This is a genomic window from Clostridium fessum, assembly GCF_003024715.1.
Classification (GTDB): domain Bacteria; phylum Bacillota; class Clostridia; order Lachnospirales; family Lachnospiraceae; genus Otoolea; species Otoolea fessa.
The window spans coordinates 1-57671 of sequence record NZ_PYLO01000005.1; the positions used below are offsets into that span (position 1 = coordinate 1).

44 protein-coding genes, 4 tRNA genes, 1 other RNA gene, 1 pseudogene and 1 riboswitch (1 of these 51 running past the window's edge) are annotated in these 57671 nt (G+C 48.3%); of the genes and pseudogenes, 7 read left to right on the forward strand and 43 right to left on the reverse strand.

All coding sequences use genetic code 11. The annotated features are described in order from the left end of the window. Positions 1-165: pseudogene (locus tag C7U56_RS16065) on the forward strand (IS110 family RNA-guided transposase); the annotation flags it as partial. Positions 166-241: 76 nt separating this feature from the next. Here the strand turns inward: C7U56_RS16065 and C7U56_RS12630 are convergent. The 4 genes from C7U56_RS12630 to C7U56_RS12645 all read right to left on the reverse strand — a co-directional run bounded on the left by C7U56_RS12630 (position 242) and on the right by C7U56_RS12645 (position 5234). Beyond that, positions 242-2629 carry a type I restriction endonuclease subunit R gene (locus C7U56_RS12630; protein WP_338108869.1) on the reverse strand — a complete coding sequence of 796 codons (2388 nt, stop codon included), beginning with the start codon at positions 2627-2629 and terminating at the stop codon, positions 242-244. Between the two features lie 153 nt (positions 2630-2782). Then, positions 2783-3157, reverse strand: coding sequence for an MmcQ/YjbR family DNA-binding protein (locus C7U56_RS12635; RefSeq protein WP_107001522.1), 375 nt, complete (start codon positions 3155-3157; stop codon positions 2783-2785). Positions 3158-3281: 124 nt separating this feature from the next. Continuing rightward, positions 3282-4556 (reverse strand): PDDEXK-like family protein, encoded by a 1275-nt coding sequence (locus tag C7U56_RS12640; RefSeq protein ID WP_107001523.1) that lies wholly within the window; start codon positions 4554-4556, stop codon positions 3282-3284. A 498-nt stretch (positions 4557-5054) separates the two neighbouring features. Next, on the reverse strand, positions 5055-5234 hold the full coding sequence (locus C7U56_RS12645) for a hypothetical protein (RefSeq protein WP_009532310.1): 180 nt from the start codon (positions 5232-5234) through the stop codon (positions 5055-5057). A 149-nt stretch (positions 5235-5383) separates the two neighbouring features. Here C7U56_RS12645 and C7U56_RS12650 point away from each other — a divergent pair, with 149 nt between their 5' ends. Further along, positions 5384-5893 (forward strand): hypothetical protein, encoded by a 510-nt coding sequence (locus C7U56_RS12650; RefSeq protein ID WP_107001524.1) that lies wholly within the window; start codon positions 5384-5386, stop codon positions 5891-5893. A 685-nt stretch (positions 5894-6578) separates the two neighbouring features. On the opposite strand, the gene C7U56_RS12660 is transcribed toward C7U56_RS12650, so the two are convergent. The 13 genes from C7U56_RS12660 to C7U56_RS12720 all read right to left on the reverse strand — a co-directional run bounded on the left by C7U56_RS12660 (position 6579) and on the right by C7U56_RS12720 (position 20967). After that, a complete protein-coding gene (locus C7U56_RS12660; RefSeq protein ID WP_338108870.1) occupies positions 6579-7835 on the reverse strand; it encodes an RNA-guided endonuclease InsQ/TnpB family protein in 1257 nt (418 codons plus the stop codon). 54 nt (positions 7836-7889) lie between these two features. Continuing rightward, positions 7890-8300, reverse strand: a complete 411-nt coding sequence (gene tnpA, locus C7U56_RS12665; protein ID WP_420867026.1) for an IS200/IS605 family transposase — start codon at positions 8298-8300, stop codon at positions 7890-7892. Between the two features lie 344 nt (positions 8301-8644). Next, entirely contained in the window at positions 8645-9925 is a 1281-nt protein-coding gene (locus C7U56_RS12670; protein ID WP_107001526.1) for an adenylosuccinate synthase, read from the reverse strand. 210 nt (positions 9926-10135) lie between these two features. After that, positions 10136-11053 (reverse strand): LysR family transcriptional regulator, encoded by a 918-nt coding sequence (locus tag C7U56_RS12675; RefSeq protein WP_107001527.1) that lies wholly within the window; start codon positions 11051-11053, stop codon positions 10136-10138. Beyond that, entirely contained in the window at positions 11046-12476 is a 1431-nt protein-coding gene (gene purB / locus C7U56_RS12680; RefSeq protein ID WP_107001528.1) for an adenylosuccinate lyase, read from the reverse strand. The genes C7U56_RS12675 and purB overlap by 8 nt, the downstream gene beginning before the upstream one ends. A 278-nt stretch (positions 12477-12754) precedes the next feature. After that, a complete protein-coding gene (locus C7U56_RS12685; protein WP_107001529.1) occupies positions 12755-13189 on the reverse strand; it encodes a hypothetical protein in 435 nt (144 codons plus the stop codon). A 120-nt stretch (positions 13190-13309) separates the two neighbouring features. Then, on the reverse strand, positions 13310-13693 hold the full coding sequence (locus tag C7U56_RS12690; protein ID WP_147341916.1) for a hypothetical protein: 384 nt from the start codon (positions 13691-13693) through the stop codon (positions 13310-13312). Further along, positions 13666-16128: a phospholipid carrier-dependent glycosyltransferase gene (locus C7U56_RS12695; RefSeq protein WP_107001531.1), complete on the reverse strand. Its 2463-nt coding sequence runs from the start codon at positions 16126-16128 to the stop codon at positions 13666-13668. The genes C7U56_RS12690 and C7U56_RS12695 overlap by 28 nt, the downstream gene beginning before the upstream one ends. A gap of 311 nt (positions 16129-16439) precedes the next feature. Continuing rightward, positions 16440-17189 carry a hypothetical protein gene (locus tag C7U56_RS12700; protein WP_181357247.1) on the reverse strand — a complete coding sequence of 250 codons (750 nt, stop codon included), beginning with the start codon at positions 17187-17189 and terminating at the stop codon, positions 16440-16442. 336 nt (positions 17190-17525) lie between these two features. Further along, the gene (gene dapB, locus C7U56_RS12705; RefSeq protein WP_107001533.1) at positions 17526-18281 is read right to left on the reverse strand and encodes a 4-hydroxy-tetrahydrodipicolinate reductase; all 756 of its coding nucleotides are present in this window, start codon (positions 18279-18281) and stop codon (positions 17526-17528) included. A gap of 48 nt (positions 18282-18329) precedes the next feature. After that, positions 18330-19223 carry a 4-hydroxy-tetrahydrodipicolinate synthase gene (gene dapA, locus C7U56_RS12710; RefSeq protein ID WP_107001534.1) on the reverse strand — a complete coding sequence of 298 codons (894 nt, stop codon included), beginning with the start codon at positions 19221-19223 and terminating at the stop codon, positions 18330-18332. A gap of 148 nt (positions 19224-19371) precedes the next feature. After that, positions 19372-19544: riboswitch (Lysine riboswitch) on the reverse strand. 29 nt (positions 19545-19573) lie between these two features. Beyond that, the gene (locus C7U56_RS12715; RefSeq protein WP_022359533.1) at positions 19574-20092 is read right to left on the reverse strand and encodes a cob(I)yrinic acid a,c-diamide adenosyltransferase; all 519 of its coding nucleotides are present in this window, start codon (positions 20090-20092) and stop codon (positions 19574-19576) included. A gap of 245 nt (positions 20093-20337) precedes the next feature. Continuing rightward, positions 20338-20967, reverse strand: a complete 630-nt coding sequence (locus C7U56_RS12720) for a single-stranded DNA-binding protein (RefSeq protein WP_022359532.1) — start codon at positions 20965-20967, stop codon at positions 20338-20340. Positions 20968-21103: 136 nt separating this feature from the next. Between C7U56_RS12720 and C7U56_RS16140 the strand changes: the two genes are divergently transcribed. Beyond that, positions 21104-21238 carry a hypothetical protein gene (locus tag C7U56_RS16140; protein WP_267895340.1) on the forward strand — a complete coding sequence of 45 codons (135 nt, stop codon included), beginning with the start codon at positions 21104-21106 and terminating at the stop codon, positions 21236-21238. Here the strand turns inward: C7U56_RS16140 and typA are convergent. Both typA and C7U56_RS12730 read right to left on the reverse strand, forming a co-directional pair. Next, on the reverse strand, positions 21235-23073 hold the full coding sequence (typA, locus tag C7U56_RS12725; protein ID WP_107001535.1) for a translational GTPase TypA: 1839 nt from the start codon (positions 23071-23073) through the stop codon (positions 21235-21237). The two genes, C7U56_RS16140 and typA, sit on opposite strands and share 4 nt — an antisense overlap. 165 nt (positions 23074-23238) lie before the next feature. Next, the gene (locus C7U56_RS12730) at positions 23239-23889 is read right to left on the reverse strand and encodes a YigZ family protein (protein ID WP_107001536.1); all 651 of its coding nucleotides are present in this window, start codon (positions 23887-23889) and stop codon (positions 23239-23241) included. Between the two features lie 287 nt (positions 23890-24176). Here C7U56_RS12730 and C7U56_RS12735 point away from each other — a divergent pair, with 287 nt between their 5' ends. Next, positions 24177-26888 (forward strand): transglycosylase domain-containing protein, encoded by a 2712-nt coding sequence (locus C7U56_RS12735; RefSeq protein ID WP_107001537.1) that lies wholly within the window; start codon positions 24177-24179, stop codon positions 26886-26888. Between the two features lie 136 nt (positions 26889-27024). Here C7U56_RS12735 and C7U56_RS12740 read toward each other — a convergent pair whose 3' ends face one another. From C7U56_RS12740 to C7U56_RS12780, 9 genes are all read right to left on the reverse strand, one after another. Continuing rightward, entirely contained in the window at positions 27025-27381 is a 357-nt protein-coding gene (locus C7U56_RS12740) for a SpoVA/SpoVAEb family sporulation membrane protein (RefSeq protein WP_022359528.1), read from the reverse strand. Between the two features lie 38 nt (positions 27382-27419). Then, positions 27420-28526 carry a stage V sporulation protein AD gene (locus tag C7U56_RS12745; RefSeq protein WP_107001538.1) on the reverse strand — a complete coding sequence of 369 codons (1107 nt, stop codon included), beginning with the start codon at positions 28524-28526 and terminating at the stop codon, positions 27420-27422. Between the two features lie 148 nt (positions 28527-28674). Then, entirely contained in the window at positions 28675-29736 is a 1062-nt protein-coding gene (locus tag C7U56_RS12750) for a type IV pilus twitching motility protein PilT (RefSeq protein ID WP_107001539.1), read from the reverse strand. A 32-nt stretch (positions 29737-29768) separates the two neighbouring features. After that, entirely contained in the window at positions 29769-31460 is a 1692-nt protein-coding gene (locus C7U56_RS12755; RefSeq protein WP_107001540.1) for a GspE/PulE family protein, read from the reverse strand. 31 nt (positions 31461-31491) lie between these two features. Next, complete coding sequence (locus C7U56_RS12760) at positions 31492-34569, reverse strand: insulinase family protein (protein ID WP_181357248.1); 3078 nt, start codon at positions 34567-34569, stop codon at positions 31492-31494. Positions 34570-34710: 141 nt separating this feature from the next. Continuing rightward, positions 34711-35220: an SEC-C metal-binding domain-containing protein gene (locus tag C7U56_RS12765; protein WP_022359524.1), complete on the reverse strand. Its 510-nt coding sequence runs from the start codon at positions 35218-35220 to the stop codon at positions 34711-34713. 129 nt (positions 35221-35349) lie between these two features. Beyond that, positions 35350-36711 (reverse strand): ABC transporter permease, encoded by a 1362-nt coding sequence (locus C7U56_RS12770; protein WP_107001542.1) that lies wholly within the window; start codon positions 36709-36711, stop codon positions 35350-35352. 15 nt (positions 36712-36726) lie between these two features. Continuing rightward, positions 36727-38697: a COG1361 S-layer family protein gene (locus tag C7U56_RS12775; protein WP_227589713.1), complete on the reverse strand. Its 1971-nt coding sequence runs from the start codon at positions 38695-38697 to the stop codon at positions 36727-36729. 155 nt (positions 38698-38852) lie between these two features. Next, the gene (locus C7U56_RS12780; RefSeq protein ID WP_107001543.1) at positions 38853-39620 is read right to left on the reverse strand and encodes an ABC transporter ATP-binding protein; all 768 of its coding nucleotides are present in this window, start codon (positions 39618-39620) and stop codon (positions 38853-38855) included. 419 nt (positions 39621-40039) lie between these two features. Here C7U56_RS12780 and pyrB point away from each other — a divergent pair, with 419 nt between their 5' ends. Beyond that, on the forward strand, positions 40040-40963 hold the full coding sequence (gene pyrB / locus C7U56_RS12785; RefSeq protein ID WP_107001544.1) for an aspartate carbamoyltransferase: 924 nt from the start codon (positions 40040-40042) through the stop codon (positions 40961-40963). Next, positions 40957-41382: an aspartate carbamoyltransferase regulatory subunit gene (locus tag C7U56_RS12790; RefSeq protein ID WP_107001545.1), complete on the forward strand. Its 426-nt coding sequence runs from the start codon at positions 40957-40959 to the stop codon at positions 41380-41382. The genes pyrB and C7U56_RS12790 overlap by 7 nt, the downstream gene beginning before the upstream one ends. A gap of 135 nt (positions 41383-41517) precedes the next feature. Here C7U56_RS12790 and C7U56_RS12795 read toward each other — a convergent pair whose 3' ends face one another. The 14 genes from C7U56_RS12795 to C7U56_RS12860 form a co-directional block, all read right to left on the reverse strand. After that, positions 41518-42945 carry an alanine/glycine:cation symporter family protein gene (locus tag C7U56_RS12795; RefSeq protein WP_107001546.1) on the reverse strand — a complete coding sequence of 476 codons (1428 nt, stop codon included), beginning with the start codon at positions 42943-42945 and terminating at the stop codon, positions 41518-41520. A 100-nt stretch (positions 42946-43045) separates the two neighbouring features. After that, positions 43046-43393, reverse strand: an RNA gene (rnpB, locus tag C7U56_RS12800) — RNase P RNA component class A. A 44-nt stretch (positions 43394-43437) separates the two neighbouring features. Beyond that, on the reverse strand, positions 43438-45090 hold the full coding sequence (locus C7U56_RS12805; RefSeq protein WP_107001547.1) for a nucleoside kinase: 1653 nt from the start codon (positions 45088-45090) through the stop codon (positions 43438-43440). Positions 45091-45102: 12 nt separating this feature from the next. After that, a complete protein-coding gene (locus C7U56_RS12810; RefSeq protein ID WP_107001548.1) occupies positions 45103-45903 on the reverse strand; it encodes a Nif3-like dinuclear metal center hexameric protein in 801 nt (266 codons plus the stop codon). After that, positions 45890-46657 carry a tRNA (adenine(22)-N(1))-methyltransferase gene (locus C7U56_RS12815; RefSeq protein WP_107001549.1) on the reverse strand — a complete coding sequence of 256 codons (768 nt, stop codon included), beginning with the start codon at positions 46655-46657 and terminating at the stop codon, positions 45890-45892. The genes C7U56_RS12810 and C7U56_RS12815 overlap by 14 nt, the downstream gene beginning before the upstream one ends. A gap of 43 nt (positions 46658-46700) precedes the next feature. Then, positions 46701-47813, reverse strand: a complete 1113-nt coding sequence (gene rpoD / locus C7U56_RS12820; protein WP_107001550.1) for an RNA polymerase sigma factor RpoD — start codon at positions 47811-47813, stop codon at positions 46701-46703. Positions 47814-48017: 204 nt separating this feature from the next. Next, positions 48018-49931: a DNA primase gene (dnaG, locus tag C7U56_RS12825; RefSeq protein WP_107001551.1), complete on the reverse strand. Its 1914-nt coding sequence runs from the start codon at positions 49929-49931 to the stop codon at positions 48018-48020. Positions 49932-49941: 10 nt separating this feature from the next. Beyond that, positions 49942-50949 (reverse strand): deoxyguanosinetriphosphate triphosphohydrolase, encoded by a 1008-nt coding sequence (locus tag C7U56_RS12830; protein WP_022359692.1) that lies wholly within the window; start codon positions 50947-50949, stop codon positions 49942-49944. Positions 50950-51273: 324 nt separating this feature from the next. After that, complete coding sequence (locus tag C7U56_RS12835; protein WP_022359691.1) at positions 51274-52956, reverse strand: carbon starvation CstA family protein; 1683 nt, start codon at positions 52954-52956, stop codon at positions 51274-51276. Between the two features lie 262 nt (positions 52957-53218). Then, a complete protein-coding gene (locus C7U56_RS12840; RefSeq protein ID WP_107001552.1) occupies positions 53219-54976 on the reverse strand; it encodes a S8 family peptidase in 1758 nt (585 codons plus the stop codon). A gap of 99 nt (positions 54977-55075) precedes the next feature. Then, positions 55076-55159: transfer RNA gene (locus C7U56_RS12845), tRNA-Leu, on the reverse strand. 4 nt (positions 55160-55163) lie between these two features. Beyond that, positions 55164-55247, reverse strand: a tRNA-Leu gene (locus C7U56_RS12850). Positions 55248-55413: 166 nt separating this feature from the next. Further along, positions 55414-55497, reverse strand: a tRNA-Leu gene (locus C7U56_RS12855). A gap of 4 nt (positions 55498-55501) precedes the next feature. After that, positions 55502-55585, reverse strand: a tRNA-Leu gene (locus C7U56_RS12860). A gap of 487 nt (positions 55586-56072) precedes the next feature. On the opposite strand from C7U56_RS12860, the gene ychF reads away from it, so the two are divergent. After that, positions 56073-57170 carry a redox-regulated ATPase YchF gene (gene ychF, locus C7U56_RS12865; protein ID WP_107001553.1) on the forward strand — a complete coding sequence of 366 codons (1098 nt, stop codon included), beginning with the start codon at positions 56073-56075 and terminating at the stop codon, positions 57168-57170. Between the two features lie 373 nt (positions 57171-57543). On the opposite strand, the gene C7U56_RS12870 is transcribed toward ychF, so the two are convergent. Continuing rightward, a protein-coding gene (locus C7U56_RS12870; RefSeq protein ID WP_107001554.1) for a class I SAM-dependent methyltransferase crosses the window boundary here: on the reverse strand, positions 57544-57671 show its end. Its footprint extends 484 nt past the window's final position; only the last 128 of its 612 coding nucleotides appear in the window; the start codon falls outside the window, past its right edge; it ends in the stop codon at positions 57544-57546.

Below are 57671 nucleotides of genomic sequence, written 5' to 3' on the forward strand. Positions count from 1 at the left end.
ATTAAAACAATGCCGCAAGATGATCCTGTATATCAATTCATGGACAGAAAACGTGCCCAGGGTAAACCGTACTATGTTTACATGACTGCAGGCGCTAATAAATTTCTCAGAATTTATTATGGACGAGTGAAGGAATATCTCTGTATTCTTTCTGAGTCAAGCTAATTCAAAACTTTTATTTGCAGACCAGCACTGCTTGTGGTGGTCTTATTTTAGTGCCTAATTTTAACCATGTAAAATTTTATATTTTTTTCCCCATTAAGTCTTGACTTTTTATTTGCAGGCTAAAGTAACGAGAATGCGGTGTGCCGTTTTTCAATGACTGATCGTTAATAAACTCTGAAAATGCCTGCATCGCCGCCTCATGATCCAGTTTGGCAATTTTGTGTACCATCAGACCAAATGGTGTATCTCCAAACTCCCTCTGGTAGTCTTCCTTACCGCCAAGTTCCGTCGTGAGAATCCGCTCTAACTCCTGATAATCTCCCTGTGTCAGCTTAATATTGTGCGTTAATTTATGAATCGCCAGTGTGTTTCCATGTTCCCCGATATATCGATTAACCTTTTCCCGATAATCCTCAAAATCATATGCCGCATCTAACTGGACACCCTCCTGCTGATCGATAATGGAATCTGTCAAATGAGTCGTGATCGTCCTGCCCCCCTGATCTTGATCCAAAAACCTCATCAGTTCCCGCAATTTCTGCCGGACGCGTTCAAATTGAAGAACATCATTTACCTTCCAAAATTCATCCGTCTGAATTTCTTGTATAAAATCAAGTTTTTCTTTTACCTGAGGAATACTGATCTTGCGCGACAGCAAACCAGCAATCTCACAAAGCACCTTTTTCGCTCTCTTAAAAGACGGCATCTGTTCCATAGAAGCCAGCATCAGACCATACATAAAATTGTCAAACCGTTTAGCCAGCTCATCTTCATCATTCAAATGCACCAGCGGCGCAATATGCTGTAAAAGTTCTCCCTTATCCCCTTCACTGATCACGTCAAAATCCGTCTCTTGTTTAAATTTCTCCACATATTGTAATTTAAGCTTTACAGAAATCAGCTTCGGATCCAACTCCACAAGCTGATTATGGCATCCCGATATCAGTTCCTTCCGCCACTCTTCATAAGTACCTTCCGCATAGCAAGCTTCCTGCGGCAGAGAAATGAGCCGGATTTGTTTTCCAAAAATATTTTCACTTAAGGATTTCGTCTCCTTCGACACAAAACCTTCTATATGTTCACGAAAATATTCAAAATTCCCACAATAATCAAAAATCAGGAAACGTCTTTTATCTGTATACTCCCCGTCTATCGGATCCATGCAGGTAAGTCCCTTGCACAAACGAGTGCCGCGTCCAATCATCTGCCAGAATTTTGCCTTAGAACGTACCTTCTTAAAAAATACAAGATTTACACATTGCGGCACATCAATCCCCGTATCCATCATATCCACCGATACCGCAATAAAAGGAGGCTTATTTTCAACCTTGAAGTCATCAATTACAGTCTGGGCGTATGCATCATCACAAATTACCCTCTGTGCAAATATCCCCTTCTTTTCCGGATAAATATTGGGATATAGCTTGTTGAAGCGTTCCAGAATAAACTCCGCATGCTTTTTATTCTGTGCAAAGATGATTGTCTTTCCAATCCGATCGCCGCCAGCCACATGAATACCACGTTCCATCAGATCCTGAAGCACCATATCTACCGTCACTTCATTAAAGATAAACTTATTCATCGCCGCAGAAGGAATAAATTCTGGCATCTGACCATCTTCCACAAAATCGTCCTCATACCGTTCCTTATCCTTATCGAATAAATCATCATACGTAATTCCTTCATCCAGAAACTTCGTCTTTACCTCATAATTATAATATGGAACCAGCACATGATCCTGATAAACAGCCGTCTCATAATCGTATGCATACGTCGGCACACCATGTTCCATTTCAAAGAAATCATACGTATTCCGATCCACATCCGTTTTCGGCGTAGCCGTCAGACCAACCATGATTGCATCAAAATACTCGAAAATCGCCCGGTATTTCTTAAAAATACTGCGGTGGCTTTCGTCAATAATAATCAAATCAAAATGTGCCGGTGTAAACAAGCGGATGCCATCCTTATTTTTCGTATCATCAATCGCATTTAACATCGTCGGATAGGTTGAAAATACGATACGTGCATTCCGATCATCTTTATTGGTACACAGATTGCAAAGTGACATATCCGGCAGATAATTCTTAAAATCATCCTTTGCCTGTTTTACCAAGGCAGTCCGATCCGCCAAAAAAAGCACATTCGTCACATATTTTCCACGACTCAAAACATCCGTCAAGCTGGAAGCCGTTCTTGTTTTACCAGTTCCGGTTGCCATCACAAGCAAATGTTTCCGATAACCGCGCTGTATCTGTTCGCACACCGCCCGGATCGCTTCTTTTTGATAATAACGATCCGTGATTTTATCATCAATCGGAATCTGCATTAAATCCTTATGTTCCGAACGTCGGTTCATCATCTTCTGCAAATCATCTTTACTGAAAATGCCACTGACCGGACGCTGTGGAGAAGTCTTGTCATCCCAGAAATACGTTTCAAATCCATTCGTCGTAAACATCATCGGTCTGCGGCCAAACTTCCGCTCTAAACAGTCACCTGTTTCCGACCAACATTCGGATCCTTGCTGGTGCGCTTCGCTTCCACCACCGCTGGCGCAAATAATGCATATTCTTTTGTATTCTTTAAAAATTCAAAGTTTGACATAAGATCCCCCCTATTTGGAAGTATTCTTCTTTTTCTTTGGCGCTGTCAGCTCATAGCTTAACGCAAGTAAATTTTTAATCGGCTCATCCAGCCCCGCATCCCCCAGCAAAACACTGATCCACTTCTCCTTGTTCATATGGTATGCCGGAAAATATCCTTTCTGCCCCCGCAAAGAACCTATCAGCATCGGATCACTCTTTAGATTTATAACATCTATGATATTATCATCCTCCAGCCCCAGCTTACTCCCTGCAACACTCAAAATCACGCCATACCATTTATCATTATCCGCCCGACGCAGCACTGCGTTCGAATCCTTCCACGGATATTCCGCTTCCGTGCCATATTCTTGTTTTACCCATTGAAATAATTCTTCTCTTGTCATTTTGGTGAAACGCCTCGCTTTCGGTTTCAAGGTAAAATATATTTGTTATTTGCAATGTTTGTATTTGTGTAAATATGTTTTTATAGTGCAGTATGATGTTCTGTTTCAGCGACAATTTATCCTTTTACAAAAGCCACCCCAAAAGCTCTCTCTCGAACACCGCCAACGCCCGCTTCACATACTCCCTCCGCGCCGTTTCATCCACAAGTGAAACCGCACACGGATTCATCTGCTTAAAATCCGGCACTTCTGCCTCTTCGCAGTGGCGTTTTCCGTTCGGATAACACCAGGCAAACCACCAGTCCTCCGGCAGAATTATTTCCTTTTTGAGATATCTGGATGCCTCCTGCTTAAGCCCGTCGGTTATATCATCTACCTGATAGCCTTTCGAAAAGCCATCCTTGGAGCTGGCTTCTTTATCAAACAGGCAGAATCCCGCAAACAAATTGTGCTCTACTTCAATTCGAAACCAGAGTTCCAGACCCGCTTTTTGAAATTTTGCCTTTTTTACCACATAATTCAATCCAGGATAGGTGCTGTAACAATCATAAAATTTATCATGCTGTAAATCCTGATAGGAATAATATCCACTATCCTTTTCTAATTTCAAACCATATTTTTCTAAAATTGGCTGCATCTGCTGCTGAAATTCTTCAAACACCTGGCGAATCAGCCGCACCTTTGCCTTTTTCATCGATTTTTCAATCTCGATTCCGGCAAGAAATTTTTCCGGCGATTCGTACAATGCCTCAATCACTTTATCTGCCACTTTCTTCTCTCTTTCATCCGCTATGCTATGTACCGCATCCAAATATTGCTCCATCACTGCCCGAAATGGCTCTTTTAAATTTTGCAATTCACCTTCCAGCCACCGATAGATATCTTCTGCCCATGAAATACACTGGATTTGCCCTAATGGTAATAAATTTCCTCCGCCTTTCTTCTTCCGGCTGTACTCAGATGGCGGCGTTCCAAAACGGGTTAGATATATCAATCGGGAATTTTGTGCCATCTCAAAGTAATCCGAACACTGTCCTTCCTGTTCCCCCGCATAGATTTTTACCTCGATCGGAATCTGATACTCCGCATTCCGTATGAAAATATCAATTCTTCTCTCTTTATCAATCGGGTACTCTTTGACTACCTCCGTATGCAATAGCAATGTATCGCTTACCGGATCCATTTTCAACACATCTCGGATAAACGATTTCAGAAACCGGATTCCGCAGCCATGCATTCCCTCCGGGTTCAGCAGATCGGTCAAAAAACGGCACATGATCACTTCACGGCTCTGTATCTCTAATACATCAAAAATGTTGTAGGCTGATAATTTCTTATGAAATGGTATGTTTTTACAGTTTGTATGAATTTGCGATAGTAAATCTCTATATGTTTCCATTTCTCATTCTCTGGCGATTCCCGTTTGTCTCACTTTTCATTTATAAAACGATTTCTTTTTATCTATCATACCATAAAAAACACGGTTCTCACAGACTCTATCCAAGGCATCCCTCCAACTTTCTTCACACCAAATCATACCTTATTTATGAAATGCAAAAAAAGTCGATTTTTATTTGCATTTCAGTGCATAAACTTTATTTTTTTAGATTGTGCTTGTTTGTTCAGCAAGCGTAATACTGACATCACAAGCAACATAGCAAAAACACAGCATTAAGTTTTACTTTTTGCAAGGTAGAAAAGGTCAACAAAGTATTGCAGATAAAGGATTTTTAGACAATTATCTCTCATTCAACTTGTTCAACCACAATGAATATCTACGCTCACAGCTTTGAGGAACAGCAAGAGGAAGTTGCAACAAAGGTAAATGAGTTCTTGCGATTGAACGCATAAATAATTGAGAGCCAGAGGACAAAATCCAAAGGCTCTCATTTAGTCATCATTCATCTTTCAATTCCATGTGGTCAAGGGCATATTGCAAAGCCATGCTGATTAGTTCATTACGAGAACGATTCGTCTTAGCTGCTAAATCGTTATATTCTTCTTGCAAGGCTCTATCTATGCGTATCGTCATGGTGACAGATTTATCTTCTTTTGGTGTTACGATAAATTTCTCCATAATGCAATTCCTCCATTGGTTTTGATTACATTATAGTATTGACAAGAGGTGCAAAACTATGACACAATAGTGAGTTAAAATTATGCTGTACTTTTGTGTTACACTCTGCTATAATGCTACTATCAACCAAAACTTGGAGGTATGGCATTATGAAAGATAAATCAACCAAAAGCAATGGAAAGAAACCTATTTTCAAGAAATGGTGGTTTTGGGTAATTATTGTTGTTATTCTGGCCGCTATCTTTGGAAACTCAGGAACGAATGACAGCATTAAGGACGAAACAAAAGACGCAATCAATTCAACGGAACAGCAAGCAACATCTGACAAATTCGTTGAAGATGTGAAAACCGCTATTTCTGGTGCTATTGACAGCGACAATGAAGCAATCACAGATATTGCGTTGAAAGACAAAGATCTGTGTGTAACAGTTGATTTGAGTAAAGCAGACCCCAGCCCTCTTACAATAGAGGACTTGGCAATCTCTCGTACAAGTTCAATCACAGACGCTATACTTGAACTTACTGGTTACGACAGTCAATGGAACACGATAACAGTTGATTTTGGAGATGTTGGCAAGGTCGTATGTGACAAAGATAGCATAAAAGAAAATGAAGCAGGTGGACGATACTTCCCATCAGAAAACTTTACATTAAAATAAATGGGGAAAACAAAGAGAGCCTTGACAGGAACAACAACCAGTCAAGGCTTTTCTTTATACTATTGTTATACTAAACTTACGGCGTGATATGGTGTGATAGACCGAGTTAGGGAAAGTAGAAATCCTAAAAAGGTAATACGGGTATCACTTATGGAGAGTTATGGAGAGATAGGGCGAGTGCCTGTTAATCTTTTTTAAATTTATGCTATACTCACATTATAAGGAGGAACTGCACATGATTGATATTCACGAACTCAAAAAAAGAGATTTATACTTAAATAAAATTATAGCGTTTCAGGATACTGAACCTGTAAAAGTTGTCACCGGCATCCGTAGATGCGGCTAGTCAAGTCTTCTTAGATTGATGACCCTCCACCTGAAAGAAAACGGTATAACGGATGATCAGCTTCTTGAAATGAATTTTGAATATACCGATAAAATCTATATTCAAGTCACTGAATCAATGACAAGCGAGGACGTCCGCAAACGTGAATTATTCCCTCTTCAAAAAATCAATGACAATTACAAAAAAATCGTCCTTTCCCTGAATCCCGGAATGGACTCTTCCTATGATGGCATAAAATGTGAACTACTCGGCAACTAAGTTACCAGAGCATCTGAAATCTGGCGGGATACCGCCTTTTTTCAGGGTGCGTCCATGACACCACTACTGCTTGCCTTGCGGCTATACAGCTACTTTTATTATTTCTGGATTCTTTAGTCCGGTTACGGACAGTTCTTTCTGTTTTCCGGATACGGAAAGATTTTTACGCAGGATATTAAATGCTCCTACTGCATCCGCATTATATCTTACTCCATCCGTTATATACATGCCCCGCTCTTTTCGGTTTGATGCTTCTGCATATCTTTTTGATATTTCTGGTGAAAACGGGCTGCACTGGCTGGTATAGCTTTCTTCCTGTTTTGTCAGTGATATTCCATACAGTTTCAGTTTATACTCCAGCATGATGTAGAGTTTATTATACGGCAGTCCGTGAAACTTCTGGTTTGTCTTGTGCCCTATTTCTTTTCCTTTACGGATGTTTCGGGTATCTCCTATGATTACACAGCTTATCCTTTCTTTTTTACAGTATTCTGCAAGCCATCTGGTAACCTTATGAAGGTAATCCTTTACTGCGTTCTGTTTTTTCCGATAAAGCCTCTTGATATGTTTCGATGATCGGGGATATTTTATGCCGTTTTCCACCTGCTGTGCATACCATATTGATTGAACCCTGCTGATTTCTTTGTGAAAGTATCTTTCCAGCGAAAGATATTTTCTTCCTAGAATAAAACTCCTTCCATTTCCGGAATCATAACAGGTCATCAGATTATGAATTCCAAGATCCACTGATAAATAATGGCCATTCAGGGAAATCGGTTCTGGTTCTTTGACCTCATAGATAACGATAAGGTCACATTTTCCATCTTCCGGTGGATAGATCCGCAGCTGCTTTATGTGATCCATGTTCCTGAAAATCTTATTTTCAAGATATAGAAATTTTTCATGAATCCCATAAGTTTCTTCCATATAGCTTTTCAGATCCTTTGACAGAGACAGCCGCAATTGATCGGAGCCTTTCTCGTGCCGGATTCCCATCTGCATGTAAGTGATCGGTATATTGTCCTGTTTAAATCGCGGTGGATTTGGATCTTTGATCCCACCGGTCTTTTTAAGAACATAAAATGATTTCCAGGCTTTATCCAGTTGCTTGCAGGTCTCCTGCGCTGTCTGGGATGGAAGCTGTCTATACCACAGATCTCCTTTATGCGCTTTCTTCTGATAATACCAGTCAGGATACTTCTCCAGCCCCAATTCTTTATATCGACGGCGTTCATAGTTGCAGACATTCCAGAGCTTGGAAGCAGCGTAACACATATGCCCTATAATATTAGAATATTCCAGCCGGATATTAACCGATGTTCTGTGCGACAACAGCATTCTCCTCCCCCCTTCAGACAGCCATGTATATGAATATTTACAATTCACATTGAATTAATACGACTTGCTCTGATGTTCAATATAACGGCGAATATTTTCCTCAGATACGTATCCGATCGTTTCCACATAATAGGAATGGTTCCACAGTTCTCCCTTCCACAACTGGTTTCTTATTTCCGGAAAACGTTCAAATAATTTCCTGCCTGTAATCCCCTTCAGATACTTGATAATGGCTGTTATTGACAGTTTTGGTGGAGCTGATACAAAACAGTGAACATGATCACCTTCACCACATTCAAATAAATGAACGGTAAAACCTTTATCGTCAGCTATCTGCTGCACGAGTTCCTGTAGGTATTTCTCAACTTCTGGGGTTAATATCTTCCGTCTGTATTTCACCGACCAAACCATATGGTAGTTAATATTACACACGCAAGTCCTATAATGTATCAGATTTTCTTTCATACATATAGTATATCATATTGAAGTGTAATACGCAATTATTATTCGAACATATTTTCGTTTTTATTGTATGCCGGTTACGGCATTACCATCAAAGGATGAGAATTATTATACTATTTGCATTGTGCAGATATGCACACTCCTGCGCTTTCATCTCGGTAATTAAATTGCCGAGGATTCCCGCTTATTGTCCTAAAAATTTAATTGACTGGCTGATTTCAGAATAAACTTGAAAAAGAATGTGCCTTTTTGTGTAATAGAGAATTCCAAGGAATTTCCTATTACACAAAAATAGCGGCGGCCTGCACTCATCATGCAGGACCGCCGCTGAAATTGATTCTATAAAGTTACTTTCTCATAATGATCTCATCACGTCCCGGACCATTGGATACCATGGTTACCGGTACGCCAAGCTCTGCCTCGATCGTCTCGATGTAGTTGCGGCACTCTGCCGGGAGATCTTCGTATTTCTTGATTCCGCGGATATCACATTTCCAGCCCGGAAGTGTCTTCAGAACCGGTTTTGCTTTCTCCAGCTTGTAGGTTACCGGGAAGTCTTTGACAACTTCGCCGTCGATCTCGTAGCCAACGCAGATCGGGATCTCGTCCAGATATCCCAGAACATCCAGAACGGTCAGAGCCACTTCGGTTGCACCCTGAATACGGCAGCCGTAACGGCTTGCTACTGCGTCGAACCAGCCCACACGTCTCGGACGTCCGGTGGTTGCGCCGAACTCGCCCTTATCACCACCGCGGCGACGAAGTTCGTCTGCCTCATCACCAAAGATCTCGCTGACAAATGCGCCTGCGCCGACTGCACTGGAGTATGCCTTTACAACGGTTGTGATCTCTTTGATCTCATACGGCGGAATGCCTGCGCCGATAGCGCCGTAAGCTGCCAGAGTCGAAGAAGAAGTAACCATCGGGTAAATACCGTGATCCGGGTCTTTCAGGGAACCTAACTGACCCTCAAGAAGGATGTTTTTGCCCTCTTTGATCGCGTCATGCAGATATGCAGATACATCGCATACATACGGTTCTACCATCTTCTTGTATTCCATCAGCTCTGCCAGAACCTCATCCGGGTTCAGCAGCGGTTTGTGGTACAGATGCTCTAACAGGACATTCTTTGTCTCGCAGACACGCTGTACTTTATCTTTCAGAGCTGCCTCGTCCTCGAACAGTTCGCTGACCTGGAAACCGATCTTCGCGTATTTGTCAGAGTAGAACGGCGCGATACCGGACTTGGTAGAACCGAAGGACTTGCCGCCCAGACGCTCTTCCTCATACGTATCAAACAGAACATGGTACGGCATCAGGATCTGTGCGCGATCCGATACCAGAATATGTGGCATCGGAACACCCTGAGATACCAGGCTTTCCAGCTCTTTTACCAGAAACGGGATGTTTAATGCCACACCATTGCCGATGATGCTGGTTGTGTGTCCGTAAAATACACCGGACGGCAGAAGGTGAAGTGCGAAACGGCCATAATTATTGATAATCGTATGACCTGCGTTGCTTCCTCCCTGAAAACGGATAATGATGTCGGATTCCTTAGCAAGCATATCGGTAATCTTACCCTTGCCTTCGTCTCCCCAGTTAGCTCCTACTATTGCTCGTACCATGAATTTTCCTCCCTCAGAAGAATATAAATACTTTTCGGCATGATCGAAAAACGATCATGCCCTCTTACTGTATAATCATACACAACTTTTCTATATAAGTAAAATCAATATTATTTATAAGCTACATAATTAACACTTATACTATTGATGCTCACACATATGCCAGGCAATGTGATTTGAAAAACCGCTACTTTGCAGCTCCTATTTTTCTCATGTGGTTACCTTCGCCAGCTGCTTAAAAAGCTTCGCAGCCGCCGGGGACATCCAGGCTTTCTCAGCTGCCACCAGACAAAACTCACGGGATGGCATCTCTTCGTCAAATTCCAACGCAAAAACATCCCCATTTCCAAGAGCCTCCGATGCAAAATCCGACATCAGACAGCCGATTCCCAGATTCCGCTTAACAAACTGGACAATCATCTCACTGGTGGCCAGTTCAAACTCCGGCTCCAGCCGAACCCCGCGCTTTGCCAGAAACTCATCCATAAAGCGGCGCGTACTGGTATTGCGCTCCAGGAAGATGCAGGGGCAGTTCAACAGCTCTTTATATGAAAGTTTTCTGCCCTTTAACTGGGCTGCGTATTTGGGTCCGGCTATAAACACATTGCGGATCTCCTGAACCGGAAGACTCTTTACCGCCTGCTTGGTTTCAAAAGGTGTGCTGACAATACCGAAATCAATGTGTCCCTGATAGAGTGCTTCAAGGGTCTCGGGCGTCGGGCCGTTTGAAACCGTCACCTTGATATTCGGATACTGCTCATGAAATTGTTCCAGATATGGAAGCAGATAAAACTGAAGTGTCATATCGCTCGCGCCAATGCGGATCTCGCCCGTTTCCAGGTCCTTCATGCGCCGCAGCATCGTCTCCCCGTCCTGTATCGCATCAATTCCCCGTCTGACATACGACAGAAGCAATTCTCCCTCGCTCGTCAGCTTCACGCCGCGCGATGTCCGCAAAAAAAGGCGGCAGCCAAGCGCGGTCTCCAGTTGTCGGACCGCCTGGCTGACCGCCGGCTGGGAAATGCAGAGTGCCTCTGCGGCCGCCGTGATGCCGCCGCATTCGCACACGCTGCAAAATACCCGGTAATACTCCAGATTCACACTTCCATGTAAATCCTGTTTAGACATTAATCTCTGCTTTCACGCCCAGATCTTCTTTATTTGCATCCAGAATCGGCTGGATTACCTCCGCCAAGAACTCATCTACCTGCTCTTTTGCACGACCGGTGTAGCGCTCCGGTTTCATCGCTGCTTTCAGGTCATCTAAGGACAGATTGAACGCCGGATCCGCTGCAATCAGCTCGAGAAGGTTGTTATCCAGACCTTTCTCTTTCACATTCTTTCCAGCTTCCATCGACAGAGTACGGATCTTCTCATGCAGTTCCTGACGGTCACCGCCTGCCTTTACTGCATCCATCATGATATTCTCGGTTGCCATGAACGGAAGCTCTGCCATCATGTGTTTCTCGATAACCTTCGGATATACAACCAGACCGTCAACGACATTCAGGTACAGATCCAGAATACCATCAATTGCAAGGAAGCCTTCCGGAACACTCAGACGCTTGTTCGCAGAATCATCCAATGTACGCTCAAACCACTGGGTAGATGCAACCAGCATCGGGTTCATCACGTCTGCCATCACATAGTTAGCCAGGGAAGCCATACGCTCGCTTCTCATAGGATTTCTCTTATATGCCATAGCGGAGGAACCGATCTGATTCTTCTCGAAAGGCTCTTCTACTTCTTTCAGATGCTGAAGAAGACGGATATCGTTGGAGAATTTATGGGCACTCTGTGCAATACCGGCAAGAACATTTAATACACGTGTATCCTGCTTACGGGAATAGGTCTGTCCGGATACCGGATAGCAGCCATCAAAGCCCATCTTCTCCGCGATCATCTGATCTACCTTGCGGCACTTTGCATGATCCCCATCAAAGAGCTCCAGGAAGCTTGCCTGTGTACCGGTTGTTCCCTTGGAGCCAAGGAGACGTAAGGATCCAAGCACATAATCCAGATCATCCAGATCCTGCTTGAGCTCCATCATCCACAGAGTTGCACGCTTGCCGACGGTGGTCGGCTGTGCCGGCTGGAAATGGGTAAATGCCAGGGTCGGCTGTGCTTTATATTTATCAGCAAATTTAGCCAGCTCATCCAGAACACTGATCAGTTTCTTACGTACCAGCTTCAGGGCTTCTGTCATAATGATGATATCGGTGTTGTCTCCTACGTAGCAGGAAGTTGCACCCAGATGGATGATTCCTTTTGCTGTCGGGCACTGTACGCCGTACGCATACACATGGGACATAACATCGTGGCGCACCAGTTTCTCACGCTCTTTAGCAACATCAAAATTGATTTCATCCTTATGTGCTTTCAATTCATCGATCTGCTCCTGCGTGATCGGAAGGCCAAGCTCCTTCTCCGTCTCTGCCAGCGCAATCCAGAGTCTTCTCCAGGTGCGGAATTTCTTGTCCGGGGAGAAAATATACTGCATCTCCTTGCTTGCATAGCGCTCGGAAAGAGGGCTTACATATCTGTCGTACATGGCTAATTTACCTCGCTTTCTTTTTTCAGGGTATGGAAAATAGTCTCTTTCGCAGCCATTTGAAGGCGTCACCGACACATTTTCTCAATATCCTACCTGCAAATTATAATACAGGCACTTTTCAAAATCAATCACTTTTCGCTGTTCCGGCTGCAGCTCTTTCATTCTTGGTTACTGTTCACGCACACATGCCCAGTAACGGCATTTGCCACAGTAACCGTTCTTGCTCTTCCATTCATCCTTCATGCCCGGCCAAACGTTTTTCCTGCCGCAAACAGTCACTCTCCTTCTGATTCCACCCGTTCGTGCACGATTTCCAGCTCTCCGGTCTTCAGATGCAGACGGATTTTCGTGGAAGTTCCCGTTTTTTCTGTTGCTCCGTATGTTTCCCCGGCATTTTCCCGTTCAACTGTTCTCTTCTCCTGCCGGTCTGCTGACGCTTCCTCCTCCCCATTCTCTGCTCTTTCCCCCTCCGGCAGCTCATACTCGATCACATCCATCTCTCGGATCGACCAGATCCGTTCCCGCATCTTCCATATACTCGCCAAGTACATGGATACAGCCAGTGCAAGTCCATACAGAAAATACCTCTGCCTCCGCTTCCTCCGCCAGCGGACGCGTTTCAGATAGCGGCGAATCTTCCGTTTTTGATATTTAAACAGCTTTCTGCTTTGCGGCATTGATTTTTGTGCATTTCTATGTTTCTCTGACATCTGCATTCCTCCCGCAGGTGCCTCTCCATTTTTACTATAACAAATAGAAAAAAATCTGTAAAGATGATGCGGCTCACAGGCAGGGCTTTTCCGAACTGAAAGTTGTGGTTTTTAGGCAGTTTATTTTTTCTCATGATACGCTTTTTCTGTATTCACACTCCAGATATGCTCCTTATCCGCACTTCCCGCCAGAAGGAGATCCACTGCACAAAATGCTGTCATCATCGAATGATCCATGTTATTGTAGCGATGCTGTCCATTCCGTCCGATACAGAACAGATTTTCGATTTTATTCAACCATGCAGTCAATTCACCCATCCGGTCATAGGTGCCAAAATAAGCTGGGTATGCTTTCTTTACTTTCTCGATATGAAAATCAAGAATTTCCAGAAAACCAAATCTATAATTTATCACATAAGCCGTCAAAAGCACCCCCAGAAAGCCAGCGCTGATCGCCCAGTCTCTCTTTTTTTCTTTCATGACAACACCCAACCTTCCAGCCATTCCAGCCACTGCTCGGCAAATTCCTGTTTTACCGGATATCCAGACAGCACCGGATAGAAAAGAAGGAACGCGCCGATCACTGCTGCAAGATACAGCAACGCTGCTTTCCTGGTTCGTTTCGGATCTCTTTCCCAGAAAAAATGCAGACAATTTCCCAGCATTAAAATCTGTATCATACTGCACGCAAAATACTGATAGATAAACACGGTTCTGTGGATAAATAACCACGGAAACAGCATAGAAGCATAGGAAATGCACAGATATCCCGCTATTTTATCCTGTCGAATCTGCCACAGGTATATAGTATAAAATAGCGCCGGAATTGCCGACCACCAGATTACCGGGTTTCCAAAAGTTGAAACCACACTGATTTTACCAGACTTAAGCGACGTGTATGCATCCAGAAGCGGTCGTTTAATCCAGGCCCACTCATACCATTCAGAGGCATATGGATGTTCAAACACCGTTTTCTCATGGTAATGAAGCATAAGCTGCTGATTTTCCCACATAGTCTGGAAAACATTTCCATTTCCCATACCATTTCCATAAGAAAGATAGGATGCAACGTAAATCACTGCCGGAATCAAAAGGTATGCAGCGATACAGATGACAGACAGCCCCGCCAGGTAACTTATCGCCGCCTGTCCAGACATTCCCTTTCTGGTCCGTGCCGCAGCTGTCCCATATTCCCGGAACAAAAATGTAAAAAAGAGGACTGCAATCCCCGCACAGGCGTATACCCCTGTCCACTTCGATGCCATGGCCGCTCCAGCTGCCATGCCATTTAAAATCATCAGACACACCGTTTTCCAGCTGCATCCCTTTTTCAGGTCATCCAGCACCAGATACATAAGATAAAAGGTAAGCAGGATAAAAAATCCCACTATCACATCGATTGTTCCGATTCTTGACAATGTAAAGTGCATGAAATCAAAGACCATAAGCAATGCTGCAAACGAGGCAATCCATGTACTCCGGCTGATTTTCCGCATAAACGCGTAGCTGACCGGCACCATCAGGATGCCAAACAGAGCGCATATACACCGCCATCCAAACGGCGTCATTCCAAATACGCGGATTCCCAGACTCATCCACCATTTTCCAAGCGGCGGGTGCGTTGTCTCATAAATCGTACGCCCTTCTACTATCTCATTTGCCGTTCTGGCATGGTAAACCTCATCAAACATACTTTGGTATTCATAGGTTGTATCCGCCGGAAACAATTCCTGCTCATCAAATGCCTCTGGATAATCACCTGCATTGGATGGAAGGATCGGATTTCCATCCGGATCCAGAAGAACGATTTCCAGAACCTCTGCACTCTCATCCATCGACACGATCCCCAGTTCGTAAGTGCGGTAATGAATTTCCACTGGATTCCAGCAGTATACAGATAACAATTCTGTCTCTTCCCCGATGGCATCCCAACCATCTCCCTCGGCATTCGGAACCGAGCATACAAAATGTCTCTTCTCCTTTCCACCCAGATAAACCTGCGCTTCTGAGATAGTCACACTTCCATCAAACCGAAGCACCATCTCATTTCCGTGGCTATCATTTTTTTCAAATTCATACGCAGTCTGCGGCGCCTTCATGCTTCCAAGATTCACAAATGCCATCACAGCAAAGAGAACTGTCAATCCTGCTGCCATACACCAGTCACGGCCGGACCAGGGCGCGCCAGTCTTTTCCGACTCTGTGTTCTTTTCACAGGATTTTATTCCCAAGCTCTTCCCGGCATCTATTTTTTCACTCCCCGTCATTCGTTTTGATACGCAGCGTGCCGCTTTTGCTTCATCCAGCTCGACTTTCGATTCAGGAATTTGACATTTTTCATGTATTATTCCAACATAAGAAGCGATTCCATATACACAGGTTCCCACACCCAGTACCGCAAAAAACATCAGCATCAGCGGATAAAATTCATCTCCCGGACTGCACTGTCCGAAGCGCTCTCCGGTGATATCCCGCGCCCAGAGTATGCCAGTTCCCGCAGCCGTGAGAAGAATTTCAATTTTTTTGAATCTTTCTATTCCAAGGCGCGCTCTGAAGCGCTCTATCCACGAACTGCCCATGAAAAGAATCAATACCGCCAGCCAGATAAAAAGCATCCGCTTTTTGCCCTGTGAAAGAACAGATAATACCGGGATCGGATTCCAGATATAAAGATACAGGCATTCCCACGCTGATTCCCGGCTTCCGTTTTTCCCGGACAAAATATATAAAAGTCCGGCTGTCACCAGATCCATTGCCATGACTTCCAGGAAGCCATGAACCTCCTGATTAGAAATGGCAAAGAATACAAAGCGCGTAATCAGATACCCGGCCGCTGCTTTCCAGCAAAGCTTTCCCGCCATCCCCCGCTTTTTCTTTTCCTCATACAGCCAGATGACAGTCAGGCACGCCGTAATGGCGATACAGTAAGCTGATTTCATTCTGGCACCTCCTTTAACGACTTTTTAAGTGCTCCATTTCAGTGGCACTCCCCTCAGACACGCCGTTTCTTTCTCATCGCTCTAACTTATATACTCCCGGGCTCCTCCCTGCACATACGCAGGAAAGAGCTCGAGAGTATATGAATCTGTTTCCATCATCCTATATGCAGGAGAGCAAAAACAAGGTTAAAATATAGATTATTGTAACTGTGAAGGTACTGAACAGTTACAGATCATTAATGTTTGTAATCGCCCCAAATCTGAACCTGGCCGATTATTTTCACTTCGTACTCTTAGTCTCAGATTGATCATTATCCTGTTGTGTACGGCGCCGGTGGTGCCTGCGACCCACCCGTTGGCTCCGGTGCTGGCTCCGACCCACCCGTTGGCTCCGGTGTTGGCTCCGACCCACCCGTTAGCTCCGGTGTTGGCTCCGGCTGGGTCGGTTTCACGCTCGGCGTCGGGTTTTCGGTCGGTTCTTTCGTCGCCGGTGCATCACTCGGTACCACACTCGGCGTTTCACTTCCACCGCCGCCTCCAGAATGTCTGCGTTCTTTGGATGTTCTGGAATTCAGCTTCGGTGTATCGGCATTGGTCGTCTCTAAGATGGTCATCGTTCCGTCTTCTGCCACTTTTACCTCAAAGCTTCTCGCCGGTCTCGGCTTGCGGCCGCCGAACGATGTGCCATCGTTTTCAAACGTATAAGGAATTCCGTTGATACTGACAACGCCCGTTGCCATCTCTCCACTGTCCGGTGTGCCAAAATAATAGGTTTTTCCATTGATCCATACGACACCGCTGACCATTTCTCCCGACGCCGTACAGAAATACTGTTTGTCCCCGTCTTTTACCCAGCCGATCTGCGGTGCTCCCTGTTCATTCAGGTAATACCATTTTCCATCGATCTGCTGCCAGCCTGTCTGCACCTGTCCGTTTAGGATGTAAGCTCTTGCACTTCCTGTACCTATCCATTCGGCAAAAGCCGGTCCGGCATACAGGCCCATGATCAAAACGGCACTGAGTGCGCAGGCACCCACCTTCATCCATTTGCGTTTTCTCATCCTCATACCTCCTCGTATTTTTATTAATCGAAAAGCTATCTTTCATGTGTTTTTTATTTTTAATTCTGGAGTTTTTCTTCTTTTTCACGATTTCAAGCTTTTCTTGTTGTATTCATCTTATCATTTGTTTTATTTTTCTACAATTCACACTGCACAAGATGTCATTTTTTTACACAAGATGTAAAAAAATGATACTCTAACCTTGACAAATTGATTTTCAGAAGCTTTCATCCACAAACACAAGGGCAGAAAAAATTCCAGAAATGAAAACCCCGGCTGTGAGTGGATAAACTTACTCACAGCCGGGGTTTCATTTTCACATCTGTATAAAATCTCTTAGCCGATCACATCCGCCATATCATACCGTCCTTCCGGCTTTCCTGCCAGGAATTTGGCTGCCTGTACCGCACCCTTTGCGAAAATCGCCTTGGAATAAGCTGTATGATTAAAGGTAATCACCTCATCCTGACCAGCGAAAATGACATCGTGTTCGCCTACGATTGTGCCGCCGCGGATCGCCTGAATACCAATCTCCTTCGCATCACGTTTCTCACGTGTAGCGGAACGATCGTATTTGTAATGGTATGTATTGCCCATCGCCTCGTTGATCGAATCTGCCAGCGCAATCGCCGTACCGCTCGGAGCATCCACCTTCTGATTGTGGTGTTTCTCCAGAATCTCAATATCAAATCCAGCCGGAGCCAGAATCTGCGCTGCTTCTTTCAGAAGCTTTAAGAGCATATTGATACCAAGAGACATATTTGCAGAGCGAAGAACAGCTGTCTTCTCTGCCGTCTCTTCTACCTTTGCCAGCTGTACCTCGGAAAGTCCTGTCGTACACAGAACAACCGGCATTTTCTTCTCTGCACACCAGTCGAGAAGTTCATCGACAGCTGCTGCATTGGAAAAATCAATCACAACATCCGCTTCTACCTTACATTCGTTCAGAGACGCAAAAACCGGATAATCATTTTTCTGCTCGGTTCTCATATCAATACCCGCAACGATAGAGATCTCCTCGTCCTTCGCTGCGATTCCGGAAATAACCTGTCCCATGGCGCCATTGCAGCCATGCATAATTGCTCGTACCATCTGTTAAAACCTCATTTCCCTATCTCATCCTAATTTTAACGGTTCTTATCACTCTTTCAGGCTGATTCCGTAATTTACCAGTTCTCTTCTCAGACGATCGCGGTTTGCCGGTTCCATATCCACTAACGGTTTACGGAACGGACCCACTTCCTCGCCCATCATGTTCATCGCTTCCTTAACCGGAATCGGGTTTACCTCGCAGAACAGCGCCTCAATCAGTGGAATTGCATCTATCTGCATCTGTCTTGCCTTCGCTACATCGCCAGCCTTGAATGCCGCGCACATATCATGTACCTGACGCGGTGCCACGTTGGATAATACGGAGATAACGCCCTTTGCGCCCAGTGCCATCATCGGAACCGTCTGGTCGTCGTTGCCGGAGTAAATATCTACTGTTCCGCCTGACAGGCTTGCAATCTGTGCGATCGCGGAGAAATTGCCGCTTGCTTCTTTGACACCGACGATGTTCTCATATTCCTTGCACAGTGCCACGATCGTCTCCGGGGTGATATTGACGCCGGTACGGCTCGGTACATTGTACAGAAGGATCGGAAGATCAACTGCCTTTGCGACCTCTGAGAAATGAACCTTTAAACCCTTCTGGGTTGATTTATTGTAATACGGGGATACGAGCAGAAGTCCGTCTGCGCCTGCCTTTTTCGCTTCGGTAGACAGATATACCGCTGTCTCTGTGCAGTTGGAACCGGTTCCTGCTACAACCGGGATTCTCTTATTTACGACCTGGCATACGAAACGGATCACCTCGATGTGCTCCTCATGGCTTAATGTAGCCGCCTCGCCGGTCGTACCGCAGGCGATAATACAGTCTGTGCCGCCAGCGATCTGTTCTTCTACGATCTGCTCCAGTTTCTCATAATTTACGCTTCCATCCTCATGAAATGGCGTTACCAGCGCTACGCCTGCTCCTTCAAAAATAGACATTTTGTTTCCTCCTTATTCTTTTGCACGATGGCTGAGTTTCTATTCCAGAGTCCGTTTCTGTCCCCGCTTCAAACGAATGTTTGCAGCCTGTCGGTCCTGAGCGTACAAAAAGCTGGCACGACGGCCAGCTCTATGAATTCAAATCCAAACTCCCAGTAGCTCCCCATCTGTCGATGACAGTTACAGAATTCTTCATCCTGCACCCAGGAACTGCAGATACAGGCGCCGCAGCCCTTCGGCGTATCATCCTTTCAGCTGTCTTCTCCTGCACCTGCCGCATCCGACCGCTTACTGATAATCAACGCAACCTCTACTTGTTTTTTCTATCTTAGCATTACTTTGAATACTTGTCAACCGTTCATGCACGCATGATCGTTTGACGGCTTCAGGCATTCCAGGCGCGTCACCTCGTCTGCATGCTCCTCTGCCCCAGCCGGGCATACTTTTCCGGTCAGAATCAGATCGACATTCTCCTCGCGCGCTGCCAGCAGTGTTTCCAGAGCATCGTCCCCGACCAGTTTCTGATCTAACACCCCAAGAAATTCATCCAGAATCAGCATATCGCATTCGCCGGTACAGAGTACTTTTTTTGCAAAATTATACCCGTTCTGAATATTGCAGAGCTCTTCCTTTTTGCCTTCTTCAGAGAGATTTTCATAATACTCATTCTGTTTTTCAAATCGGAATACTTTAAATGCCGGCTCCAGCTGTTTTAACCCATCTGCTGTCTCATGGCTCAGCACTCCCTTTAAGAATTGTATCATAATTACCTTCCGGCCGTGCATGGCTGCACTGACACCACGTCCCAGTGCCATCGCTGTTTTTCCCATCCCGGTGCCGAAGATGATATGAACTTTCCCCTTTTTCATTTCCCTCTCCTCTTTCTGTGCCTCCCGCTGCGCTGGCGCACAGACTGTCTTTCCTGATGTCTTTTTACACACAGGCCTGTGTGTTTTATTTCTATCCATCCAATAATCGTTTTACGAATTCTGTAAACTGCCTTATTCTAGCATATTTTATCTGTTTTGGCAAGCTATGGCAAAACCAGCCATTTATCATGTCCTATCGATTGCATAACCGGCTTCAAAATTTGCTGTAACATCCTAAACCTATCCTATTCTTCCACGCACTCCAGCTTGCTGACCGACACCTCGTATGCCACACGTTTCTCGCACTCTGTCTCGCTCAGTTTCTTCGTATATTCACGGCTCTGCACGCGCCCCCACACGCACACGTGGCTTCCCACGCCAAATCCGGACGCATAGCGGGCATTTCTGCCCCACGCAATACACGGTATGTAATCGGATTTTCCATACGGACGGTTGACCGCCAGCAGCATATCGGCAATCTCGCGTCCCAGCGGTGTTTTCCGGTAGATCGGCTCCTTGCAGATATAGCCTTCCAGAAAAATCTGGTTGGTTTTGGTGTAATCCGTAAATTCTTCCAGGAAATGAATCTCACGGACAAACACAGACAGCACCAGACGGTTTTTCGCGCCCTCATGACGGTTGTAGGAACGGAACTGGCCGATCGCCTCCATCGTCATTCCGCGGTAGTCTTTCGATACATCCAGAAGCCGTTCTGAAATCATGAGTGGAATCACGTCCACCTGATCGCTCAGACGGCTGACTGCCAGGTCTGCGATATAAAATCCTTCCCCGAATACTTCGTGGCTGAATGTAAATTCCGATACGACCTCACCAATCACGCTAACCTTGTTGTTTTCAATCATTTTTTCCGACATAGTATCTCTCTCCTCTTCTTTTTTGCAGTTTTTCACGGCAGGTTCTTGGAGTCCTGCTTCTTACTGTATATATGTATGAGGGGAATGACCGTTTTAGAAGAAGAAGTGAGGGGGAAATTTCGACAGGGTGGGGGACATGAATCGACAGAGGGAATGGGATCGGCAGAGGGACGGAAACGGCGGGGCGCGTCGTTTCCTGGATATCTCTCGCTTGAATATACGAAAAGGAGCAGCTGGCTTGCGCGGCTGCTCCCACTTTACGATTATTTAGCTATTTTTACGGCTGATCATCGCTCTCTTTCTCAGAGTCGGATCAAGAATCTTTTTACGGATTCGTAAGCTGGTCGGGGTGATCTCGAGAAGTTCATCGGTATCGATGTAGTCGAGGCACTGCTCCAGGCTCATGATTTTCGGCGGAACAAGGCGAAGGGCTTCATCGGCGCTGGAAGAACGGGTGTTGGTCAGCTTTTTGGTTTTGCAGACGTTTAACTCGATGTCTTCCGGTTTTGCGCTCTGTCCGACAATCATGCCGGAGTAAACTTTAACGCCCGGTCCGATGAACAGGGTTCCGCGCTCCTGGGCATTGAACAGACCGTAGGTGATGGACTCGCCTGCCTCAAATGCAATCAGGGATCCCTGTTTGCGGTAACTTAATTCGCCCTTGAACGGTGCATAGCCGTCAAAGCTGGTGTTTAAGATACCATTTCCCTTTGTATCGGTCATGAACTCGCCGCGGTAGCCGATGAGACCTCTGGACGGAATCGAGAACTCCAGTCTTGTGTATCCGCCGCCGATCGGGCTCATGCCCTGCAGCTCGCCTTTACGGCTGGTCAGCTTCTGGATAACAGCACCGGTAAAGTCATCCGGTACGTCGACGTAAGCGATCTCCATCGGCTCTAATTTGCGGTTTCTCTCGTCATATTTGTAGAGTACCTCCGCCTTGCTGACTGCGAACTCAAAGCCCTCGCGGCGCATATTCTCAATCAGGACGGACAGATGCAGCTCGCCACGGCCAGATACCTTGAAGCAGTCAGCGGAGTCTGTCTCCTCTACACGCAGGCTGACATCGGTATTCAGCTCCCGCATCAGACGCTCGCGGATGTGGCGGGAAGTGATGAATTTACCTTCCTGACCTGCCAGCGGGCTGTCGTTTACCATGAAATCCATGGAAATGGTCGGCTCAGAAATCTTCTGGAACGGAATTGCCTCCGGTTTCTCCGGTGAACACAGGGTATCACCGATGTGGATATCTGCGATACCGGAAATCGCTACGATCGAACCGATCTTTGCTTCCTGTACTTCTACTTTATTCAGACCCTCAAACTCATAGAGCTTACCGATCTTAACTTTGCGGAACTTGTCCGGCTCATGATGGTTGACGATGACGCAGTCCTGATTTACTTTCAGGTAACCGTTGTCGATCTTACCAACGCCGATACGTCCTACATACTCGTTGTAATCAATCGTACTGATCAGAACCTGTGTCTCTGCATCCGGGTCTCCCTCCGGTGCCGGGATGTAATCCAGAATGGTCTGGAACAGCGGCTGCATATCCACATTCGGATCGTCCAGGTTCTTCTTTGCATATCCAGAACGTGCAGATGCATACAAGAACGGACAGTCAAGCTGCTCGTCGGATGCATCCAGATCCATCAGAAGTTCGAGGACCTCGTCCACAACCTCCTCCGGACGTGCTTCCGGACGGTCAATCTTATTGATACATACGATAACCGGCAGATCCAGTTCCAGTGCTTTACGCAGAACGAATTTGGTCTGCGGCATCGCGCCCTCGTATGCGTCTACCAGAAGGATAACGCCGTTTACCATCTTAAGAACACGCTCTACCTCGCCGCCGAAGTCCGCATGTCCTGGTGTATCGATAATGTTGATCTTGGTGCCGTTGTAATTAACAGCCGTATTCTTGGACAGAATCGTGATACCTCTCTCACGCTCAATATCGTTAGAGTCCATGACACGATCGACTACTTCCTGATTGGCACGGAATACACCGCTCTGGCGAAGCAGCTGGTCTACCAGCGTCGTTTTACCGTGGTCAACGTGAGCGATAATTGCAACGTTTCTGACATCTTCCCGTTTCATTTTCATATCTGCTTACTCTCTTTTCTTATGATGATTCATTACATGTACTAATTAATAATTATTTTCTGTCACAGACAAGCATCCTGCCGTTTCGTCTTTGGCAAAGGATCCGCCCACAAAATAATACAGCTTGTTATTTTAGCATTTTTTTATCCATTATTCAATCTTTTTTTACAATAAAATGATTTTTCCGTCATCCATGCCAAAATAAACTTCATCCAGTTTTTCGATCCGGCATCTTCCATTTGTGCCCTCTATGAGCTTCTTCTCCGCTGCTCCCGCCTGGTCAAACGGCACCAGGATCGTCAGATCCACGCCCTCGCCGTACTCGCTGTCCAGAATCGGCAGCTCTGCTTCTGCCAAAATGTACTGCACCTTTCCAAGCCCGCTGTAGTCTGTCCCGACCTTCCATTTGCGAGCCAGGCATTTTTCCAGAACCACACAGTTTTTAAGACCTTCCTGGACCGCGCCGCCGTATGCCCGCACCAGTCCGCCGGTTCCTAAAAGTGTCCCGCCAAAGTACCGGGTCACAACCGCACAGACGTTGTGAAGCTCGCGTCCCAACAGCACATCCAGCATCGGGCGTCCCGCCGTCTGCGCCGGTTCGCCGTCGTCGCTGCAGCGCGCCACCTCGTTATTTTCTCCGATTGTAAATGCCGAACAATGATGTCTCGCATCCCAATATTTCTTCTTGACTTCCGCAATAAATGCCGTCGCCTCTTCTTCCGATTCCACCGGGCGGATCTCCGCGATAAAGCGGGACTTCTTCTCCACAATCTCGCCCTCTCCGCCCTGATAGACGATTTTATAGCGCTCTTTCATGATTATTCCTCCATCGTAACTGTTCAGTAAATGCGCAGACCTGCTGAACAGTTACCCTCCATCTATACACTACGCATCCTTAAAACGGACGTTTTTTCACTTCTTTAACTGCTTGTAAACCTCAGTTACTGTTCACGCATACGTGCTCACTAACAAACCTTATCTTTTATGATACCGTAAAAAAAACTTCATGACAATAGTATTTATTTATCCTATGAATTTTGATATAATTGGAAATACTGTATTTATTAATAGAATGAACCACTACGAACCCAAAGGAGGTTCTCATGAATTACGGTGTAAAAGCAACCAAGAAACGGATCCGGGCAGCCAATTCCCGGAAGAAGAAATACGCCAACCGGCTGTTTCTGACCTTCTTCAAGACTGCCTTTGTTCTTGTTCTGTTTCTCTGCGTGACGGGTGCCAGCACCTTTATCGGCATGTTTAAAGGCATTCTGGACAGTTCGCCAGACTTCAACCCGGACAGCTTCACCCCAAGCGGATATTTTTCTACTATATATAATAGCGCCGGGGAAGTGACCGACACGCTGGTCGGTTCCAACTCGAACCGAATTGAAGCATCCTACGAGGATTTTCCTCAGGATCTAATTGACGCGTTCGTCTCCATTGAGGACTCGCGTTTCTGGCAGCACAGCGGTATCGATCTGCGCTCCATTTCACGCGCCGTGGTCGGTGTCCTGACAAATAATTATAAAGGCGGCGCCAGCACCCTGACCCAGCAGCTCATCAAAAATACCGTCTTCAACGGCGGTATGGAGACCAGCAAAGGTTCCAAAATCGAACGAAAAATCCAGGAACAATATCTGGCGCTGCAGCTGACAAAAAACGTCGATCGGAAGGTCATTTTAACGAACTATTTAAATACGATCAACCTCGGCAGCAATACGCTGGGCGTCAAAGCAGCGGCGCTGCGCTATTTTAATAAGAACGTCTCCGATCTGACTCTTTCTGAGTGCGCGGTCATCGCCGGTATCACACAGAATCCGTCAAAGCTGAATCCGATCAGCGGCGCGGAGGCAAATGCCGCCCGGCGCAAGGTCATTTTGCAGGCAATGTATGAGCAGGGCTATATCACAAAAGAAGAACAGGAGGAAGCACTGGCGGACGACGTCTACGCCCGTATCCAGAATGTCGACACGGCGCTCAAGGAAAATGAGACACCGTACTCCTATTACACGGACGAGCTGATCAGCCAGGTCACCGAAGCGCTCAAAGAGCAGCTCGGCTATACTGACACGCAGGCGTCCAATCTTCTGTTCAGCGGCGGACTGCAGATTTACACCCCGCAGGATCCGCAGATTCAGGCGATCGTCGATGAGGAAGTCAACAATCCTGCCAACTACGACGCGGCTCGCTATTCGGTTGAATACCGCCTTTCCCTGACCCATCCAGACGGGGAAACGCAGCATTATTCACAGGAAACTCTGAAAACATGGCTCCAGCAGGTCAAGGGACAAAGCGGTTTTGACGGGCTGTTTAATTCCGAGGAAGAGGCGCAGACGGCGATCGATGAGTACCGCACCGCCCTCACGCAGGACGGAAGCACCGTTCTCGGTGAATCAGTTACCATGATTTTAGAGCCGCAGACCTCGTTCGTCCTGATCGAACAGTCCACCGGCTATGTCAAGGCAATCAACGGCGGACGCGGACAGAAGACGGCAAACCGCACCTTAAACCGTGCGACCGACTCCCTGCGGCAGCCAGGATCGACCTTCAAGGTCATTTCCTCCTTTGCCCCGGCATTGGATGCCTGCGGCGCGACCCTATCAACCGTTTACTATGACGGACCATACTCTTCCGGTGAAAAAGAGTTCCGAAACTGGTGGGGCAGCGATTACAAGGGCTATCACACGATCCGCGACGGCATTACCTATTCCATGAACATCGTCGCCCTGCGCTGCATGGCGGACACGGTAACGCCGCAGCTCGGTGTCGAATATGCCGAACGGCTGGGAATCACTTCCCTCGTAAGCCAGGATCAGACTCTCTCGACAGCACTCGGCGGTCTGACAAAGGGCGTCAGCAACCTGGAACTGACAAATGCATTTGCGGCGATCGCCAACGGCGGCACCTACACGAAGCCTGTCTTCTTTACTAAGATCCTGGATCGCAACGGAAAGATACTGATCGACAATGAACCGGAGACGCGGCAGGCGCTCAAAGACTCTACCGCCTATCTTTTAACCAGCGCGATGCAGGATGTTATGCAGAGCAATACAATGTATACGCGTTCCGGTTCCGGGGTTAAATCGACCGGTACGACAGCGGCGATTCCCAATATGAGCTGCGCCGGAAAGAGCGGTACGACCACCAGCAACGTCGACGTCTGGTTTGTAGGCTTTACGCCGTACTACACTGCCGGTATCTGGGGCGGGTGCGACAATAACCAGCCATTAAAAGGCGGCACCGTTTCAAACGGCGGTACCAGTTACCACAAGCGCATCTGGCGAAATATCATGACACGTGTCCATGAGAGCTTAAGCGACCCCGGATTTACGGTTCCGGACAGCATTGAAACTGCTGACGTATGCCGCAAATCCGGCAAGCTTCCGGTTTCCGGCGTCTGCAGCAGTGACCCGCGCGGAACGGCCGTCTACACTGAATATTTCGCGAAGGGCACGGTTCCGGCCGAGACCTGCGATCACCACACCCGCGTGACGATCTGCTCCGCCTCCGGCGGCATCTCGACTGCCTTCTGCCCGACGAACCAGCAGATTTCCAAGACAGTTATGGTCGTTCCGGAAGACGGCGGAGAAACGGACGATTCCCGCTTCTCCATGCCGGGCGAGTGCAAGATTCACAATGGTTCGTCCACGATCATCCATCCTTCTGAGAGCGCCGATTTCTCAGCTCCGGGCTACAGCCCCGATTCAGATAATCTATCGGCTCCGATCCACTCTGTGGTTCCACGCCCGATGACGGGAAGTGGACGGAATGGAAATAATATTCCGATTGTCCCAGCGAATCCGGAGCATTAACAGCAAAATAATATATCTGCAAAAAGCTGCTGTAAAAAGTGACATTCATATGCCTCTTTTACAGCAGCTTTTTATTTCCTCAACTTGATTTTCTTTTGCTTTGCTTTCTTTTACTTTTCCTTTTTTCGTCTTCTCTCTAATCCTTCATCTTGGGTTTGCAAATCAGCGACGACAGATAGCCGAAGATCAACGCCCCGGAAATCCCCGCCGCACCCGCCGTGAATCCGCCGGTGAACAGCCCCAGAACCCCATCCTTATCTATTCCATCCCGCACACCCTTCCAGAGCGTATTCCCAAACCCCAGCAGCGGCACTGTTGCCCCGGAACCCGCCCATTTGGCATACGGTTCGTACAATCCGATCGCACCGAGAATCGAGCCACATACCACCAAAAGTACCATGATCCGCCCCGGCATGAGTTTCGTTTTATCCATCAGAATCTGCACGGCGGCACAGAGGAGTCCGCCGGTCACAAATGCTTTGATATAGTCCATTTTTTTGCTCCCTCTCTAAAGTTTCTTGCAAATACCTATCATTCACCGAACGATTCTTTTCCCTCAAGCACCACTCCATGGGCAATCCCCGGCACATTCTGCCCCTCATTAAAGCTGATCTGGGACAGCAGCGCCCCGGTCGGCACAAACAGGACGCGTTTCCACTCACCCACCTGTATTTTCGGAAGAATATAGCCGCACAGCACCGCCGCCGAGCAACCACAGCCGCTCCCGCCCGAATGGGTATCCTGCGTCTTCGGGTCAAACATTTCGATCCCGCAGTCCATATGGATGCTGGAAATATCCTGTCCTGCCTCGCGCATAAAATCAAGCAGGATTTCCTTCCCCACCATTCCCAGATCGCCAGTGATGATCCGATCATAGTCAGATGGTTTCCGGTTAAAATCACGGAAATTCTGCAAGATTGTGTCTACCGCCGCCACCGCCATTGCCGCCCCCATGTTCATGGAATCGCGCATCTGCATATCGACGATCTTTCCGGGGGTGGCAGCTGAGATACAAGGTTGAAATTTGGGATGCAATTTTTCCTGTCCAGCATTTTTCAGTGATTCTGACGCATTTTCTTTCGCTCTGCGCCCATCTTTCCCTTCATTTTTCTCATTTCCCTCGATCATCACACACCCGCACCCGGTCACCGTCCAGGTTGTGGACTGCGGTCTCTGATTCCCATACGCCAGCGGAAACCGGAACTGCCGTTCTGCCGAGGCAAAATGGCTCGACGCCAGCGCCAGAACCCGGTCCGCATAGCCAGCCCCTGCTGCCATCGCCCCCAGAATCATCGCCTCCCCCATCGTCGAGCAGGCACCGTAAAGCCCGAAAAACGGGATATCAAACGACTCCACACCAAACGAGGTCGCCACAATCTGTCCCAACAGGTCTCCCGCAAACAGGCAATTCACATCCGCCGCCTGTCTGCCCGCCTTATCCAGGCATTTCTGCACCGTCTGGCGCTGCAATTCACTCTCCGCCTCCTCCCACGACTTTTTCCCAAACGTCGGATCCGGCTCCACCCGGTCAAAAAAACTTGCCAGCGGTCCTTCGCCTTCCGTCTGCCCCACGATCGATGCCGCCGATGTGATGATGGGCGGATGCTCAAACTGGATGCTTGATTTACCTGCCTGCATAAAATTCCTCCTGAAATACAAAAAGTGTCATTAAAAATATAATGTTCAAACTTTCGCTACAACCTCAGTATTTACACAAACATACATTTTTATGTTTCAAGAAATCTGCATTCCTCGCAGGCTTCATCCACCCGTTTTCGCCATATTATTAATACTGCACCGCCGCCAGTTTCTCTCTCAGCTCCTGCGGGTTCTGGGACGCATCGACTGCCGTCTGCGGTGTAATCACACCCTCTTTTGCCATACGAATCAGAAAATTATCCATCGTAATAGAGCCCTCTTTTGCACTAGAAAGCAGATAGCTCTGCATCTGCGGTGTTTTTCCATCGCGGATCAGATTCCGGATCGCCGGCGTGAGCATCATAAGCTCACAAGCTGCCGCCCTGCCCTGGCCGCCCGCCCTCGGCACCAGCTGCTGTGACAGCACCGCCCGCAGCGTCATCGAGAGCTGCATCCGGATCTGCGGCTGTTTATCCTCTGGAAAAACACCCACAATCCGGTCAATGCTGTCGATTGCCGAATTGGTATGAATGGTGGAAAAAACAAGATGTCCCGTCTCCGCCGCCATCAGCGCCGTCTCGATCGTCGCCGGATCACGCATTTCTCCAATCAGAATGACATCCGGGTCCTCACGGAGCGCCGCATAAAGCCCCTTATCATAGCTCTCTACGTCCACGCCCACCTCGCGCTGGTTGATGATCGCCTGCGCCGGTTCATAGACATACTCGATCGGGTCTTCCAGCGTAATCATATGGAGCGGACGATTCTGGTTGATCTCATTTAAAATTGCCGCCAGCGTCGTTGACTTGCCGCTTCCCGTCTCGCCGGTTACCAGAATAATGCCTTTATTCCAGCTTGAAAACTGATTCACTGCTTCCGGAAGCCCCAGCTCCGACAGGTTCGGAATCGTACTGCCCAGAAGACGGATCGCCGCAGAGAGCGCGCCCTGCTGCCGGAACAGATTCACACGGAGACGCCGTCCCGCAAACGAAGCACTAAAATCCAGCTGTCCGATCGCCTCGATCTGATCTGCCGCATTGCCTGCCAGCTGGCGTCCATATTCCTCACAATCCTCACGCGTCAGCCCGCCATCCGTCAGCGTCTCGATTCTGCCGTCAATTCTGCATTTTGGCGGCAGCCCTGCAATCAGATGCACATCCGATGCCCTTTTTTCAGCTGCCAGCGCGATTAATTCCTCGATTCCATACATACCATCTGTCTCCTCTTCTCTTTCTGCACCATTTACAGCGCCAGCAGCGTCCGGATCACCTCGTCCACCGTCGAAACACCCTCTTCTACCAGCTTCTGCGCGTGTTCCAGCATCGGAACATACTGGCTCGCTCTTCTGGCTGCCTCTAAGAAACGTGTCCGGTCAGCTCCTTCCAGAATGCACCGGCGCAGCTCCTCCTGAATCAGCATTACCTCAAACACACCGATTCTGCCCCGGTATCCCGAATGGAAGCACTGATCGCATCCGGCTCCCTGCCAGTATAATTTTCCAGGGTTCTCCGGGATTCCTGCCATCTCAAGCGCTTTTTTCGGCGGCTGAATCTGGGTTTTGCAGTTCGGACAGATTTTCCTCAGCAGCCGCTGGGAAATAACGCCTCGCAGTCCCGCCGCAATCAGGTATGGCGCCACGCCCATATCTCGCAGACGGTCAATCGCCGAGATCGCATCTTCCGTATGAATCGTGGTGATAACGAGATGTCCCGTCATTGCCGCACGCATCGCGATCTCTGCCGTCTCACCGTCACGGATCTCGCCGACGCAGATGATATCCGGATCCTGACGCAGAACTGAGCGCAGACCCGATGCAAAAGTCAGCCCCACTTTTTCATTGATCTGCACCTGTGTCGCGCCTTTGATATGGTATTCCACCGGATCCTCCAATGTAATCAGGTTGGTCCGATCCGAAAGAAGTTCGCGGATCAGCGTATACATCGTCGAAGATTTACCTGAACCAGTCGGTCCTACAATCATGATAACTCCGGAAGTAAGCCCTAAAAGTGTATCAATCTTTGCATCCTCCACTGCCGGAATACCGATACCGCGGCGGTTCAGCGTCTCCTCATTTCGTTTCAGAATACGGATAACCACTTTTTCTCCATACAGGGTCGGAAGGGTGGATATACGCATATCAATATCTTTTCCTCTTAAATGCATCACCGCACGACCATCCTGCGGAATTCTTTTTTCGACGATATCGAGCCGGGACATGATTTTAAGCCTCGAAATGACCGAATCCTTGAGTTCCGACGGGATCGTCATGATCCGATGAAGCTGCCCGTCGATACGCATCCTGACGACCATCTCCTCCTCCGTCGGCTCAAAATGGATATCCGAAGCATTTTCCGAAATGGCACGCTCAATAATCGAATTGACCAGGCGGATCATCGGCGTCACATTTTCCTGTCTTTCTCTTTCCGCCATCTGCCCCTGCCCCTGACGCACCTCTTGTGCCGCTGCCGTCTCTGCCTGCATCTGCGCCATCGCTTCTGCCGCTCCCTCGTTGCCATACAAAATATTGATCGCACGCTTCACCGCCGGTTCAGAGGCGATCATCGGCACAATTCTCTTTTTGGAAGTATGCTGTGCTTCCTCAATCGCCATGAAGTTCAGCGGATCCGCCATTGCCAGATAAAGCTGGTCTTTGGAAATACGCACCGGTACGATCGTCATTTTCTTTGCCAGGTTTTTCGGCACAAAACGCGACAGTTCCGGGCTGATATCGACCCGCGTCAAATCAATATAGTCAATGCCCAGCTGCATGCGAAGCGCATCGATCAGCTGACCTTCCGTGATATAATGATGCTTGACCAGCGTTGTTCCCAGACGTTCTTTCTCCTTCGCCTGATAGTCAAGCGCCTCTTTAAGCTGCCCTTCTGTGATCAGTCCCAGCTCCAAAAGCATGTCTCCCAATCGCTTTGTACGCATTCTCTCTACCTCCCTATAAATATGGATCTAGTTATTCAGCCATTTTACTGCGGAAATCCCGGATCCGGTCAAAGCAGTCCCGATCCATCTCGATCGCCGTCTGATTTCCAGTCGTCACAATCCACGCTTCTTCCAGAAGCCGCCGGATGATCCGCGCCGCCTCTTTCTGATCCTCTGCGGTCGTCTCACAGATCTCCTCTGTCCAACGACGGATCTGTACAATATCCAGGCCATTGTACGCATACTGCATCGCTGCCATCCGCCGTCCCAGGCATCCGCACGGCGCCGTCGCATTGCCGTAACTGCTTAAAATATAGCCATTCCGATCTGCCTCCGAAAGCTGCAGTTTTTCCAATACACCCGCTGCCGCCCGGATCGCCTCGATCGTCTCACTGACCTTCGGATCCCGGTATGTACTCGCCACGATCCGGTCCATCGTCGGCGTAAATGCAAACGACGCGCTGTAGGCGCCGCCTTGAAAACGGAGCTGCGGCACAAAATACCGGTCATCCAGCGCATTTACATACGGAAGAATACGCCCGGAAAATCCATCTACAGCGCTCAGCTCTGCCGAAAAGACGGTATACTGGCTGGAGCTCTCCACAATTACCGCCTCCCTGCGAGCCGGAACCGGGAAGGTATACCCAGCATTTTCCCCTCTGTTTTCCGTTTTATTCTCATGGTCTGGCATCTGTTCTCCCCGCAGATTTCCCAGAATCCGCCCCGCACAGTTCCGCATCCATTCCAGATTTTCCCTCGGTGCAACATGAAGGATCGTCACCGCTGTTCCATGCAGGATGCGGTCGCGCACCTCCTCCATCTTCTCTGCCAGCTGGAAGATCGCTGCATCCTCCTGTTCCAGTCGCCCGCGCAGTTTTTTCAAAAACTCATAAAACGCCTGTCCGCCGACATATTCCTGATACCGCGTATTGATGCTATAGCCAGATGCCGCCAGACGCACCGCCAGCGAATACGCATCACTGCGCGACTCATCACAGGACGGAATCGTCTCATCCAGTGCCTGAAGAACCGCATTCTTATCTCTCCACAGTGGATGTGATAAGAGTTCCAACAGGACATACAGGCTCTCTTCATAATCCTCCGCCATCCCATACCAGCTGACCGCCAGCGTCGGATGGCTGTTTCGTCCCGCCCGAACCTCCGGATGTCCCTCATTCATGGAAAAATCATGCAGATAGCGCTCAATCTGATTTTCCTTTTCCATTCTGCCATACCGGGCATTTTCAAGCTCTGAAACAAACATTGTATATAAAGGAATGTAAAAACGGTCCTCTTCCGGCACGCCGCTCAAATCCAGGTATAAACGGTTATAGCTGATCGCTTCCAGATCCGACGGCGATTCATAGATCGAAATCCCATTTATCTCATATATCTGATATTCCGGCGTCTCTTCCGGCGGCGGAAGCTCATCGATCCGGATCATAAAATCCGCATTCGAACACTCCGACGCATTCCACGCATCAAAATCCAGGGTTTTCGCAATCAGCGCATCCAGCTCTGCCTCGCTCATCTCCGCCTTCATCTGCGCCAGATACGCGTCGCGCTCCTGCTCCATCGCCTCTGCCATCCCCGGCATCGGAACCGTCGTGACAAGAACCCGCCGCTTCGCCGCGCCAAGCTCTGCCGCAAACCGGCGAATCTCCGCCTGTGCCGTCCCTGCATCCAGAGAATCATAGGCTGCCGCCTCATCCGCATACACATCCGCATCGCCCGTCAGTGCCCATTTCAGACTGACTTCCGGCACGATCGAATCCGCAAATACATCCGTATCTTCGCCTGCCGTATAATCATGTATCGCCCGCGCCTTGAGCGCCGTCTCCACCACTGACGGGTCGATCCCGCGCTCCTGCATCTCGCACAATGTCTCATCCGACACCTGCCGGAACCGTTCTGCATCCTTCGGACTGCTGTCTGTCATTTCGAAAACAAAAAATGGCTTTTCTGCCTCCATCATCACCGATGCGCTCGCATCACAATGGATGCCCGCCGTCCGCAGCTTTTCCCTGAAAACCGATCCATCCACATTCATCATTCCCGCAATGATGCTGTACTGGATCAGCTTTTCCCATGAAATGCCGCTCAGATCCATCGCATACGATACCACCGCCGCATTCTCCGATGCGTCTCCCCGGTAAGCAGGACTGGGAACGGTTGCCTGACGGAAGAATGATTCTCCCCCATTTTCCAAACCATCTGGCTCGGGGCTGTAAAACGCACTCATCCCTCTATTCTGCATTTCCTGTTTTTCCTGTCGCCCGCTGCCTGACTGGAAACTCCATCCGTCTTCTTTTCCATAGCTTTTCTTTGCATCACACAGATACTCTTTATCCAGAAATGCCAGAAACCGTTTCCAGTCCAGATCCCCATACAACAAAATCAGAGCATTATCGAACCGATAAAATCGATCATACATCTCCATCGTATGTTCATACGTCAGATCCTTATAAAAACGGTGCGCCTGTCCATTCGCATTTGCCGCCGTCTCCCCCGGATACAGCGCCCGCAAAACATTCCGCAGTGCCTCATTATCTGTATCATTCAGCATGCCGAAATCCTCGCTGTACACCGTTCCTGCCAGCGTAATCGGGCTTTTGCGGTCGCGCAGCTCATAGCGGACCGCTTCACGGTCAAAAAAGCGGCGTTCCCGCCGGATTCCCGGCGCTTTCATGCAGCTTAAATACACATCTGCCATCTTAAGCAGCTGTTCCTCGCTCTGGCTGCACACCGGATATGCCGTAAATGGTATATAGGTAAATGCATTTACAAATGTGTGGTATGTCTTGCTGCAAAGATCAAAAAAAATATCCTTACTCGGATATTTATCAGAGGAAGCAAGTACCGAATGCTCAAACACATGATTCGTGTCCGTCTCATCCAGATGCGGTGTCCGATAGGAAATCGAGAATCCCCGGTTTGTATCTTTATTTCTGATATAAAACAGGGACGCCCCGCTTTTCTCATGTTCAAAATACAGTGTCTGCGCTCCCAGCGCCTGCAGTTTTCCCACCTGTTTCAATGTAAAACCTGCTGTCTGAAATCCCGGCTGCAGTCTCCCATCTGCCGCCCTCCACTGCTTTGTACCTGCCATTCTTTTATCATGCCTCCTGCCATCATTCGTCTGCTGTCTTTTCTCTATATCTATTATACAAAAGCACGTCCTATATTTCCATAGAAAAAAGCACATCCGGTTCACTCTGTGTTCCGGATGTGCTTCTGATTCATAAATCTATTATTTATTCTTTCCGCAGCACTTCTTATATTTCTTACCGCTTCCGCATGGACACGGATCGTTCGGGTAAATCTTATGTGTATTGCGGACTGTGCCAGATGCCTTCTGCTCGCGGTACAGCTCTGTTCTTCTCTCCTCAGTCAGGATTGCATCCCACTGCGGAAGCTCATACAGCCAGGTAGCCTTTGCCTCTACCATGTTGTAATATAACTTCTCCGGGTCGATCTCAATCTTAACCTTGGTATCCTCATCCATGGTCTCGATCGGGTTCTCATAGCCCTTTAAGCTCTCATTGATTCCATCCAGGAAACCGGTCATGATCATAACTTCGGTATCATACTTCTCAGCCAGTTCCTTAACGGTACCTTCTACAACCTCAGTCGGGTTTGCAAGAATCTGCTCGTAAATGCCTTTCTCAATCGTAAAATATCCAGACCAGAGTTCCTCTTTCTTTTTATCATCCAGCCCGTCACCATATGCCAGATTGCGCCAATTTTCTAACAGTGTCATCGGTAATTCCTTCCTTTTTTCGTTCTTTCATTACTATAATAACATAGTATATTTAAGTATATAACAAGTTGGGGGGATTTGCAAGGAGGAAAACTGGCATCTGCCTATTTTATCGCATAAGCAAACGTATCACTCATTCCGTATCGCCGCCAACGGACTCAGCTTCATCGCGCGCATTGCCGGGAAGAATCCGGCTGCCATGCCGATGATGATGGCAAATCCTACCGATGGAACTGCCAGCCAGATCGGGATCACGGACAGTTTTCCATCCATTCCATATAAAAAAGTCGCTGCCAGAAACTGGTTAATCAGCACGGAAACCATAAAACTCAGCGCCAGTCCGATGAGTCCTCCCATGAAGCCGATAAAACCCGCCTCAATCAGAAACATATTTCGGATAGTTGCAAGGGAACATCCTAACACTTTCAGCACGCCAATCTCCTTCGTCCGCTCATAGATCGACATCATCATCGTGTTGGCAATGCCGATCGCAGCTACCAGCAAGGAAACAGCGCCGATGCCGCCGAGGGCTGCCTGGATCATGTTGGACTGCTGTTTAGACTGTTCCAGCCATTCCATCTGGCTGTTTGCCTCATAGCCCATGTTGCTGATGGCTTTCTGTACCTCTATTACATGATCCATATCGTCCACATTGACCGTCGCTTCCTCATATACAAAATAATTGTACGGTTTTCCTTTTTTATTGGTCGGCTGACCCGGAATCGGCTTTTTCTTGAACACCTGTTTTAGCTGTGTCTTGAGCTTATCCAGATCAACGTAGACGCCGTAGCTGTAATCACTCCACTCATCCGGTCCGCCTGCGACCATACCGGCGGTTTTCAGCATATATTTCTTCGGAGCCGCCACCTTCTGGCTGCCGTCATCACCGCCGGAATTGCCCTTAGACTGATAGTAGGCATCCGTGTCAAAGATCGTGAACATCGGCTTATTGATAAAATCGATATCCGGCATCTCCCCGGTGTCCCAGTAACCTTTTCCTGTCTTGGCATTGCTAAAATTCTGTGCGACCATATTTCCGACTACCATCTCCATGTCCTTCGTTTCAGTTGTCGGCAGGCTTCCTTCTCCCAGCTTGATATTCTTCATCGCTCCCAAGGGGATCCCATGCAGCTGCACGTTTCCCTCGTAGGCACCCTGACGCATAATCACATTCAGGTTCAGATCCGGATAAGCACTTGTCACATGCGGAATCTTTTCAAATGTCTTCATCGTCTCATCCGTCATGAAGCTGTCTTCCGGATTTTTCTTGTCACTGGAATTTCCATTGTTATAATTATATACCTGAATCGCGGTCAGGCTTCCATAGGAAGAATACTGTTTGATGGTAAATTCTTTCAGTCCTATTCCGATGGAAACCATGACAACGATCGATGCCGTACCAATCACGACTCCCAGAACCGTCAGAAAGGTACGGAGCTTTCTGCGAAACAGGTTGTTGACGCTCATCGTCAGCAGATCACTGAATCTCATTTTCACCGGTCCTTTCTATTTTTTCTTTCTTTTCAGATGATCGTTTTGTTCTTTTTCAACGTCCTTTGTTTCGTCTTCCGATACATCTGCTGTCGTCATTTCCGGCTCGCCCAGCTCATTGTCCAGTTCCTCTTCTAATTCGTCTTCAAGCGCCTTTTCTCCTGCTATTTTCTTCTTTTTCCTCTTCCAGACAACTACACCGACACCTGCGCCCACCAGCGCAGCGATCACAAGCATCGGAGCGATCCGCCCAGCGCCGCCCGCTTGCGCCGCATCGGCATCTGCATCCATGCCGTTGTCCATTCCATCCATGCCGTCCATCCCGTCATCGGAAAACGCCTCACTCACGTTCAGAAGCATTTCTTTTTCAGTCTCTGAAACGACTCCATTTTCATCCTCATAGGAAATGATAATCTTCACTTTTCCATCATCGGTTGTCGGCGCAATCGCGGTCAGCATCGTATCGACATTGCCGGTTTCGCCCGGCTTGATATTTCCCACATAAGCGTCAGCTGGTTGGATAGAATCTGCCTCAAAACGCGCCATAACATTGTAAAGAATTACTTTTCCGGTGTTGTTGATGCCAAACATGACATTCGTCTCAGAACCAACCTCAACCGCATCCGGCATCACATCGATCGTACTGGTGTTCAGACGCGGCTCCTGCTTGACCGGAAGTGCAATCTTGACCTCTTCCTTGGCATTTTTAAACTCCGGGCTGTCGTACTGCTCCTGGATTGTCATGCGGTATGATTTCTGCTCTGCCGTCGGCGCTGCCTTGAACACCATCGACAAATCCGCCGTCGCCCCCGGCGCCATATTGTTGACTACCACCGAAGTCGAACCGCTCTCCGAGGTAAAGATCGGTGTATTTTCAACCTCTTCTGACGCAAATGTAAACATGATATTGGAAGCCGATACATCGGAGGAGGCATTCTTCATCCGCACGCGCAGCTCAAACGGCTGCCCGGCATAGATCTCTGCCGGGATCGTCTCGAAGCTGTCCACGATGATACGCGCCTTGGTTCGATCCTGCTCGCCCGCATCCGCCGACAGCTCATCGTCATCTTTTCCCTTGACGCGCACGTAAAACACCTTGTCCACCGGCTCCGAAAACTCGCCGCCCTCTTCTTCGCGGTATGTAACCAGATAGTGAATCGGGAAAAAGCCCGATTTTACGTCCTCACGCACCATCATGCTGTACGGAACCGTCACCATCTGCCCTGATTCCATATCCCCCATTTTACGGTTATAGTTGCCCTCATTGATATCAAACGGGAATTTCGTAATATCTGCGTCAAGCTGCATATCCACGCGGACATCGTAAACCTTTTTAAGTCCCGTATTGGTCAGGTTCACGCCAAAATCCATGACCTGATTGTACCCCGCATACGGCGTCTGCTGGTTATCGCCGATGGAAAAATCGTAATCCAGCTTCGTGTTGTCGTCTTCCTCGGTGGAGGAACCATCGTAGGCGGATACCCAGATGTTGATGCCGACTTTTAGGCTGTCATCAATATAGAAAAACGCCTGATAATATCCTGCTGCCAAATCCCGGCGCAGTTTATACGTCAATGTTACACTTTTAGACGAACCTGGCTTTACATCAATTCTTTTTTCTTTAAACGTATTTGAATCAGCTTCAAATGGAAAATGTTTTCCAGACCATGAAATATTGGAATCCGAATCACTGTCATCATCATCGTCATCATCATATGTATAAAATTGATCGTATTGATCCGCATTGGCTAAACGAATTGTTCTTAAATAATTATCTCCTTTGCTGCCATTATTATGAACCGTCATCTTAATCGAAATTTTATTTCCGGCCTTTCCGTGCGGCACTTTGCTGACGGTAATTAAATCATTGTTATATTTTGTCATATCCAGCATCTCCGCCTGCGCTGTCCGGCTTCCTCCCACTGCCAGCACCACAAAAAGCAGCAAAAACACCGCCCATCTCTTCCACTTTCTCATACCTCTCATTTTTCATACCTCCATATCCTCTCACATTAAATGCTGCTTTTATCAATTTCTCATTCTATCGTCAGCATTCCTGTGTTTTAGCCTTCTAAATTCCAGACACAGCCAACACTCTATTTTTATCTGTCTATTTCATATCTGCTCCGTCTTTCGCTCTCTTAAATTTCCTCTATTTTCCCATCTTCCTTGCCCATTTGCCGATTCTCCTCTATCTTCACAATCTTACCATCGATAATATGGAAAATCCGGTCCGCATACGCCGCCAGATGGTTATCATGCGTAACCATAACCAGCGTCTGGTTCTGTTCCCGGACGATCCGCTGCATCAGTTTCAGCACATCCATCGTCGTGTGCGAATCCAGATTTCCAGTCGGCTCGTCTGCAAAAATGATCTCTGGATGTACCACCAGCGCCCGTGCGATGCCGACACGCTGCTGCTGCCCGCCGGACATCTGGTTCGGCATATGATCGCCGACTTTTTCCAGTCCGACCATTTTCAGATATTTTTCCGCCATCTCCCGGCGCCTGACGCGCGGCACACCGCGGAAGGACAGCGGAAGCGCTACATTTTCAACCGCATTCATCGTACCGAGCAGGTTATATGACTGGAAGATAAATCCGACCCGCTCCCGGCGGAATGCCACCAGCTGGTTCTCGTTTAATTTTTCTATGTGCTGTCCGGCTATGACAATCTCGCCCTTCGTCGGCTTCTCCAGCCCCGCCAGCATATTCAATAAGGTAGATTTACCCGAACCGGAGGTACCTACAATCGCACAGAATTCGCCACGGTACATCGTAAAATCAACGCCGTTCAGCGCGTATACCTTCGTCTCGCCGACGCGGTAGACTTTATATAGATTTTTTACCTGTATGACAGGTTCCCGTTTCCGGAGTTCATTCTTCCCCGGCACTTTCCGCTCTTCCATCAGCCTTCTCCATTTTCTAACTTATTTCATGCTCCTGAATATTCCATCGAAATCCATTCCTGACAACCTGGATTTATACAAGTTTCAACCATTGCAATTCCAGTTCTTCTTTCTACATTATACCGGATTTGTTTCAATTCTCCTACCTTATTTTTCTTAATGTTCCTTACGCTTTTCTTACCAGATTTTTCACCCTGTCTGACCGTTCCTTACGCTAATCTATTTTGCCCTGGAAAGTCATTTTTATTTCCTATTTCATCGCAGGTAATCTTCCAGCCGTCATCACATTGTCCATATTTTCTATCCCCCCTATTCATATTTTTTATATCACAGATCATTAAAAGCTATAGCAATCCATCTGGAAATGTTTTATAATAGTTGGGAAAAATATGCTAATACGAATAGAGAAGGAGAATCAAATGAGACATTTGCTGAATCCACTGGATTTTTCCGTTGAGGAGATCGACCAGCTTCTGGATCTCGCTTCCGATATCGAAGCCAATCCAGCCAAATATGCACACGTCTGCGACGGAAAGAAAATCGCGACTCTGTTTTATGAGCCAAGCACCCGTACACGCTTAAGTTTTGAGGCTGCTATGCTGAACTTAGGGGGACGGGTTCTTGGCTTTGCTTCTGCCGATTCAAGCTCTGCTTCCAAGGGCGAGAGTGTGGCAGATACCATCCGCGTTATCTCCTGCTTCGCAGATATCTGCGCGATGCGCCACCCGAAGGAAGGTGCGCCGATGGTTGCTTCCCTGCACTCTTCCATCCCGGTTATCAATGCCGGCGACGGCGGTCACCAGCATCCGACGCAGACCTTGACCGATCTGATGACGATCCGTTCTTTAAAAGGACGCCTGAACAATTTAACAGTCGGTCTGTGCGGCGATTTAAAATTCGGACGCACGGTTCACTCCTTAATCAATGCGCTGTCCCGCTACACAGGCATCCGTTTCGTCCTCATTTCCCCGCCGGAACTGCGCGTCCCGGATTATATCATTGAGGATACACTGAATGCAAAGGGAATCGAGTACAAAGAGGTGGAAAACCTGGATGAGGCGATGCCGGAGCTTGATATTCTCTACATGACACGTGTCCAGAGAGAGCGTTTCTTCAACGAGGAAGATTACATCCGTATGAAAGACTGCTACATTCTCGACAAAAAGAAGATGGAGCTTGCCCGTGATGATATGTTTGTGCTCCATCCGCTTCCGCGTGTCAATGAGATTTCCGTTGAGGTGGACAACGACCCGCGTGCCGCTTACTTCAAACAGGTTCAGTACGGCGTATACGTCCGTATGGCTCTGATCATGACTTTACTGGAGGTGGAAAAACCATGTTAAATATCAGCGGATTAAAAGAAGGTTTTGTTCTGGACCACATCCAGGCAGGACGCAGTATGGATATTTACTTTAAACTGGGGCTGGACAAGCTGGACTGCCAGGTGGCTATTATCAAAAATGCGCGCAGCAGCAAGATGGGACGCAAGGACATCATCAAGATCGACGGCAGCCTTGATCTGGTAAATGTTGATGTGCTCGGCTACATCGATCACCGTATCACGATCAACATCATCAAGGATGGAAAAATCGTAGAGAAAAAAAATGTCAAGATGCCGAAAAAAATCACGAATGTCATCCACTGCAAGAACCCGCGCTGCATTACCTCGATCGAGCAGGAGCTTCCGCATATCTTCTATCTCGCGGATGAGGAAAAAGAGGTATACCGCTGCCAGTACTGTGATGAGAAGTATTCGCTGTAAATTCTCCTGAATATATCAAATGAATATCAAAAAAGCCATGAACGACTTTTCTGTAGATTTACAGATCATAAGCGATTTCATGGCTTTTATTATTTTCCAGATTATAGATTCCAAAAGTGCCTACCCTTGAACATCTTAATTCCAGAACTCTGTCTTACCTTCCAGCCCGATACTCTCAGCCTTGAAGCACGGATTCTTGCCTTCCTTTTTCTGCACCAGGTAATCATCCAGACATTTGAGCGCTGTATTTCCCAGAATCACGATAACCGGCAGGTTGATGATCGCCATGATACCCATGAGGACATCCGCGAGATCCCATACCAGACCGAACTGGAGCTGTGCGCCGATGAAGACAACTACCACCGCAAACAGGCGGAACACGTTCATTTCTTTGTTTTTCAGCGTACGGCGTGCGATGTAGTTGAGACATCCCTCACAGTAGAACAGGTTGCCGAGCAGTGTCGTAAATGCAAACAAAAGAAGTGCAAATGTAATGAAATACGGTCCAATCACGCCAAATACCGTTCCCAAAGATTCCTGTACGAACGGAGCGCCTTTCAGTTCTTCGGACGGAACGATACCGGTGCAGAGGCACATCATCGCTGTTGCCGTACAGATGAGGATTGTATCGATAAAGACGGAAAGCATCTGTACCAGTCCCTGCTTAACCGGATGGCTGACATTGGCTGCTGCCGCCGCGTTCGGTGCAGAACCAACACCCGCCTCGTTGGAATACAGACCTCTCTTGATTCCCTGCATCATGGCAGAACCTGCAAATCCGCCGAAGATCGCCTTGAAATCAAAGGCATTGGATAAGATATTGACAAATACCTCCGGGAGTCTTCCGATGTTTAAGATCATGACCGCAATCGCCATCAGGATGTAGAAAACGCCCATAAACGGAACCAGCACGCCGGTAATGCGGACAATCTGTTTTCCGCCGCCTATGATACAGATGCCGACCAGAATCGCCAGAATGGCGCCGCCGATCATCGGAACCAGGCTCCTGTCCCCCATCATAAATTGATGGTAAAAGCCGTAATTCGACATGCTGTCAATCAGGTTAAAAGACGCCAGCATATTAAAACCGCCAGCATAAGTAGCAATCAGGGCAATCGCGAAGACAACGCCCAGCGCACGGCTCTTCAGCGCCGCCTCGATATAATAAGACGGACCTCCGTAGCTTCGGCCGGATGCGTCGCGCTTCTTATAAATCTGTGCCAGCGTGCTCTCAACAAAAGCCGATGCGCCGCCCACAATCGCGATCAGCCACATCCAGAACACCGCGCCGTAACCGCCGATCGCGATCGCATTGGCTACACCTACGATATTGCCTGTGCCGACGCGGCTCGCCGTCGATACCATCAGCGCCTGAAATGCGGATACGGAGTTGCTGTCTGTCTTTTCTCCGACTACCCGGATTGATTCCGGAAGCAGACGGAGCTGTACGAAACGGCTTCGAAGTGTGAAATACAGTCCGACCGCCAGCAGCATGATAATCAACAGATAGCTGTACATAACATTGCTGATCACACCAACGAGTGATGCAAATCCTTCTAACATAAAATTTCCCCCTTTTCTTTTGTATGCAATATAGAAAAAAGAGCCGCTGCCGGATAAAGATGCTCTTTGGTATCTGCATTCGGCAACAGCCCTCTTAAATGATTTGAGCAAAACGGTAAGCCGGGTTATGTCGTTGAATGGTCATCTATCTAGTCCTGCTGTCGCCAGCAGGCTCAAGCGACCTACCCGAGAGCAGACGGGCCGCCTTGCGCTCTCTGTTCGGTCTTGCTTCGGATGGGGTTTACATGTGCCCCGGCTGTTACCAGCCGGGCGGTAGTCTCTTACACTGCCCTTCCACCCTTACCCGGTAAACCGGGCGGTACATTTCTGTTGCACTGTCCTTGGAGTCGCCTCCACCAGACGTTATCTGGCATCCTGCCCTGTGAAGCCCGGACTTTCCTCACCTGCAGCCTTTCGGTTCTGCAGCCGCGACCATCTGTCTTACTCAAAACATCCTAACTCTACCATATTTTCAGGCATTTGTCCAGTCAATCATACTTTAAAACAGCTTCCGCCGATAAATTCGCGCACAATCGAATTGTGCGGCACCTGTTCGCTGCTGACACCCAGAAAATAATCGAGAAATTTGAGCAGCCGCTTCGCCTCGTTGTACTCCGCCGAATCACGCGGAACACTATATAAGATCGGCTCCGCATACTGTTTGAGCACCGAAAGCTCATATAAAAACGCAGAGTTGAACATCGCATCCGCCTCTTCCTGATACGGGAAAATATTCCGCTCCTCGCCCCGGCGTACGGAATCCCACATCCGGATCGTGTCCTGTGCCGACGCTCCGCGCGTTCTCGCATCGCGGACCATCCGCCGGATCAGACGTCCGTCCGTCGTCGGAACGCGGTTGTGATCGTCGATATTTAACTGGGTCAGCGCACTGATATAAATCTTAAATTTCTTATCACGCGGCAGTGAATACGACAAATCATCATTCAAACAGTGAATTCCCTCGATGACCAAAATATCCTCCGCCCCAAGCTGCAGAAAATCGCCCTTATATTCGCGCTCGCCCTTGACAAAGTTGTAAACCGGCAGCTCCACGCGTTTTCCCGCCAGAAGTGCTTCCATATCTTCATTAAACTGTTTCACATCGATGCAGTTTAACGCCTCATAATCGTAATTTCCGTTCTCATCCCGCGGACTGTCCACACGGTTGACAAAATAATTGTCCACCGCGATCGGATGCGGTTTCAATCCCAGCGCACCGAGCTGAATCGACAGACGGTGCGAAAATGTCGTTTTCCCCGAAGAGGACGGTCCCGCAATCATAACCAGCTTGCGTCCGCTCTCATGAATCTGCTCCGCGATATCTCCGATCTTCTTTTCCTGCAGCGCCTCCTGCATCAGGATCAGGTCGTTCATGCGGCCCTGCGCGATCGTATCGTTGAGTGTTCCCACGTCAAATACACCGAGCTTGTGACCAAGCTTTTCTGCCTCCTGCTGGACATCAAACAATTTTTTCTGCGGATGGAACGGCTGAATCGCCTTCGGCTGCTTCTTGTTCGGCAGACGCAGGATAAATCCTTCCTCGTACATCTGTAAATCAAAATATTTGAGATACCGGGTGCTCATGACCATATATCCGTAGAAATAGTCGTCATAATCGCCAAGCCGGTAAACATTGACCCGCGACGCCCGCCGGTAATTGAACAAACGCGCCTTGTCATACATGCCCTGCTCCTGGAAATGATCCATCGCCTCATCCGTATTTTCACTCCGTTTCTGCAGCGGCAGATCCTGCTCAGACAGGCGCTTCATCTCCGCTTTCACACGGTCTAAGAGCTCCTGGCTGAGTGTTACCCTGCCTTCCACCTCCACATACAGGCCATTTTCAACAGAAAAGCAGACCGTGATATTTTTCACATTTTCCCTGCCTGCCACATTCTGAAAGGCTTTCATCATCAGAAAGACGGCACTTCTCTGATATGCCAGATAGCCAGCCGTATCTGCCGCTGTGATAAATTCCATCTGGCAGTCCTTCTGCAGTGTTTTATGCAGCTCCCGCAGCCGTCCATTTACCGAGACCAGAAGAATATCATTCTCGTAATTCTTCTGATATTCCTCCGCAATCTCCGCATAGGCGGTTCCCTGCGGATATGTTTTTATCTCACTCCCAATCCGTACTTCCGGCATGTAATCCCCTCCCTAAACAATCTGGATTGGAAACGCCGGTTTCTCCCGCACAACCTTCACGGCGTCTCCCAGCTTCCCCATCAGATATTTCTCCATAAATTCAGTAAAAATGTGTTCAATTCCATAATGTCCAGCGTCGATGACCGCCATGCCCTGTGCAACCGCGTCGATTCCTTCATGGTGGCTGATATCTCCTGTGATATAAACCTGCGCCCCGGCTGCCAGCGCCTCTCCCATCGTGCTTCCGCCCGCACCCGGGCAGACCGCCGCTTTCTGAATCACTGCCTCACCGTCCAGCTTACCGAATACCGCCGCATACGGCAGGCCAAATGCCTCCTTGACCCGCTCGGCAGCTGCCTGCAGCGTCATCGGCTGTTCGAATCGTCCAGTGCATCCGATTCCGTAGGAAGTGCCGTCCCCGGTCTCTCCCATTTTCTCTAAAACCTCACAATCCGTCAGTCCCAGCTTCTTTGCCGCCAGATCTGCCATGCAGCCCGGCGCCGCGTCAAAATTGGTGTGCATCGCATAGTAGGAAATATCATCCTGAATCATCCGCAGGACTCTTCTGCCGATGAAATTCTGATCGGACACCTGCTTGATTCCTTTGAAAATAAGCGGATGGTGCGTCAAAATCATATCCGCCCCCGCCTGCTCTGCCTGCTCAATCACAGAATCGGTGGCGTCCACCGCCAGAAAGATCGTCTTCACTTCCTTCCCGCTGCGCCCCGCTAAAAGCCCCGGATTGTCCCAGTCACATGCCATGCTGCGCGGCGAAAGTGTTTCCAGGATCTTGATAATCTCACTGCATTTCATGTCTCGTCTCCTCTATCAGCGCCAGATAGGCGGTCAGTTCGTTGATGCGCGCTCCACGGCGGCTGATCGCCGTCTCTCCCGCTTCACTGGCTTCTAAAGTTCTCTTCTTGTTCTGGGCATCATTTTCTGTCAGCCCTGCCAGCACCTGCCGCGTCATCTTCTCTTCTTTCTCCAGATACGCAAGCAGCACCGGATCTTTCTTCCGGATCAAATCGGCTCCAAAACGGTAATCCTGCTCTCTCCCCGGCCGCATCGTGCCTCGCGCCGCTTCTATCACTATGTAATATTTTCCCTCGTCCGTCAGCATCGCTTCCCGGAGAATCGAAAATCCCTGTTTTTCCAGAAAATGACGCACTTCGTCCTGCTCCGACTGCGGCGACAGAATCAGGCGTTCTTTTCCCTCGCTCCAATTCTCCCACACATGGCGTCCCTGTTCCAGAATCCGGCAGGTCAGTTTTCCGCCCATTCCTGCGATCACAACTGTGTCTGCCTCGCCTGCCTTCAATTTTGCCAGTCCGTCTGACAGGCGCAGTTCAATTTTCCCGGAAAGCCCCACCTCTTCCACGTGTTCTTCCGCCCGCTCCAGCGGGCCTTTCCGCACATCCATCGCCAATGCCGACGGGCACACGCCCTTCTGCACCAGCCAGATCGGCACATAACCGTGATCGGTGCCGATATCTGCCACCCGGCTGCCCGGCTGTACAAAAGAAGCGATCCGTTCCAGACGCTTCGAGAGTTTTACTTCTGTCCGCATGATTTATTCTCCTGTGTTCTACTTTTTATTTCTTCTTTCCAGATCATTCATCCAGATAATCCTTCAATTTTTTGCTCCGGCTCGGATGGCGCAGCTTCCGCAGCGCTTTCGCCTCGATCTGGCGGATCCGCTCGCGGGTGACATTGAACTGCCGTCCTACCTCTTCGAGCGTGCGCGGTCTGCCGTCGTCCAGGCCAAAGCGCAGACGCAGCACCTTCTGCTCCCGCTCGGTCAGCGTATCGAGCACTTCCATGAGCTGTTCATGCAGCAATGTATAGGTTGCCGCATCGACCGGAACCTGCACATGATCGTCCTGAATGAAATCGCCCAGATGACTGTCTTCCTCCTCGCCGATCGGTGTCTCCAAGGAAACCGGATCCTGTGAAATCTTCATGATCTCCCGCACACGCTCAACCGGCATCTCCATCTTTTCCGCGATCTCCTCCGGGGTAGGTTCCCGTCCAAGTTCCTGTAAAAGCTGTCTGGAAGTCCGGATCAGACGATTGATCGTCTCCACCATGTGAACCGGAATCCGGATCGTCCGCGCCTGATCCGCGATCGCGCGCGTGATCGCCTGACGGATCCACCAGGTTGCATAGGTGCTGAACTTAAATCCTTTTGAATAATCATATTTTTCAACCGCCTTGATAAGACCCAGATTTCCTTCCTGAATCAGGTCAAGGAACTGCATACCTCTGCCGACATAGCGCTTCGCAATGCTGACAACCAGGCGCAGATTCGCCTCCGCCAGACGTTTTCTGGCATTTTCATCTCCCAGCTCCATCCGCTTCGCCAGTTCAATTTCCTCTTCCGGGGAAAGCAGCGGCACTTTTCCGATCTCTTTCAGATACATCCGGACTGGATCATCGAGGCTGACGCCATCCGGGATGCTGAGATCCAGGTTGTCCACGTCGATCGGCTCCTCCTCGCCGTCTTCAAAAAGTTCTGGCTCCATGTCCTCATCGTCATCCATCCGGAGAACGTCTACATGATGATTTTCCAGAAAATCATAGATCTGATCGAGCTGTTCCGGGCTCAGTATCTCACCATGGAAATAATTCAATATTTCTTTATTGTCCAGTACATTTTTCTTTGTTTTTGCCAATTCCAGAAGCTGTGTGAGTTTTTCTTCAAATGTAACTTTTTTCTCTTCCATAGTTCGTCCTTCCTTCCATCCTCAGAACCTGCCCGACCATTTCCAATTTTGTTACTGAACACGCATACGTGTCCAGTAACGGAATTTGCCGTGGCTTCGCATTTCAATACGGCAAATTCCTGCTGCCACCACGTTTTCTTACGGCACTTTCGGTTCCAAAAGTGCCTACCCGTGTACAGTAACCCAATTTTTCCCAATCCGCAATCACTCCAACGTAATTACGAGCGAAGGCAATCCCGCCTGTTCCCGTATGAGCCGCTGCAGCTCATTCAAATCCGACGCCCGCCGGATCTGATCGTCGAGGCTGTTCTTCTTGATCCGGCGCACCGTCTCCGCAAATGCCTTTTTCTGCTCCTCATTGTTTAAGGATTCTTCCAGACTTGCATTGAAAAGCGCCGCGACTTCTTTATAATTGCCCTCGTCGTCGATAAAGCGGTTCAAAATCGCCGCCGGATTGACATTTCCAGCTTCCAGACCCTCAAATACAGCTTTTGCTGCTTCTTTATAAAGTGGTTTTACAAAATCCTCCGGTCCGATGATGTCCTTGATCCGGGCATACAGCGATGGTTCTTCAATCAGCCATGTAAGAAGCAGGCGTTCTGAACGGCGGATGCCCTCGTCCTTCTCCTTCTTCCTGCCCACCGGTCTCACCGCCGGTCCCGTATTTCCCGGAAACTCTGCATTTCCAGCACCGCGGTTTTCCGCCATTGCCCCGGCACTGCCGACGCTTCCGCCTACCTCCCTGTTTTGTACCGCACCAGTCGTATTTCCGGTTCTATATGAATCACCATAGCGACCCGCATATCCGCCTGCTGCCGTCTCCCCGACGCCATACCGGCTTCCGAGCTGGTTGACCAGCCGCCGCAGATCTTCATAATTGATAAAGTATTCCCGCGAAACCGCCTGTATATAATTATCCCGCTCCAGCGCCTCGCCAAATTCAAGCAGCTTGCGCGCCGTCTGATTGTAAAATGCCGTCTTCTGCTCCGGATCTTCCATATCAAAGCCGGCTTTCAGCACATCGATCTCATAGAGAAAGCTGTTTCTAGCCGTCTCGATCCGCTTTTCAAACTCCTCTGCTCCCAGATTTTTCATAAATTCATCCGGATCCTTATACGGACGCATATTCAGTACCTTGGTTGAAATTCCTGCCCGCTTGAGGATCGGAATCGCCCGCAGCGCCGCCTTGACGCCCGCGCCATCGCTGTCGTAGGTCAGAATGACCTGATCCGTATACCGCTTCAGAAGCGCCGCGTGCTGCTCGGTCAGCGCCGTTCCCAGCGATGCGACCGCGTTCGTATAACCCGCCTGGTGCATGGAAATCACATCCATGTAGCCCTCGCAGAGCATCATATATTTCTTTCTCGAAGTACGCGCGTAATTAAGTCCGTATAGATTCCGGCTTTTGTCAAACAGCATCGTCTCCGGTGAGTTTAAGTATTTCGGTTCCCCGTCCCCGAGGACACGTCCGCCAAACCCGATCACCCGGCTGTTGACATCCATGATCGGAAACATGACACGGTTCCAGAACTTGTCCCTGGCGCCGCGCTCCTCGATCGTCACCAGCCCCGTATCCTTTAAAAGCTCGTCCTCATAGCCCTTGCTTTTCAGATACCGGTACAGATCGTCGCTGATTTTATTGGAAAATCCCAGTCCGAACCGCCGGATCGTCTCATCCGTCAGCTTCCGCTTTACCAGATAATCATATCCTATCTTTCCCTGCGGCTGCTTGAGCTGGTAATAAAAATAATTGGCTGCCAGCTTATTGATCTCCAGAAGCGCCGCCTTGCGGTCCGCCTTCGCCTTTGCCTCTTTAGAATATTCCATCTTCGGCAGTTTCACGCCCGAACGGTCCGCCAGCATCTCAACCGCCTCGCGGAATGAATAATTTTCATATTCCATCACAAACGTAATCACATTGCCGCTGACACCGCAGCCAAAGCAGTGGTACATCTGCTTGGACGGCGACACCGAAAAGGATGGCGATTTCTCATGATGAAACGGGCAGAGTCCAAACAGGTTGCTTCCCTTCTTCTGCAGCTTCACGTATCCGGAAATCACATCCACAATGTCGCTACGCATTCTGACTTCCTCGATTACCTCTTCCGGATAATACATTTCTTCCTCCTTATACGCTCCAGGCTTTCGGAATAAACAATTCCTTAAACCGGTCAATCGCGTAAATATCTGTCATACCCGCGATATAATCGCATACCGCGCGCTCTTTCGTCTCATTTCTCATCTCCATAATCCGGTGGGATTCTTCCGGAAGTTCCTCCGGATGCGCCATATAATATCCATACAGCATCTCGATCATCTGCTGTGCGCGCCCTTCCTCCGCTTTCGCAATCCCGTCATGGTAGACATGGTCAAACATCCAGCGGCGCAGCCCGTGCATCGCCTCCTCGCGTTCCGGTGACATCGCCACCTCCGGCTTGTCCTGGCTGTGCTCGATGATGTCGTGGATCATGATATTCAGCCGCTCATGCACACTGTTTCCCAGAATGTCCGTGTACTCCCGCGGCAAATCCTCTTCCTTCATGATCTTTCCCCGGATCGCATCATCTATATCATGGTTTATGTAGGCAATTTTATCTGAAAGCCGCACAACATTCCCTTCCAGCGTCGCCGGATGACCGCTCGTCCGGTGGTTCAGGATCCCGTTGCGAACCTCCCAGGTCAGGTTCAGCCCCTGCCCCTTCTGCTCCAGCACCTCCACAATGCGGACACTCTGCTGATAATGCGCGAACCCCTCGCTGCAGAGCCGGTTGAGCACCGCCTCCCCCGAATGACCAAACGGCGTATGTCCCAGATCGTGCCCCAGCGCGATCGCCTCCGCCAGAGACTCATTCAGCCGCAGCGCTTTCGCGATCGTGCGCGCTATCTGCGATACTTCCAGCGTGTGCGTCAGGCGCGTCCGGTAATGGTCGCCCTCCGGCGCCAGAAAAACCTGCGTTTTCTGTTTCAGACGCCGGAACGATTTGCTGTGCAGAATACGGTCGCGATCGCGCTGATACTCTGGCCGGATGTCGCAGAGCGGTTCTTTCCGCTCCCGTCCCCGTGTATTCGCACTCAGCGACGCATACGGACTCAGGGTTTCCTGTTCCCATTTTTCGATCGTTTCTCTGATATTCATCCAGATCCCACCTTTATTCAGAATAATTTACGGAATAAATTCGAAAGTTCGCCCATTATCTTATAATAATATCATATTTTTGTAATTTGGGACAGAGGTTTTCCATGGATTTTTGATCTTTTTCTATTTTCTTTTTTTATTTTATGTGGAAAGAAGGGGAATTATGACTACTTATTTCCATCTATTGAACAAAGGGGCTTAGAATGAAAAAGAGAAAACATCTGTTCTTTTGAATACAGACATCCTCTCTTTACTATCATACATACAAAACGTAACGGCTGTCCCTGATGGACCTCATCTACATTTTATTTTCACTTATTATTTTTACTTATCCGCTTTTTCAAGCAGTTTCTTGATACCCTGAATTGCTACTAATACACCCAGGATTAACAGCAGCACTGCAAATACAAGCTGCAGTGTATTTCCCAGATCCAGACCGGTCGTCATAAATGCGTTTGTGAGCTTTATGATGGTCATGCTCAGTGCAGTAAAGGTAACTGCCATCATGAACAGCATCGGCACCCAGAGCATCCAGCCCTGACGCTTGGTTTTCTTTAAGAATACTGCACAAGCTACAAGAGCAAGTACCGATAACAGCTGGTTTGCAGAACCGAATAACGGCCAGATCTCTGCATAGCCGACCTTGGTAAGCAGGTACGCGAGTACCAGTGTGATGATGGTTGCAAAATATTTATTGGTTACTACCTTTACAAACGGGCTCATATTTTCCTCGTCTGTGTCCGAATCCATGAAAAATTCCTGGAACGACAGACGTCCTACCCGGGCAACCGAATCCAGGGAAGTCAGTGCAAATGCAGATACCGCCAGGTTGATTAATGTAAATACAAGCGAATGCGGCAGACCAACTACGGAAAGAAAATTTGCGATCGCGCCTGCAAAAATCTGTGGCTGGGTGGTAAGTCCCTGTGCTGCTGCCTCGCCATCTGCAAAGGAAGCAACTGCAATCAGTGCGATGATAGCAAGCATACTCTCCATCAGCATTGCGCCAAACGAAACTGGAAGCATGTTCTTTTCATTTTTGATCTGTTTAGATGCAGTACCGGAAGATACCAGAGAATGGAAACCGGAAACTGCGCCACAGGCAATCGTTACAAATAAAATCGGGAACATATACTGTCCATTTACATTAAAGCTTGTAAACGGTTTCAAATTACATGCCGGATTGGCCACAAATACACCGATAACTGCACCGACGATCATAAAGATCAGCAGATAGCTGTTCAGATAATCACGCGGCTGAAGCAGCGCCCATACCGGAGCGACACTGGCAATCAGAATGTACACAAAGATAATAATATGCCAGGTTCCAAGATCGACATAGACCGGGAAATTCAGTCCCAGCGCGATCGCTGCCACCAGTAATAAGATAGCGACGGCTGTGTTGATCCATTTGTTGAATTTGGTATATTTGAGGAAATATCCAAGTGCAACTGCCTCGATGATAAATAACATAGAAGTAGTTGCAACGGCTCCATTTGCCGCTATCTTTGTGACAGCACCTGCCTCATCGACCGTAAATCCCTTAAATGTTCCCGCTACAACGTCTGCAAACGCTGCGACAACCAGAATACAGAACAGCCAGCAGAATAAAAGAAATAATTTCTTTCCTAATTTTCCAATGTACTCTTCGATGATGTATCCGATTGTACGTCCCTTATTTTTGACAGACGCATACATGGATGCAAAATCCTGAACGGCGCCGAAAAATACGCCGCCGATTAAAATCCAAAGCAGGACCGGAAGCCAGCCAAAAATTGCCGCCTGGATCGGACCATTGATCGGACCCGCACCGGCGATCGACGCGAATTGATGACCAAACACAACGTTTGTATCAGCCGGTACATAATCGACACCGTCCTCCATCTCATATGCCGGAGTTTTGGCATTCGGATCGATGCCCCACTTATTCTGGAGATAACGCCCGTACAGGAGGTATGCTCCTCCTAGAACAACGATGGCGATTATCATCATCATTACTCCACTCATAGTTAAACCTCTTTCCTTTGTTTATTTATAAAAAAACGCCTCTGCTATCCAGTCGGATAACAAAGGCAAATTTTCTATCCCAACAGCCTTCCCGCTCCATCCAGTGACTCTCTGTATTTCCGTTCTTTTATGTCTTTCCATGCTCATTGCATTTTATATCATATAAATTATACTCTTTTGAGCAAAAAATTCAATTAACACTTTAAATATAATTTACAATTTCATTTATTGTTTTTTGTGCACCTTGCACTTCCTATTGTTTTTACAACGGGAAACTTCGCTCCAGACACAATGCCCCATACCCCAACCGCTCATTCGGATATACCGTCTCCCCCGGCAGACTCCGCGCCCCGCGGATGAGATATGCTTTCAGCTTCTCCCCATACAGATAGGGATCGTTCCCATTTACAATCCCCCATTGCATCATCAGCGCCGCCGATCCGGTCACAAATGGAGCGGCAAAGGAAGTTCCTGTCACTGCCTCATATCCGCCGCCTGCGCGGGCGGTTATGATATTTACACCAGGTGCCGCCAGCTCTGGTTTGATCGGATGCCCCAATCTTGCAAATCCACGACCGGAAAAATCTGCATACGCCTGCGTGGCGTCATCGTACGCCCCCACCGAGATCGCCCGGCTGGCGGTCGATGGGATTGTCAGCGTCGTGTCCGGCGATGCCGCCAAAAAACGTGTTTCCCTGTTCAGTGCCATGCCCGCTGGCAGCCACAGATCATACTGACCATCCCGTATTTCTTCTGGAATCAGACGGATTTTCCAGAGCCCGTCCTGAATGTAGCTTCCTTTTGGAATCAAATCCAGATAAATCTCCTGCGCCTGACTGTATGGACTCGGCATCCCATAATATAGAAGAATCTCTTCCGTCTCATAGGAAAGGCGCTGTGCTCCCAATGATTCCCGGATCACCCCGGTGCTGCTGCCGCCCGGGCTGAAAATTTCCACTGAAAACCGGTCCTGATACAATTTCCATAGCTGCACACCGAAGCCCGTCTGATATTCCCCCACTGCAAGCTCTATCTCCACCGGACGTCCCATCTGCAGAAATCCCGCCCGGTGTCCCATGCCGTATCCTTCATTTCCGGTTCCCACGATGATGGAAGTCCGCCCCCGCTCTGCCATCGAATTTAGATACGTCTCCAGCAGGCTGGTTCCGTCATGCGAACCGTAAGTATTTCCAAAGCTCAGATTCACCGCCACCGGCATCCGCCATTCCTGTGCGATTCCCACCACATAGTCCAACGCCCGCATCAGCTCTGTTGTCCTGGGAAATGAATCCGCAAGCGGCGTTCCAAGCTTCACGACCAGAAGTTCACTCTCCCAGGCTACTCCCCGGTAGTGTCCGCCGCCCTCCCAGCCATTTCCGGCTGCAATCGCCGCAACTGCCGTCCCGTGCCCGCTCACATCCCGCGACTGGACGATCTCGTAAGCGCGTTCCCGGCTGCCCGCCTCCAATGCCCGGTTGAGCTCCTCCCGCGTATAAATCCGGTTCTGCTCCTGATCCCAAAGTGCGGCGATGCGCGTCGTTCCATCTGCGTTTCGAAAGTCCGGATGGAAATAATCGATTCCGGAGTCGATGATGGCAGTCAATGTGCCTCGACCACTTAAATCAGCATCTCTGCCATACACGTTTTGAGAGACTTGATTTCCGCTCTGCACCGGCGCAATACAGGTATCCCGAATCGCCCGGTTCACCTCAAAATAAAGACGCTTCGGCTTTTCTATATACTCAACCTGTGATAATCCTGCCAGATCATCCACCTGCGATTCAGGGAGCCGCACAATCGCGTAGCCGCCGGAAAGTGGATAAATTTCCGCCTGCGGAAGCTGTTCCTGCAACTTTTCCACAGTTCCATTATATTGAATGATTAGTTCCCAGCGTTTCGTATTCTGGTCGTATCCCATCTGAAGTGCCGGGGACTTTTCCCGTTCCGCTTCTGTCGCATCCAAAGATAAGTTTAAAAGGTTTTCTTTTTTCTGGCTCTTGCCATTCACTAATTCACTCATTTTACAGTTTATGCTTATATGGCAAATCCCAGCATCATATTCTATCTATTTTTTTAACAAAACAAAACCCGGTACATCTCTGTACCGGGCTATCGATCATGCAGAAGAAGGGACTTGAACCCTCATGATGTTGCCATCACACGGACCTGAACCGTGCGCGTCTGCCAATTCCGCCACTTCTGCTTACTGCGGGAGATGGGACTTGAACCCACACGAGCATACACCCACAAGATCCTTAGTCTTGCCTGTCTGCCAATTCCAGCACTCCCGCTTACTGTTTTTCAATTTTCTCTATTCGATGATTTTCTCACCGACAAAGAGTAGTATAGCACAATTTCATTTAAATTGCAAGCCTGTTTTCCGCAAATTTATATCTGAATTTATTGAATCAGAGTATAGCAAAAAACCGGCACATCTCTGTACCGGGCTATCAGTCATGCAGAAGAAGGGACTTGAACCCTCATGATGTTGCCATCACACGGACCTGAACCGTGCGCGTCTGCCAATTCCGCCACTTCTGCTCACTGCGGGAGATGGGACTTGAACCCACACGAGCATACACCCACAAGATCCTTAGTCTTGCCTGTCTGCCAATTCCAGCACTCCCGCTTACTGCTTTTTATTTTTGCCTGTCGAGTGAGTCACTCACTGACGAAGCTTAGTATAGCACAGGCGCTCCGCGAATGCAAGCATTTTTTTGTTTTTTTTATTTTTTTTTATTTGTTCTAATTATTCCTATATTTTTATAGTTTCTTTCTACTGCAAAATCATGTATTTCAGCCCTATCCTACCACTCCGCAGCTCCCTTAAAAAATCCTTTCTTACTTCTTAAACAGGAAAATAGACAACCATTACACATTTCTGGTTACTGTTCACGCATACGTGCCCAGTAACCATTTCTGCATTCCTATAGCCACAAAATGTCTCCTTTGAGATTGAAAAAGCGCTGTCTTTCTGCTATAATACATAGTTGCATTGATTTCTTTCATTAAAATTAAGAAACATTACAAAAAGGGCGTAAAAAGGCGCAATAAGAAACCGAAAGAAAGGCGGAAATCCTGATAAGCAAAGGGTTTTCGGATAGGTAAATCATAAAATGAAATTAGGTATCGTAGGTCTGCCAAACGTAGGCAAAAGTACACTGTTTAATTCTCTGACCAAGGCTGGCGCTGAGTCTGCCAATTACCCGTTCTGTACCATCGATCCGAACGTCGGTGTCGTATCGGTTCCAGATCCGCGTCTGGGTCAGTTAGCAGCTCTTTATAATTCTGCCAAAATCACTCCGGCTGTAATCGAGTTCGTTGATATCGCTGGTCTGGTAAAGGGCGCTTCCAAGGGCGAAGGTCTTGGTAACCAGTTCCTTGCCAATATCCGTGAGGTAGACGCGATCGTACACGTTGTCCGTTGCTTTGAGGATCCAAATGTTATCCATGTAGACGGCAGCGTCAATCCGCTCCGCGATATCGAAACCATCAACCTGGAGCTTATCTTCTCCGATATGGAGGTTCTGGAACGCCGTATCGCCAAGACGACCAAGAGTGCCATGGGAAATAAGGCTCTGGCCAAAGAACTGGAAACTTTAAAGAAACTGTATGCTCACCTGGAAGATGGCAAACTGGCAAAAAGCTTTGAGCCGGAGGATGAGGATGAACTCGCGTTCATCAATACGCTGGATCTCTTAACCTGGAAACCGGTTATCTTCGCTGCCAACGTATCCGAGGATGATCTGGCAGATGACGGTGCTTCCAATGAATATGTAAAACAGGTTCGCGAATTTGCAGCTGAGAACGACAGCGAGGTATTTGTTATCTGCGCCCAGATTGAGCAGGAGATCGCTGAGTTAGATGAAGATGAGAAGAAAATGTTCCTCGAAGATCTCGGTCTGACTGAATCCGGTCTTGAAAAACTGATTGCAGCCAGCTACCGCATTCTTGGCCTTATCAGCTACCTGACTGCCGGTGAAACTGAGACCCGTGCATGGACCATCAAAGTCGGCACCAAAGCACCGCAAGCAGCTGGAAAAATCCACTCCGATTTTGAGCGTGGCTTCATCAAAGCTGAGGTAGTCAACTATCAGGATCTCTTAGACTGCGGTTCCTATAATGCAGCCAGAGAAAAAGGGTTGGTACGCATGGAGGGCAAGGACTACGTGGTAAAGGACGGCGATGTCGTACTCTTCCGCTTCAATGTTTAATATCGTGTCATAAAATCTCAGAAGCTGCCATCCGTTGATCAGATTCCCTTTTCGTAGATTTGGGGTAACTGTTTGGGTCTGCGCATTTACTGCGCTGACCGTACGAAAACATGGGGGATCCTATCAAAGCATATCAACGGATGGCAGCTCTTTTTATTTCTCCCTTTTTACAAAAGTGTGTCTGATGCATACTAACTCATAATTATACGAAACACCACTCTTTTATTCATTTTCTATTCATTTCTGGCTAATGGGTATTCATTTTTACTCTAAGTTGTCGTGCAATTTATTAGATTTGAATTTTTGAAAGAGCCAGCACCTTGAATGGGCTGACTCTTTCAATGTCACCTGTAATTGACAAACTGGAATTTGGCTATTTCGTTGCAACAATACTTATCCAATGATTTTTTGCATTTGAATACGTTTTGATCTCTGTAAAACCCGCTTCTTTCAAAGCGGCAACAAGTTGTTTAGATGTGTAAATCTTCATACCATTGATCA

What these genes read in the sequence shown, in the direction of transcription:
- C7U56_RS12630 (WP_338108869.1), bottom strand. Translation starts at nt 2,629, where the DNA reads ATGATGTTTACGACGAATGGATTTGAAACGTATTTCTGGGATGACAAG.
- C7U56_RS12635 (WP_107001522.1), bottom strand. Translation starts at nt 3,157, where the DNA reads ATGACAAGAGAAGAATTATTTCAATGGGTAAAACAAGAATATGGCACG.
- C7U56_RS12640 (WP_107001523.1), bottom strand. Translation starts at nt 4,556, where the DNA reads ATGGAAACATATAGAGATTTACTATCGCAAATTCATACAAACTGTAAA.
- C7U56_RS12645 (WP_009532310.1), bottom strand. Translation starts at nt 5,234, where the DNA reads ATGGAGAAATTTATCGTAACACCAAAAGAAGATAAATCTGTCACCATG.
- C7U56_RS12650 (WP_107001524.1), top strand. Translation starts at nt 5,384, where the DNA reads ATGAAAGATAAATCAACCAAAAGCAATGGAAAGAAACCTATTTTCAAG.
- C7U56_RS12660 (WP_338108870.1), bottom strand. Translation starts at nt 7,835, where the DNA reads ATGCTGTTGTCGCACAGAACATCGGTTAATATCCGGCTGGAATATTCT.
- tnpA (WP_420867026.1), bottom strand. Translation starts at nt 8,300, where the DNA reads ATGAAAGAAAATCTGATACATTATAGGACTTGCGTGTGTAATATTAAC.
- C7U56_RS12670 (WP_107001526.1), bottom strand. Translation starts at nt 9,925, where the DNA reads ATGGTACGAGCAATAGTAGGAGCTAACTGGGGAGACGAAGGCAAGGGT.
- C7U56_RS12675 (WP_107001527.1), bottom strand. Translation starts at nt 11,053, where the DNA reads ATGTCTAAACAGGATTTACATGGAAGTGTGAATCTGGAGTATTACCGG.
- purB (WP_107001528.1), bottom strand. Translation starts at nt 12,476, where the DNA reads ATGTACGACAGATATGTAAGCCCTCTTTCCGAGCGCTATGCAAGCAAG.
- C7U56_RS12685 (WP_107001529.1), bottom strand. Translation starts at nt 13,189, where the DNA reads ATGTCAGAGAAACATAGAAATGCACAAAAATCAATGCCGCAAAGCAGA.
- C7U56_RS12690 (WP_147341916.1), bottom strand. Translation starts at nt 13,693, where the DNA reads ATGGCTGGAAGGTTGGGTGTTGTCATGAAAGAAAAAAAGAGAGACTGG.
- C7U56_RS12695 (WP_107001531.1), bottom strand. Translation starts at nt 16,128, where the DNA reads ATGAAATCAGCTTACTGTATCGCCATTACGGCGTGCCTGACTGTCATC.
- C7U56_RS12700 (WP_181357247.1), bottom strand. Translation starts at nt 17,189, where the DNA reads ATGAGAAAACGCAAATGGATGAAGGTGGGTGCCTGCGCACTCAGTGCC.
- dapB (WP_107001533.1), bottom strand. Translation starts at nt 18,281, where the DNA reads ATGGTACGAGCAATTATGCATGGCTGCAATGGCGCCATGGGACAGGTT.
- dapA (WP_107001534.1), bottom strand. Translation starts at nt 19,223, where the DNA reads ATGTCTATTTTTGAAGGAGCAGGCGTAGCGCTGGTAACGCCATTTCAT.
- C7U56_RS12715 (WP_022359533.1), bottom strand. Translation starts at nt 20,092, where the DNA reads ATGAAAAAGGGGAAAGTTCATATCATCTTCGGCACCGGGATGGGAAAA.
- C7U56_RS12720 (WP_022359532.1), bottom strand. Translation starts at nt 20,967, where the DNA reads ATGTCGGAAAAAATGATTGAAAACAACAAGGTTAGCGTGATTGGTGAG.
- C7U56_RS16140 (WP_267895340.1), top strand. Translation starts at nt 21,104, where the DNA reads ATGAATCGACAGAGGGAATGGGATCGGCAGAGGGACGGAAACGGCGGG.
- typA (WP_107001535.1), bottom strand. Translation starts at nt 23,073, where the DNA reads ATGAAAATGAAACGGGAAGATGTCAGAAACGTTGCAATTATCGCTCAC.
- C7U56_RS12730 (WP_107001536.1), bottom strand. Translation starts at nt 23,889, where the DNA reads ATGAAAGAGCGCTATAAAATCGTCTATCAGGGCGGAGAGGGCGAGATT.
- C7U56_RS12735 (WP_107001537.1), top strand. Translation starts at nt 24,177, where the DNA reads ATGAATTACGGTGTAAAAGCAACCAAGAAACGGATCCGGGCAGCCAAT.
- C7U56_RS12740 (WP_022359528.1), bottom strand. Translation starts at nt 27,381, where the DNA reads ATGGACTATATCAAAGCATTTGTGACCGGCGGACTCCTCTGTGCCGCC.
- C7U56_RS12745 (WP_107001538.1), bottom strand. Translation starts at nt 28,526, where the DNA reads ATGCAGGCAGGTAAATCAAGCATCCAGTTTGAGCATCCGCCCATCATC.
- C7U56_RS12750 (WP_107001539.1), bottom strand. Translation starts at nt 29,736, where the DNA reads ATGTATGGAATCGAGGAATTAATCGCGCTGGCAGCTGAAAAAAGGGCA.
- C7U56_RS12755 (WP_107001540.1), bottom strand. Translation starts at nt 31,460, where the DNA reads ATGCGTACAAAGCGATTGGGAGACATGCTTTTGGAGCTGGGACTGATC.
- C7U56_RS12760 (WP_181357248.1), bottom strand. Translation starts at nt 34,569, where the DNA reads ATGGCAGGTACAAAGCAGTGGAGGGCGGCAGATGGGAGACTGCAGCCG.
- C7U56_RS12765 (WP_022359524.1), bottom strand. Translation starts at nt 35,220, where the DNA reads ATGACACTGTTAGAAAATTGGCGCAATCTGGCATATGGTGACGGGCTG.
- C7U56_RS12770 (WP_107001542.1), bottom strand. Translation starts at nt 36,711, where the DNA reads ATGAGATTCAGTGATCTGCTGACGATGAGCGTCAACAACCTGTTTCGC.
- C7U56_RS12775 (WP_227589713.1), bottom strand. Translation starts at nt 38,697, where the DNA reads ATGAGAGGTATGAGAAAGTGGAAGAGATGGGCGGTGTTTTTGCTGCTT.
- C7U56_RS12780 (WP_107001543.1), bottom strand. Translation starts at nt 39,620, where the DNA reads ATGGAAGAGCGGAAAGTGCCGGGGAAGAATGAACTCCGGAAACGGGAA.
- pyrB (WP_107001544.1), top strand. Translation starts at nt 40,040, where the DNA reads ATGAGACATTTGCTGAATCCACTGGATTTTTCCGTTGAGGAGATCGAC.
- C7U56_RS12790 (WP_107001545.1), top strand. Translation starts at nt 40,957, where the DNA reads ATGTTAAATATCAGCGGATTAAAAGAAGGTTTTGTTCTGGACCACATC.
- C7U56_RS12795 (WP_107001546.1), bottom strand. Translation starts at nt 42,945, where the DNA reads ATGTTAGAAGGATTTGCATCACTCGTTGGTGTGATCAGCAATGTTATG.
- C7U56_RS12805 (WP_107001547.1), bottom strand. Translation starts at nt 45,090, where the DNA reads ATGCCGGAAGTACGGATTGGGAGTGAGATAAAAACATATCCGCAGGGA.
- C7U56_RS12810 (WP_107001548.1), bottom strand. Translation starts at nt 45,903, where the DNA reads ATGAAATGCAGTGAGATTATCAAGATCCTGGAAACACTTTCGCCGCGC.
- C7U56_RS12815 (WP_107001549.1), bottom strand. Translation starts at nt 46,657, where the DNA reads ATGCGGACAGAAGTAAAACTCTCGAAGCGTCTGGAACGGATCGCTTCT.
- rpoD (WP_107001550.1), bottom strand. Translation starts at nt 47,813, where the DNA reads ATGGAAGAGAAAAAAGTTACATTTGAAGAAAAACTCACACAGCTTCTG.
- dnaG (WP_107001551.1), bottom strand. Translation starts at nt 49,931, where the DNA reads ATGTATTATCCGGAAGAGGTAATCGAGGAAGTCAGAATGCGTAGCGAC.
- C7U56_RS12830 (WP_022359692.1), bottom strand. Translation starts at nt 50,949, where the DNA reads ATGAATATCAGAGAAACGATCGAAAAATGGGAACAGGAAACCCTGAGT.
- C7U56_RS12835 (WP_022359691.1), bottom strand. Translation starts at nt 52,956, where the DNA reads ATGAGTGGAGTAATGATGATGATAATCGCCATCGTTGTTCTAGGAGGA.
- C7U56_RS12840 (WP_107001552.1), bottom strand. Translation starts at nt 54,976, where the DNA reads ATGAGTGAATTAGTGAATGGCAAGAGCCAGAAAAAAGAAAACCTTTTA.
- ychF (WP_107001553.1), top strand. Translation starts at nt 56,073, where the DNA reads ATGAAATTAGGTATCGTAGGTCTGCCAAACGTAGGCAAAAGTACACTG.